The organism is Pseudoalteromonas sp. Angola-4 (assembly GCF_028599265.1).
Lineage (GTDB): Bacteria > Pseudomonadota > Gammaproteobacteria > Enterobacterales > Alteromonadaceae > Pseudoalteromonas > Pseudoalteromonas atlantica.
In genome coordinates this window covers 1-57,671 of the sequence record NZ_JAQREK010000011.1, presented here as the reverse complement: position 1 = coordinate 57,671, position 57,671 = coordinate 1, and the positions used below count along the sequence as shown (strand labels likewise).

54 protein-coding genes, 5 tRNA genes and 1 other RNA gene are annotated in these 57,671 nt (G+C 41.0%); 21 read left to right on the top strand and 39 right to left on the bottom strand.

Going from position 1 to position 57,671, the window contains the following annotated elements; translation table 11 throughout:
* The first annotated feature begins 69 nt into the window (after positions 1-69).
* Complete coding sequence (locus tag PSH48_RS13395; protein WP_004588463.1) at positions 70-309, top strand: DUF2960 domain-containing protein; 240 nt, start codon at positions 70-72, stop codon at positions 307-309.
* A 14-nt stretch (positions 310-323) separates the two neighbouring features.
* On the opposite strand, the gene alr is transcribed toward PSH48_RS13395, so the two are convergent.
* The 9 genes from alr to rpsF all read right to left on the bottom strand — a co-directional run bounded on the left by alr (position 324) and on the right by rpsF (position 6,492).
* Complete coding sequence (gene alr / locus PSH48_RS13390; RefSeq protein WP_273611732.1) at positions 324-1,403, bottom strand: alanine racemase; 1,080 nt, start codon at positions 1,401-1,403, stop codon at positions 324-326.
* Positions 1,403-2,782 (bottom strand): replicative DNA helicase, encoded by a 1,380-nt coding sequence (gene dnaB / locus PSH48_RS13385; RefSeq protein ID WP_004588461.1) that lies wholly within the window; start codon positions 2,780-2,782, stop codon positions 1,403-1,405. The genes alr and dnaB overlap by 1 nt, the downstream gene beginning before the upstream one ends.
* A 103-nt stretch (positions 2,783-2,885) precedes the next feature.
* On the bottom strand, positions 2,886-3,824 hold the full coding sequence (locus tag PSH48_RS13380) for a DUF4097 family beta strand repeat-containing protein (protein WP_273611731.1): 939 nt from the start codon (positions 3,822-3,824) through the stop codon (positions 2,886-2,888).
* Positions 3,825-3,833: 9 nt separating this feature from the next.
* A complete protein-coding gene (locus PSH48_RS13375; protein ID WP_096740095.1) occupies positions 3,834-4,310 on the bottom strand; it encodes a hypothetical protein in 477 nt (158 codons plus the stop codon).
* Positions 4,303-4,851: an RNA polymerase sigma factor gene (locus PSH48_RS13370; protein ID WP_004588458.1), complete on the bottom strand. Its 549-nt coding sequence runs from the start codon at positions 4,849-4,851 to the stop codon at positions 4,303-4,305. Before PSH48_RS13370 ends, PSH48_RS13375 begins: the two co-directional genes overlap by 8 nt.
* A gap of 210 nt (positions 4,852-5,061) precedes the next feature.
* Complete coding sequence (gene rplI, locus PSH48_RS13365) at positions 5,062-5,514, bottom strand: 50S ribosomal protein L9 (RefSeq protein ID WP_004588457.1); 453 nt, start codon at positions 5,512-5,514, stop codon at positions 5,062-5,064.
* 35 nt (positions 5,515-5,549) lie between these two features.
* Positions 5,550-5,777, bottom strand: coding sequence for a 30S ribosomal protein S18 (gene rpsR, locus PSH48_RS13360; protein WP_002962753.1), 228 nt, complete (start codon positions 5,775-5,777; stop codon positions 5,550-5,552).
* 12 nt (positions 5,778-5,789) lie between these two features.
* The gene (gene priB, locus PSH48_RS13355; protein WP_004588456.1) at positions 5,790-6,107 is read right to left on the bottom strand and encodes a primosomal replication protein N; all 318 of its coding nucleotides are present in this window, start codon (positions 6,105-6,107) and stop codon (positions 5,790-5,792) included.
* A 43-nt stretch (positions 6,108-6,150) separates the two neighbouring features.
* A complete protein-coding gene (rpsF, locus tag PSH48_RS13350) occupies positions 6,151-6,492 on the bottom strand; it encodes a 30S ribosomal protein S6 (protein ID WP_004588455.1) in 342 nt (113 codons plus the stop codon).
* Positions 6,493-7,014: 522 nt separating this feature from the next.
* Between rpsF and PSH48_RS13345 the strand changes: the two genes are divergently transcribed.
* Positions 7,015-8,214, top strand: a complete 1,200-nt coding sequence (locus tag PSH48_RS13345; RefSeq protein ID WP_273611730.1) for an alpha/beta hydrolase-fold protein — start codon at positions 7,015-7,017, stop codon at positions 8,212-8,214.
* A 296-nt stretch (positions 8,215-8,510) separates the two neighbouring features.
* Here PSH48_RS13345 and PSH48_RS13340 read toward each other — a convergent pair whose 3' ends face one another.
* From PSH48_RS13340 to PSH48_RS13325, 4 genes are read right to left on the bottom strand one after another with little or no spacing between them, the layout of a single operon-like run.
* Positions 8,511-9,677 (bottom strand): FAD-dependent monooxygenase, encoded by a 1,167-nt coding sequence (locus tag PSH48_RS13340; protein ID WP_248443873.1) that lies wholly within the window; start codon positions 9,675-9,677, stop codon positions 8,511-8,513.
* The gene (gene ubiH / locus PSH48_RS13335) at positions 9,674-10,861 is read right to left on the bottom strand and encodes a 2-octaprenyl-6-methoxyphenyl hydroxylase (protein WP_264391134.1); all 1,188 of its coding nucleotides are present in this window, start codon (positions 10,859-10,861) and stop codon (positions 9,674-9,676) included. Before ubiH ends, PSH48_RS13340 begins: the two co-directional genes overlap by 4 nt.
* 15 nt (positions 10,862-10,876) lie before the next feature.
* The gene (pepP, locus tag PSH48_RS13330) at positions 10,877-12,199 is read right to left on the bottom strand and encodes a Xaa-Pro aminopeptidase (RefSeq protein ID WP_273609641.1); all 1,323 of its coding nucleotides are present in this window, start codon (positions 12,197-12,199) and stop codon (positions 10,877-10,879) included.
* 25 nt (positions 12,200-12,224) lie between these two features.
* Positions 12,225-12,779 (bottom strand): UPF0149 family protein, encoded by a 555-nt coding sequence (locus PSH48_RS13325; protein WP_004589599.1) that lies wholly within the window; start codon positions 12,777-12,779, stop codon positions 12,225-12,227.
* Between the two features lie 193 nt (positions 12,780-12,972).
* Here PSH48_RS13325 and ssrS point away from each other — a divergent pair.
* A non-coding RNA gene (gene ssrS, locus PSH48_RS13320) (6S RNA) lies at positions 12,973-13,156 on the top strand.
* A 140-nt stretch (positions 13,157-13,296) separates the two neighbouring features.
* On the opposite strand, the gene PSH48_RS13315 is transcribed toward ssrS, so the two are convergent.
* From PSH48_RS13315 to PSH48_RS13275, 9 genes are all read right to left on the bottom strand, one after another.
* On the bottom strand, positions 13,297-16,380 hold the full coding sequence (locus PSH48_RS13315; RefSeq protein WP_273611729.1) for an efflux RND transporter permease subunit: 3,084 nt from the start codon (positions 16,378-16,380) through the stop codon (positions 13,297-13,299).
* Entirely contained in the window at positions 16,377-17,693 is a 1,317-nt protein-coding gene (locus PSH48_RS13310; protein ID WP_248452333.1) for an efflux RND transporter periplasmic adaptor subunit, read from the bottom strand. The genes PSH48_RS13315 and PSH48_RS13310 overlap by 4 nt, the downstream gene beginning before the upstream one ends.
* The gene (locus PSH48_RS13305) at positions 17,683-19,098 is read right to left on the bottom strand and encodes a TolC family protein (protein ID WP_273611728.1); all 1,416 of its coding nucleotides are present in this window, start codon (positions 19,096-19,098) and stop codon (positions 17,683-17,685) included. Before PSH48_RS13305 ends, PSH48_RS13310 begins: the two co-directional genes overlap by 11 nt.
* Positions 19,099-19,320: 222 nt before the next feature.
* The gene (locus PSH48_RS13300; RefSeq protein ID WP_273611727.1) at positions 19,321-19,953 is read right to left on the bottom strand and encodes a putative quinol monooxygenase; all 633 of its coding nucleotides are present in this window, start codon (positions 19,951-19,953) and stop codon (positions 19,321-19,323) included.
* Positions 19,954-20,365: 412 nt separating this feature from the next.
* Positions 20,366-20,441: transfer RNA gene (locus tag PSH48_RS13295), tRNA-Phe, on the bottom strand.
* Between the two features lie 53 nt (positions 20,442-20,494).
* Positions 20,495-20,570 (bottom strand) — tRNA-Thr (locus tag PSH48_RS13290).
* A gap of 57 nt (positions 20,571-20,627) precedes the next feature.
* Positions 20,628-20,703 (bottom strand) — tRNA-Phe (locus tag PSH48_RS13285).
* Positions 20,704-20,801: 98 nt separating this feature from the next.
* Positions 20,802-20,877 (bottom strand) — tRNA-Thr (locus tag PSH48_RS13280).
* Positions 20,878-20,934: 57 nt separating this feature from the next.
* Positions 20,935-21,010 (bottom strand) — tRNA-Phe (locus tag PSH48_RS13275).
* 338 nt (positions 21,011-21,348) lie between these two features.
* Between PSH48_RS13275 and PSH48_RS13270 the strand changes: the two genes are divergently transcribed.
* A complete protein-coding gene (locus PSH48_RS13270) occupies positions 21,349-24,123 on the top strand; it encodes a hybrid sensor histidine kinase/response regulator (protein ID WP_273611726.1) in 2,775 nt (924 codons plus the stop codon).
* 50 nt (positions 24,124-24,173) lie between these two features.
* Here PSH48_RS13270 and PSH48_RS13265 read toward each other — a convergent pair whose 3' ends face one another.
* On the bottom strand, positions 24,174-24,446 hold the full coding sequence (locus tag PSH48_RS13265; protein WP_004587535.1) for an oxidative damage protection protein: 273 nt from the start codon (positions 24,444-24,446) through the stop codon (positions 24,174-24,176).
* 33 nt (positions 24,447-24,479) lie between these two features.
* On the bottom strand, positions 24,480-25,541 hold the full coding sequence (mutY, locus tag PSH48_RS13260) for an A/G-specific adenine glycosylase (RefSeq protein ID WP_273611725.1): 1,062 nt from the start codon (positions 25,539-25,541) through the stop codon (positions 24,480-24,482).
* Between the two features lie 161 nt (positions 25,542-25,702).
* Here mutY and trmB point away from each other — a divergent pair, with 161 nt between their 5' ends.
* From trmB to arcA, 4 genes are all read left to right on the top strand, one after another.
* Positions 25,703-26,428, top strand: coding sequence for a tRNA (guanosine(46)-N7)-methyltransferase TrmB (trmB, locus tag PSH48_RS13255; protein ID WP_024031613.1), 726 nt, complete (start codon positions 25,703-25,705; stop codon positions 26,426-26,428).
* Between the two features lie 44 nt (positions 26,429-26,472).
* Positions 26,473-27,498 (top strand): methyltransferase, encoded by a 1,026-nt coding sequence (locus PSH48_RS13250; protein ID WP_054983843.1) that lies wholly within the window; start codon positions 26,473-26,475, stop codon positions 27,496-27,498.
* Positions 27,499-27,652: 154 nt separating this feature from the next.
* A complete protein-coding gene (locus tag PSH48_RS13245; protein WP_138578541.1) occupies positions 27,653-29,257 on the top strand; it encodes a HAMP domain-containing sensor histidine kinase in 1,605 nt (534 codons plus the stop codon).
* Positions 29,258-29,747: 490 nt separating this feature from the next.
* The gene (gene arcA, locus PSH48_RS13240; RefSeq protein ID WP_004587530.1) at positions 29,748-30,464 is read left to right on the top strand and encodes a two-component system response regulator ArcA; all 717 of its coding nucleotides are present in this window, start codon (positions 29,748-29,750) and stop codon (positions 30,462-30,464) included.
* A 14-nt stretch (positions 30,465-30,478) separates the two neighbouring features.
* On the opposite strand, the gene arcB is transcribed toward arcA, so the two are convergent.
* A complete protein-coding gene (gene arcB, locus PSH48_RS13235; RefSeq protein WP_273611724.1) occupies positions 30,479-32,797 on the bottom strand; it encodes an aerobic respiration two-component sensor histidine kinase ArcB in 2,319 nt (772 codons plus the stop codon).
* Positions 32,798-33,023: 226 nt separating this feature from the next.
* On the opposite strand from arcB, the gene folE2 reads away from it, so the two are divergent.
* The 4 genes from folE2 (at position 33,024) to PSH48_RS13215 (ending at position 36,427) form a co-directional block, all read left to right on the top strand.
* The gene (gene folE2 / locus PSH48_RS13230) at positions 33,024-33,944 is read left to right on the top strand and encodes a GTP cyclohydrolase FolE2 (protein WP_273611723.1); all 921 of its coding nucleotides are present in this window, start codon (positions 33,024-33,026) and stop codon (positions 33,942-33,944) included.
* Between the two features lie 114 nt (positions 33,945-34,058).
* On the top strand, positions 34,059-34,655 hold the full coding sequence (locus PSH48_RS13225) for a DUF2726 domain-containing protein (protein WP_024031608.1): 597 nt from the start codon (positions 34,059-34,061) through the stop codon (positions 34,653-34,655).
* Between the two features lie 119 nt (positions 34,656-34,774).
* A complete protein-coding gene (gene mtnN / locus PSH48_RS13220) occupies positions 34,775-35,482 on the top strand; it encodes a 5'-methylthioadenosine/S-adenosylhomocysteine nucleosidase (protein WP_004587526.1) in 708 nt (235 codons plus the stop codon).
* On the top strand, positions 35,483-36,427 hold the full coding sequence (locus PSH48_RS13215; RefSeq protein ID WP_273611722.1) for a cobalamin biosynthesis protein CobD/CbiB: 945 nt from the start codon (positions 35,483-35,485) through the stop codon (positions 36,425-36,427).
* A 70-nt stretch (positions 36,428-36,497) separates the two neighbouring features.
* Here PSH48_RS13215 and tyrS read toward each other — a convergent pair whose 3' ends face one another.
* Complete coding sequence (gene tyrS, locus PSH48_RS13210) at positions 36,498-37,697, bottom strand: tyrosine--tRNA ligase (RefSeq protein ID WP_024031606.1); 1,200 nt, start codon at positions 37,695-37,697, stop codon at positions 36,498-36,500.
* Between the two features lie 379 nt (positions 37,698-38,076).
* On the opposite strand from tyrS, the gene PSH48_RS13205 reads away from it, so the two are divergent.
* Positions 38,077-39,390 (top strand): peptidoglycan DD-metalloendopeptidase family protein, encoded by a 1,314-nt coding sequence (locus tag PSH48_RS13205; protein WP_004587523.1) that lies wholly within the window; start codon positions 38,077-38,079, stop codon positions 39,388-39,390.
* A 76-nt stretch (positions 39,391-39,466) separates the two neighbouring features.
* On the opposite strand, the gene PSH48_RS13200 is transcribed toward PSH48_RS13205, so the two are convergent.
* The 5 genes from PSH48_RS13200 to PSH48_RS13180 all read right to left on the bottom strand — a co-directional run bounded on the left by PSH48_RS13200 (position 39,467) and on the right by PSH48_RS13180 (position 43,942).
* On the bottom strand, positions 39,467-39,643 hold the full coding sequence (locus PSH48_RS13200) for a hypothetical protein (protein ID WP_004587522.1): 177 nt from the start codon (positions 39,641-39,643) through the stop codon (positions 39,467-39,469).
* A gap of 13 nt (positions 39,644-39,656) precedes the next feature.
* A complete protein-coding gene (locus PSH48_RS13195; protein ID WP_004587521.1) occupies positions 39,657-40,628 on the bottom strand; it encodes an aldo/keto reductase in 972 nt (323 codons plus the stop codon).
* Between the two features lie 138 nt (positions 40,629-40,766).
* Entirely contained in the window at positions 40,767-41,897 is a 1,131-nt protein-coding gene (locus tag PSH48_RS13190; RefSeq protein WP_004587520.1) for a sodium ion-translocating decarboxylase subunit beta, read from the bottom strand.
* 11 nt (positions 41,898-41,908) lie between these two features.
* Positions 41,909-43,687 carry a sodium-extruding oxaloacetate decarboxylase subunit alpha gene (gene oadA / locus PSH48_RS13185; RefSeq protein ID WP_273611721.1) on the bottom strand — a complete coding sequence of 593 codons (1,779 nt, stop codon included), beginning with the start codon at positions 43,685-43,687 and terminating at the stop codon, positions 41,909-41,911.
* Between the two features lie 9 nt (positions 43,688-43,696).
* Positions 43,697-43,942 carry an OadG family protein gene (locus PSH48_RS13180; protein ID WP_273611720.1) on the bottom strand — a complete coding sequence of 82 codons (246 nt, stop codon included), beginning with the start codon at positions 43,940-43,942 and terminating at the stop codon, positions 43,697-43,699.
* A 528-nt stretch (positions 43,943-44,470) separates the two neighbouring features.
* Here PSH48_RS13180 and PSH48_RS13175 point away from each other — a divergent pair.
* The 3 genes from PSH48_RS13175 (at position 44,471) to PSH48_RS13165 (ending at position 45,512) form a co-directional block, all read left to right on the top strand.
* Complete coding sequence (locus PSH48_RS13175) at positions 44,471-44,644, top strand: DUF1328 domain-containing protein (protein WP_002961939.1); 174 nt, start codon at positions 44,471-44,473, stop codon at positions 44,642-44,644.
* 52 nt (positions 44,645-44,696) lie between these two features.
* Positions 44,697-44,888, top strand: a complete 192-nt coding sequence (locus PSH48_RS13170; RefSeq protein ID WP_004587517.1) for a hypothetical protein — start codon at positions 44,697-44,699, stop codon at positions 44,886-44,888.
* 156 nt (positions 44,889-45,044) lie between these two features.
* Positions 45,045-45,512, top strand: a complete 468-nt coding sequence (locus tag PSH48_RS13165; protein WP_004587516.1) for a YcxB family protein — start codon at positions 45,045-45,047, stop codon at positions 45,510-45,512.
* A 50-nt stretch (positions 45,513-45,562) separates the two neighbouring features.
* On the opposite strand, the gene csrA is transcribed toward PSH48_RS13165, so the two are convergent.
* The 6 genes from csrA to PSH48_RS13135 form a co-directional block, all read right to left on the bottom strand.
* Entirely contained in the window at positions 45,563-45,754 is a 192-nt protein-coding gene (csrA, locus tag PSH48_RS13160) for a carbon storage regulator CsrA (RefSeq protein ID WP_004587515.1), read from the bottom strand.
* 89 nt (positions 45,755-45,843) lie between these two features.
* Entirely contained in the window at positions 45,844-47,061 is a 1,218-nt protein-coding gene (locus PSH48_RS13155; protein ID WP_054983851.1) for an aspartate kinase, read from the bottom strand.
* Between the two features lie 6 nt (positions 47,062-47,067).
* Complete coding sequence (gene alaS / locus PSH48_RS13150) at positions 47,068-49,668, bottom strand: alanine--tRNA ligase (protein ID WP_273611719.1); 2,601 nt, start codon at positions 49,666-49,668, stop codon at positions 47,068-47,070.
* 19 nt (positions 49,669-49,687) lie between these two features.
* Positions 49,688-50,140, bottom strand: a complete 453-nt coding sequence (locus PSH48_RS13145; RefSeq protein WP_004587512.1) for a regulatory protein RecX — start codon at positions 50,138-50,140, stop codon at positions 49,688-49,690.
* Positions 50,140-50,928: a BPSS1780 family membrane protein gene (locus PSH48_RS13140; protein ID WP_004587511.1), complete on the bottom strand. Its 789-nt coding sequence runs from the start codon at positions 50,926-50,928 to the stop codon at positions 50,140-50,142. The genes PSH48_RS13145 and PSH48_RS13140 overlap by 1 nt, the downstream gene beginning before the upstream one ends.
* An 80-nt stretch (positions 50,929-51,008) precedes the next feature.
* Complete coding sequence (locus PSH48_RS13135) at positions 51,009-51,632, bottom strand: GTP cyclohydrolase II (RefSeq protein WP_024031598.1); 624 nt, start codon at positions 51,630-51,632, stop codon at positions 51,009-51,011.
* A 455-nt stretch (positions 51,633-52,087) separates the two neighbouring features.
* Between PSH48_RS13135 and PSH48_RS13130 the strand changes: the two genes are divergently transcribed.
* A complete protein-coding gene (locus tag PSH48_RS13130) occupies positions 52,088-53,200 on the top strand; it encodes an energy transducer TonB (protein ID WP_273611718.1) in 1,113 nt (370 codons plus the stop codon).
* A gap of 42 nt (positions 53,201-53,242) precedes the next feature.
* Here PSH48_RS13130 and PSH48_RS13125 read toward each other — a convergent pair whose 3' ends face one another.
* Together PSH48_RS13125 and PSH48_RS13120 are read right to left on the bottom strand one after the other, a co-directional pair.
* Positions 53,243-53,692, bottom strand: coding sequence for a low molecular weight protein-tyrosine-phosphatase (locus PSH48_RS13125; protein WP_024031596.1), 450 nt, complete (start codon positions 53,690-53,692; stop codon positions 53,243-53,245).
* Positions 53,693-53,726: 34 nt separating this feature from the next.
* Positions 53,727-54,233 carry a DUF3087 domain-containing protein gene (locus PSH48_RS13120; protein ID WP_004587507.1) on the bottom strand — a complete coding sequence of 169 codons (507 nt, stop codon included), beginning with the start codon at positions 54,231-54,233 and terminating at the stop codon, positions 53,727-53,729.
* A gap of 146 nt (positions 54,234-54,379) precedes the next feature.
* On the opposite strand from PSH48_RS13120, the gene PSH48_RS13115 reads away from it, so the two are divergent.
* The 4 genes from PSH48_RS13115 (at position 54,380) to PSH48_RS13100 (ending at position 57,560) form a co-directional block, all read left to right on the top strand.
* Entirely contained in the window at positions 54,380-55,015 is a 636-nt protein-coding gene (locus PSH48_RS13115; protein WP_273611717.1) for an energy transducer TonB, read from the top strand.
* Between the two features lie 14 nt (positions 55,016-55,029).
* A complete protein-coding gene (locus PSH48_RS13110; protein ID WP_126005985.1) occupies positions 55,030-55,602 on the top strand; it encodes a sigma-70 family RNA polymerase sigma factor in 573 nt (190 codons plus the stop codon).
* Positions 55,589-56,200 (top strand): hypothetical protein, encoded by a 612-nt coding sequence (locus PSH48_RS13105; RefSeq protein ID WP_273611716.1) that lies wholly within the window; start codon positions 55,589-55,591, stop codon positions 56,198-56,200. The genes PSH48_RS13110 and PSH48_RS13105 overlap by 14 nt, the downstream gene beginning before the upstream one ends.
* Before the next feature lie 124 nt (positions 56,201-56,324).
* Positions 56,325-57,560, top strand: coding sequence for a hypothetical protein (locus PSH48_RS13100; protein ID WP_273611715.1), 1,236 nt, complete (start codon positions 56,325-56,327; stop codon positions 57,558-57,560).
* Positions 57,561-57,671 lie beyond the last annotated feature (111 nt).

Here is a 57,671-nt window from a genome sequence, read left to right as displayed (position 1 = left end):
CAACAAATCGTTCAATGCCAGTTCAATACAGTGTAAAATTACACTCACACTCAATTAGCTGAGCTTATTATGGCACGCAGAATAACCTATACATTTAAAAACCAACCGCGCGAAATTAACTTCGCAAAAGACAAATACCACGACATGTATCAAGCTATTGCCGCTGCCGAAGGTATTGATTTAACCAACTACTTAAACATGGTACGCCAAATAGAAATGACCTCAAAAGGCTCTTCGGCTGTACGTAACTTTCGTGACCAAGAATTTGCCCGTATGGGCTTTAGTGATATTTACTTTATTAAAGAATAAATATCACTTATTAACTATCGCTGGTACTCGTAACTTACGCGCGGTGTAATATTACACAGTAATTCGTAAGGGATAGTATCGGCGCAGTGGGCTATTTCTTCAACCGGAAGCTCCGGCCCCCACATTGTAACGCTGTCGCCTACTTTAACATTGTGCTCGTTTTCGCCTATATCAATGCTTATCATATCCATAGACACACTGCCTACAATACCGTAACGCTGCCCTGCAATCATAACCGGTGTGCCTTCTTTGGCATGACGCGGATAGCCATCGCCATAACCCATAGCCACTACGGCTAATTGGGTTGGTTTATCACTTTGCCAACGGCCTCCGTACCCTACTCGCTCATGGGCGGCAACATCACGCACTGCAATCACCTTTGTGGTTAAACGCATGACCGGCTTTAAATTGTGTTCTTGCCCTGTGCAGTTTGCCATTGGCGACACCCCATAAAGCATAAGTCCTGGGCGTATCCAATCACCGTGTCCTGCTGGCCAAGCTATAATACCGGCCGAGTTTGATAAACAATGTGCTTGGTCTATGCCCTTTACAAGCGTATCAAATAAGCTAATTTGCTGTGCCGTTTTAGTATTGTGAGTATCATCGGCACACGAAAAATGGGTCATCAAATTAATAGTGCTTTTAGCATTGGGTGTGCGCTGCAAGCGGCTATAAAATGCGTCAAACTGCTTCGGTGCTATGCCTAATCGGTGCATGCCGGTGTTTATTTTTAGCCAGCAAGTAATTGGCGCATCTAAGGTGGCATTTTCTATTGCTGCAAGCTGGTTTTCGTCGTGCACAATAGTTTGAAAATTATTAGCCAATAAAATAGGTAAGTCGGCTTTATTAAAAAAACCTTCAAGCAGTACTATTGGCTTTGTTAAACCACCGGCGCGCAGTGCGAGGGCTTCATCAATTCGGGCAACAGCAAATGCATCAGCACTATTTAAGTGCTGGGCAATTTTTACTAAACCATGCCCATACGCATTGGCTTTTAATACCGCCATTATTTTGCTATTTGGCGCAAAACGTTTTACCTGCGATAAGTTATGCGCAAGGGCGGTTAGGTTAATTTCGGCAGTGGCTAGGCGCATTAGTATTCATCATCAACTGCTGGCCCCGCGTAATTATCAAAGCGAGAAAATTGCCCTTGGAAGGTTAAGCGCACTTTACCAATTGGGCCGTTACGCTGTTTACCTATGATAATTTCGGCGATGCCTTTTTCTGTACTGTCTTCGTTGTATACCTCATCACGGTATATAAACATGATTAAATCGGCATCTTGCTCTATTGAACCTGATTCACGTAAATCTGAGTTAATTGGGCGTTTATCGGCACGTTGCTCTAGCGTACGGTTTAGCTGCGAAAGCGCAATAACCGGGCACTGTAACTCTTTAGCGAGCGCTTTTAATGAACGCGATATTTCGGCAATCTCTAAAGTACGATTATCTGATAAACTAGGTACGCGCATTAACTGAAGGTAATCGACCATGATCATACTAATACCACCGTGGTCGCGCGCTATACGTCTTGCACGTGAACGCACATCGGTAGGTGTAAGCCCCGATGCATCATCAACATACATTTTGCCTTTTTCCATCAACAGCCCCATGGTTGATGAAAGTCGCGCCCAATCGTCATCATCTAGCTGGCCAGTACGTACCTTAGTTTGGTTAATACGACCAAGTGATGCCAACATCCTCATCATAATTTGTTCAGAGGGCATCTCTAATGAGTAAATAAGCACAGGCTTGTCTTGCGTCATTGCGGCGTGCTCAGCAAGGTTCATCGCAAAGGTGGTTTTACCCATCGACGGACGTGCTGCAACAATAATTAAATCAGAAGGCTGCATACCTGCTGTCATTTTATCTAAATCAGCATACCCAGTGCTTACACCGGTTACACCGTCTTGCGGCGACTGGTATAGCTCTTCGATTTTATCGACGGTTTTTTCAAGAATGTTATGAATGCTTTGCGGGCCTTCGGTACTTTTTGTACGTTGCTCAGCAATTTTAAATACTTTACTCTCGGCAAAGTCTAATAAGTCGTGGCTGGTGCGCCCTTCTGGATTAAAACCAGCTTCGGCTATTTCATTAGCTACGCCAATCATTTCGCGTACTACCGCGCGCTCACGCACAATATTGGCGTATGCATCGATATTCGCAGCACTTGGGGTGTTTTTAGCTATTTCGGCCAAATACGCAAAACCACCAATGCCTGCTAGTTGGTTATTTTTTTCAAGACTTTCTGAAATTGTGATTAAATCTATCGGATCGCCCACTTCAGCAAGCGCGGTCATGGCTTCAAAAATAAGCTTATGGGTGCGGGTATAAAAGTCCTGCGCAACAACCAGCTCTGCTACGCGGTCAAAAGCTTGGTTATCAAGCATTAAGCCACCTAAAACAGATTGTTCAGCTTCTATTGAATGGGGAGGAACTTTAAGGGTATCGACTTGCTTATCTGGTTTGGCCATAACTTCACAGTACTAAAATTGAATGGCTCTATTCTATCGACTTGGCGGGGCTGTGCAAATAGCAAAGCAGGAAATCTTTTCCTGCTTTTTGTAATCATTAGCGTTATTTAGTTCGCAGCTCAATTCGCCCGCTTATAGTATCCATTTCAACACTTGCGTTGCCACCATTGGCACTAAACTCTAAATCACTAGAAGGGCCATATTTAGCTTTAGTAACTTTATCGCTGGTAACTTTATTAATAATTTTACCGTTGGCGTGCGCTTTAATCTCAAACTGAGCCGACACGCTTTGCGGGAAGTAAAAGTCAGCATCACCACTTACCGACTCATAGCGAACATCAGCCCCTTTTAGCAACTCACTGATGTGTATTTCAGCTTCGCCGTTTACAGTATTAATACGTAAGCTTTTTATGCTCGATAATGTAAAATCGATATCGCCATTTACGTTTTCTAATCGTACGTCGTTTGCGGTTGTGCTTGATTTAATATCGCCATTTACGGCACTAAAACGAAGCTCGCCACTTGATTGCCTATCGTTAATTTCACCGTTTACGGTTTCAAATTGAATATTGCCGCTTAAGTTCTGTGCGTTTACATCGCCATTTACGGTGCTTAATTTAACAGTGCCGCTAATGTCATCTACCGTAATTTCACCATTAACAACATCAACCTCAGCGCCTTTTTTAAGTGTTTTTGCAGTCACTGACACATTTACGCCAGCAAATTCTAAGCGACTGCTTTTTGGCATAAATACCGTTAAGTTAGAGCCATCTCCATTGTTACCCCACCCCAAATTGCGTGGCATTTTTACTATAAATTCGGTTTTATCGCCTGTCGTTTTAAGATCAAACCCTTCGGCCTTGTCATCAAGCTCGCCGGAGACTTTAAATTCGTTTTTATCCCAGCCGGTTATGTTTACATCGCCGCGTTGGTTTTCAATAAAAATAGTGCCGCCGCTTGGCACCTCTATTTGCTTATCTATTTTTTCGCCCGCTAAAACGCTCAGTGGTAATAGGCTTAGCCCAAGTAAAATTGCTTTCATGTTATTCCCCTATATTTGCTGCCAACGCGGTGCATGCACCTTGTTAATTAAGTCGAGTTGTTGCTGGTAAACTTGCGCCAACATGGTCAGTAATGCCTGATTTTGTGGCTCGTTTTCAAGTGCCTGTTTAATTGCTTGCTCTGCTTCTTCAAGCTCTTGTAACTGTGCTTGCCAGTTATTGGTAAGTGCATCCTGGTTTTTGTACTGCACTAATAAACTTTGCTTTTGCGCTTTAAAATAATCGCTCATAGCAGCCACTTGGCTTGGCTCGTTATTGCTCATAAATATATTTATTGCTAATAACGCCGCTGCACTGCACGCAGCAATAGCGCTCAATTTAGGCCATAATGGCGCTTTAACAGCAGGTGGCTTAGCTGTAACTATGGCGTGTTCAATGCCCTGCCAAAGTGCTTTATTGGGCGCTATGTCTTTATTTAAATTGTTTAAAGACTCGTTTAAGTAGTCATCAAAATTTTGTTTACTCATACTCGTACCACTCTTGTAATAACTGCCTTGCACGATGATATTGCGACTTACTCGACCCCACTGCCATTCCCAATTGCTGGGCTATTTCTTCGTGGCGGTAGCCTTCAATAGCATATAAAACAAACACCATGCGGGCGCGCTCTGGTAGGCGAACAATTAATTTATCTAACCCGTTTAATCCCTTACAACTTTGCGCGCTTTGCTCATCCATACCGCTTTGTTCTATGCTCACAACTTTGTTTAACCAGCTTTTGTGCTTGCGTACATAACTAATCGCAATGTTGCTTGCTACGCTATATAGCCAAGTAGAAAATTGTGAGCGTCCGTCAAACTGCGCTATTTTATGCCAAACTTGCACAAATACCTCTTGGGCGGCATCTTCAGCGTGCGCTTCATCGGCCAGTAAGCGCAAACATAAACCGTAAACACGCTTTATATGCAGCTCATATAATGCCTTATAGGCATTTTGATCCCCCGCTTTAACACGCTCAATGAGTGCAAGGTCGCATAGGGGCGTGTGCTCGGGTTTTGTGTGTAACATCCGTGATGTCGCCTTTTAATTATTTTTATTTAAAAACGTGTATTAATGAGTGTATTGATTACTAAGACGCAAAGACAGACAAGAAAGGTTTAAACTAATAATAAAAATAGTTAAATAATTTTATAAAGAGATATTAGATGGGTATTAAAGAGGAATTTTAGATACAAAAAAGCCGTGCTAAAAGCACGGCTTTTTGGGCTTAATTAAAAATTAAGCTTCAGCAATAACGATTACTTTAATAGTAGCTGTTACGTCTGAGTGTACTGCGATTGCAACGTCGAATTCGCCAGTTTCACGGATAGTACCGTGAGGTAAACGAACTTCTGATTTAGCAACTTCAACACCAACAGCTGAGATAGCGTCAGCGATGTCACGAGTACCGATTGAACCGAATAGCTTACCTTCGTCACCAGCTTTAGATACTAAAGTAACTTCTGCTAATGCTTCTAGTTTGTCAGCGCGTGCTTGTGCTGCAGTTAACTGTTCAGCGATTTTCGCTTCTAAGTCTGCGCGACGAGCATCAAACGTTTCAATGTTTGCTTTAGTTGCAGGAACTGCCTTACCTTGCGGGAAAAGGAAGTTACGTGCGAAGCCAGATTTAACAACAACCTGGTCACCTAGGCCACCTAGGTTAGCGATCTTATCTAGTAGAATAACTTGCATGTTTCTACACCTTTTAAAAACTGTTAATCCGCTGCTTACTTATGTAAGTCAGTGTATGGAAGAAGGGCTAAGTAGCGAGCACGCTTAATAGCAGTTGCTAGCTGGCGCTGGTATTTAGCGCTAGTACCTGTAATACGGCTAGGTACGATTTTGCCACTTTCTGTAACATAGTTTCTAAGAGTAGCTAGATCTTTGTAATCGATTTGTTGTACGCCTTCCGCTTTAAAGCGGCAGAACTTACGACGTCTGAAATAACGTGCCATGAGATTAATTCCTCAAATAATTCTTTCTATATGCTGAGCATGCAAAACCAATTGGCTAAGGCCGTTACGACCTTCGTGGCGATTTAAAAAACCACTCACTTGCAATGCCTGCCCAACGTGCAAATGTTGAGTCTGTTGTTGCATTTGCTTACCACTGGCAACAACCTGAAGCCTAACGTAACTATTACGGTTAAGATCTGCTTCGGTTTGCATCGATTTATGTTCTACAACAAAAATACAATGCGGTATGCCTGCAGGGCTTTGGCTAAACTTGGGTGTTTTACAAACAACCCCCGATATAACCAGCTGATTCATATATGGGCTAACCATTACACTAACTGCTGACTACGTGCCATGCTAGGACTCAAAACAATTAAGCAGCTGGTGCTTCTTTCTTCTCTTCTCTTGCAAGAGGAGACGCTTCAGTTACTGCATTTTTAGTACGCATAACTAAGTTACGAAGCACTGCATCGTTGTAGCGGAAAGTAGTTTCTAGCTCGCTGATTACTTCAGTAGGTGCTTCAACGTTCATAAGAACATAATGAGCTTTGTGAAGCTTGTTGATTGGGTAAGCCAGTTGACGACGGCCCCAGTCTTCAAGACGGTGGATAGTACCACCAGCTTCAGTGATAGAACCAGTATAACGTTCGATCATACCAGATACTTGCTCACTCTGATCAGGGTGAACCATGAATACGATTTCGTAATGACGCATGGATATTCCTTACGGTTAATAGAGCCTTCTACCGTTTCGGCCGGTCGGTTTAAGGCAAGGAATTAATAGTGTAAAAGCCGAAATGAGCGCGCATTTTACGCTTAGATGGATAATTAAGCAAGCAGGTTTTTTAAGCTTTGATAGATAAGTGTTAAAGCTATCAGCTATCAACTATCAACTATCAACTATCAGCTATCAGCTATCAGCTATCAGCTATCAGCTATCAGCTATCAGCTATCAGCTATCAGCTATCAGCTATCAGCTATCAGCTATCAGCTATCAGCTATCAGCTATCAGCTATCAGCTATCAGCTATCAGGGTCATATTAATATGCATTCGCTTTACATCAACAAGCAGAATTACGATAAGTGCGTTGGGTTTGTGTGTAAACGCAAAGCTTGCTTGCGTAAAAAGCGCAGCTTTTAATTACTTACCCCCTCCATTTGCGCCTAAAATATAAACATTTACTCAAACCTAAAGCCGTGCAATTATTAAGCAACACATTATTTAATAAGGATATTTATGAAGCTCTTACTATCACTTGTATTTGCATTTGCTTTTAGTACCTCTTTTTTATGCCACGCAGACACTGCTACAACCGACATAACCGTTGGTAAAAAAGTCATTTTACAATCAAAAATACTTAACGAAGACAGGCCTATCAGAATTTTCATACCTGACACTGTAAAAGACGATCAGCCGCTTTATATTATTTATTTACTAGATGGTGTTGAGCACTTTCATACGGCGTCAGGTGTTATAAAATCCTTAGTTGATTACGAACAAATACCTAATGCCATGCTAGTTGGTATTGATACAACAAACCGCGTGCGTGATTACTTACCTAAAGTAGATGGTGAGCCGAAAACTGAGTTTCAAACCTTTGTAAAAAATAAGTGGCCCGATGCTGGACAAACCGACAATTTTTTAAAGTTTGTGTCTGACGAGCTCATGCCCTACATAAATAGCAATTACTCAACTAACGGCTACAACACCTTAATTGGTCACTCTAATGCTGGTACATTAGCGCTTTACACTTTAGTTAATCAGCCTGAATTATTTAACAGCTACATAGCTATAAGCCCAAATAGTTGGTGGAGTGATGAAGAGTTAAAAAATAATATTGTTAAATACACTAAAAACCCTAAAGGCACTCAAGAGTTATTTATAAGTGTAGCGAGTGAAGGCGCACGTTTTTATACAGGCGCATTAAATACGTTAGTAAATTTAGAACAACAAATGCCCACACAGCTAAAATGGGAATATAAGCATTACCCTACTTTTACTCATATGGGCACTATACTGCCAGCCCTTAGCGATAGCCTAATTCACTTATTTAGTGACCTAATTTTTAAAGTGACTGACGAGCACGGAAAATTTGCCGATGTATCGCTTATTTCAGGTTACTACCAAGCACTGAGCGATAAGTACGGATTTGAGCTTAAAATTCCACAAGATGTGTACGTAGAGTTTGCCCACAGCCAGCAAAAGTTTGGTAACACTAAAAAAGCGATAACGACACTTAAACACTTTACTCGTGATTACCCTAATGCTGCTTACTCCCACATGCGATTGTCGCAAGGCTACACGGCTGACAAACAATTTAAAGAGGCTGTTACTAGCATGAAGCATGCACTAAAACTTGCTAAACAAAACTCGCGCGACCCACTGTTAATTGATGCACTACAAGATATGGTGAATGAAGCGCAAGCCAATTTGTAACTAATTTAACGCAAAGCGCTTTTTAACTAACGATAGTAATTACGAGCTATGCTCGTCGCGTCAGCAAGCTAAACGCCTACAGGTAAAATTAAGCTCAGTGTTAAACTTTGCATGTAGACGCTGAGCTTGCTCGCGTGAAAAGCACAGTTTTTAATCTGTTTAAAGCCACTTAAAAACAAAAAACCGATGTTTAACCTAAACATCGGTTTTTCTTTGCTGGAAGTTAACAGCTGAAAGCTAAAAACTAACCACTTTACTTTATCTGTTGGGTTTCGCTTCGCTCAACCCAACCTACGTTATTTGCCTATCGCTTCTTTGGCGAATAGGTGTTTTATTGGACCTAGGTTATCAACGAGTGACAGCCCGACTCCACGTATCAGCTTTTTAACCGGGTTGGCACCTTCAAATAACTCTTTAAGCCCTTGCATCATGGCTATGTGCTTTTGCGCGTCGAGCTTGCGGGTGCGCTCGTAATCGCGAAGTGTGCGGGTACTCGCAAACTCTTTACTATCACTTGTCAGTAGCTCAATTAAATACGCGGCGTCTTTTAGGCCAAGATTCATACCAAGCCCTGCAAGTGGGTGAATGGTGTGGGCTGCATCGCCCATTAATACCACTTTACCGCTTACCCATTGCTGGGCGTAGCGCATTTTAAGTGGAAATGCTGCGCGTTTACTTTGCACTTCACACAGCCCGCATTGGCCATCTATGGCTGCCATTACAGCTTTATTAAAAGTAGTGTCGTCCATTGCTAGCAATTCATCGCAATGATTAGGGCTGGTAGACCACACAATAGAATGGGTGTTGTCATCGCTAAGGGGTAAAAAAGCCAGTGGTCCAGTTGGTAAAAACACTTGGCGTGCGGTGTTTGCGTGTGGCTCTTTGGTTTTAACCGTAGCAACCAGTGCATGATGGTCGTAATCTTTAAAGCTTAGCGCCATATTAAATTGTTTACGAATAGCCGAATTTGCGCCATCGGCCGCCACCAGCAGCTTAGCAATAATAGGCTCACCGCTTTTAAGGGTTATAAATACATCAGACTCACTTTGGTGTATTTGTTGATACTCAGTATCAAACATCAACGTGGCACTTGGTTGTTGCTCTAGCTCTTTTATAAGTGCAAAACGAATAATATCGTTTTCAACTATATGGCCTAAGTGTTCAAGCTCAAGTTGCTCATTATTAAAGGTTATTTTACCAAAGCTGTCGGCATCGCGTACGTCCATATGCGTATATGCACACGCTCGTTCTGCCATTATGTGTGGCCATACGTTTAATTGCTCAAACAGGTTTTGGCTTGCAATACTCAGCGCACTTACCCGCAAGGCGTATTCATCACTTGGCGGTAATTGCTTTGGCGCGGCGTCTAGCACCACAACACTTACATTGGCTTTAGCGAGTCCTAACGCGAGGGTTAAGCCTACGCAGCCACCACCCACTATACAAACCTGTGCTTGCTTCATAAACGTGTACCTTGTTTAACTTGCCCCATTAGCTGCTTGGCCAAGGGTGCTTTTAATGCGGGAAATAAATCCATTGAGAAAAGCCCAATGCTGCGCCCAAGCGCTAATACCCGTGACGAGTTTGAAAAAAGCCTAACCAATGCATCGGTTAAACTCATTACGGTATTTATATCGCTGCTACGCTTTAGTGAATACTCACGGGTAAACGCATAACTGCCTAACTCGTTTTTACTTGTTGCAATTAAATTACTAAGTACTTGTACATCACGCAGGCCTAAATTAAAGCCCTGCCCTGCAATGGGGTGAATAGCATGAGCAGCGTTACCAATGACTACCGTACGATGCGCTGTTAATGATTCAGCTTGCCCATAAACCAGCGGGTAGCTTGTGCGTGTGCCCACTTTTGTAAATTGCCCTGCCCGATAACCAAATGCACTTTGCAGTGCGTTTAAAAAATCATTTTCGTTTAAGGCTGTATGCTGCTCAACGTGCTGTTGCTTCATACACCACACTAACGAATAACGGCTATTGCTCATTGGTAAAAGCGCCATAGGGCCGTGCTCGGTAAAGCGCTCATACGCATGGTTGTTATGCCCGCCTGCTACTTCAACATTGGCTATAATAGCGCCTTGCTCATAGGGCTGAGTATTAAAGCCTAAACCCAGTAAGTTACGGGTTGGAGATTGCGCACCATCGGCAATAACCAGTAGCTTAGTATTAAGTTGCTCTCCGCTTTGTAAAGTAACCTCATTACTGTTTAGGCTTTGCTTAATAGCGCTTACGCTATCGGGGCAATAAAGTGCAATACTCGCTTGCGTTAAACGCTGATACAGTGCGCGGCCAAACGGGTTTACCTCAACCACGTAACCTAATGACGGTTTAGCAAACTCGTCGCAACTAATATGCGCTTTACCAAAGTGACCACGATCCGACACGCTTACTTTTTTTATTGCTGCTGTGTATGGCGCACGTGGCTCAAATAAATTTAACTGCTGTAAATACTCAACCGACTGCTGTGCAAGGGCAATGCTTCTGTCGTCAAAACTTGGGTGGTAATCGCCCGTTACTTGGTTTGCTTCTACTACCGCAATAGTAAGTGAAGGGTTTGTTTTAGCAATGCTTAGCGCACAACTTGCCCCTGCAAGCCCGCCCCCAATTACAACGACATCAAACTGCTTAGCCACTTTATTTCTCCAAGCTTATGCGCTTTTCGCACTTTGCATAAGTGCTTCTATATCGTTTATGGTTTTAGGCACACTCAGGGTGAGGTTTTCATGTCCTGACTCAGTAATAAGTAAATTATCTTCGATACGAATACCAATGCCTTTATATTGCTGCGGTGCATTTGAATCTTCACTAATGTAAAGCCCAGGCTCTATGGTTAAAACCATGCCTGGCTCAAATGCGCGCTCAACGTTGTTTTGTTTGTAATCGCCTACATCGTGAACATCAAGGCCTAACCAGTGGCCAAGGCCGTGCATGTAATATTCTTTACAGGCACCTTTTGCCATTAACTCATCAAAGTCGCCGGTTAAAATACCTAAATCAAGTAAACCTTGAGTCATTACTTCCATTGCACGTTTATTGGCATGCGACATAAACCCGCCGGGTTTAACTTCTTCAAAAGCCACTTTTTGCGCTTTAAGTACAATGTTATAAAGCGCGGCTTGAGGTTCGCTAAACTTGCCATTTACAGGAAAGGTACGCGTAATATCGGCAGCGTAACCTTGTAACTCACACCCTGAGTCAATTAATACTAGATCGCCATCTTTTAGCACATCGCTATTTTGCGTGTAGTGCAAAATATTAGCGTTATCGCCACTACCAACAATGGTGCCGTACGCAGGATGCGGCGCTCCGTTCATTGCATAATGATGATGCAGCTCTGCCTCTAGCTGAAACTCTGTAGCACCAGGGTGCGAATAACGCATTGCACGCATATGCCCACGGGCACTTATTTCGCAGCCTTCACGCATAATGTTTACTTCGCTTGGCGATTTAAACAAACGCATTTCGTGAATAAGACCACGCACATCTTTTATCGTACTCGGTGCCTGATAGCCTTTTTTAGGCGCGCTGCGAAGTGTGTTTAACAAGGTAAATACTTTGGTATCAAAACTTGGGTAAGCGCCTTGTGCATAAAATAAAATCTGCTGACCGTTAACCAAATCTAATAATTGTTCAGTTAGCTCACTTAATGCGTAAGTTTCGTCGAATAAGTACTCATTTTTAGCTTTTTCGAAGCCAATTCTGCGGCCGTGCCAAATTTCGGCCAGTTTATCTTTATCAAGACAAAATAACGTACTTGGCGTATCGCTGTTATTACACAGCACTAAAACGGCATCGGGTTCGTTAAAGCCGGTTAAGTAAAAAAAGTCGCTGTCTTGTCTAAATGCATATTCCGTATCGCGACTACGCGTTACTTCACTGGCCGCAGGAATAATGGCCACACTGTTTGCATCCATTTTCGCAAGTAAACGCTCACGGCGTGCTTTAAATTCTGACTTTTGTATTTCAACCATGCTTTAACAACCCGTTTTATTTAGATTAATGTAGTGTTTTTTTAGGTGCTTTTTCTTTGCCAAGCTCGGCAAAACAAAGCAATGCCGATACACGTACATATTCAATCACTTCATGTAGGGCTTGGCTGTCTTCTTCGGTTTCGTCAAACATGGTATCTAGGCGTGTAATTTCGCTAAAATCGCTAATAACTTCTTTTACATCTGCCGATAACTTACCGTAATCTTTTTGCTTTAAACCAAATCCAAGCATAAACCCTGCAACCCATGATACGAGACCATTGGCTTGATCGATGAGTGTTTCATCATCGCTTGGTAAAAATAAATCGAACGCAAAAGCTTCATCGTTAAAACTTGCTACCACTTGCTTATAAATGGTGCCAAAAAACTGCTTTAGGTCGTTGCTAAACGCTTGGCCATCATTAAATACATCACTTAATAGGCCTAAGTATTCTTTGTCATCAATACTTAAACCACACGCTAGTAATCCACTAATTACGCCGTGCGCTTCTGCCGGTGAGACAAAAATTTCGTTTTTTTCTAAAAGCAGCTGGGCTTTTTGGTAATCTGGTAAGTCGCTCATGTTTATATCTTCGCTTTGCTAGTTAAGGCAATGCTACCACTCGATAAAAAGCAACTCCAATTAATTGTATGATCCTGCTCAAAAAGTAGCATGATAAGTAAATAGCGAGTTACCAGCGGGCAAAAACTGCTCGAACGGTTCAATTTTTTACGTTTGGGGTTTAAGGAATGGATTATGTCTTATATACTGAACTTGTTCCCTGGGGTGCCGGAGTTTGGTTAAGTCCCTGAGCCGATAAATTTTATACCAGGATTCCTGTTCGTCTACTATTGTGCAAGCTCGGCATGTACCGAGAAGCCTACGGTAGACCGCAGCTTTCCGCCCTGAAACCTTCTGGTTTCAGGACTGACGCCGGACACCGCACGCTTGGGGAACACTTTTCTTATTTTTCTGTTTTTGCATTTTTTGCTACTCCCCTGTTTTTAAATACCCTTTATTACCTTTATAAATTTTTAGCAAAAAAAGCTGCAATTGATATTAATCAACCACAGCTTAGTCCTAGAACACATTTCGTTATTTATCTAAACCAGCTTTGAAAACGCTCCATCAGCATATAGTTTACTGGCACTAATATAAGCGTAATAAACGTAGCAAACACAATACCAAAGCCAAGGCTTACTGCCATTGGAATTAAAAACTGTGCTTGTGTCGCCTTTTCAAATAGTAGCGGCATTAAACCAATAAAGGTGGTTAAACTTGTGAGCATTACTGGGCGAAAACGTGCAGCCCCTGCAAGTTTAACCGCATCAATAATTTTGCCGCCTTCACTGCGTTTTTTATTAATAAAGTCGACCAACACAAGTGAATCGTTAACCACCACACCAATAAGTGCCAACATACCAAGTAAGCTCATAATGGTTAACTCCATCCCCATAACCCAGTGCCCTATTACAGCGCCTATCATGCCAAACGGTATTACGCTCATTACAATAATTGGCTGCATGTACGATTTAAGCGGTATCGCTAATAGTGAGTAAATAATAAAAAATACAAATAACAATGCCCAAGCAAGCGAGCCAAACGACTCTCTTTGCTCTTTAGCTTCACCTTCTAGCTTGTAATCAACACCTGGGTATTGCTGCATTAATTCATCTAAATACTCAGTTAGGTCGGCTTGCAGCGCGGTCATGTTGGTATTGCTTTTTTCTATGTCGGCAGTCACGTTAAGTGTGCGGTAGCGGTCTATTCGGTTAATCGTAGATGGGCTTTGCCCTGCAATTAATGTGGCTACATGCGAAAGTGGCACCGAGCCGCCCGTGGGCGTAGTAATAAGTATATTTTGTAAGTCGGCTACAGAGCGGCGCTCTTCAATAGGTAGGCGTACCATAACGCGTACATCGTCACGCCCGCGTTGAATACGCTGCACCTGCGAGCCAAAAAACGAGTTACGTACTTGGTTTGCTACATCAACTCGGTTTAAGCCCAAAGCAAAGCCTTGCTCGGTAAGCTCTATTTGCAACTCTTCTTTACCATCAGACATACTATCGGCAATATCAAATACGGTTGGGTAAGTACTTAAGCGCGTTTTAACGCTTTCGGCAATTTTTTGTAACGTATCGAGCGATGTACCACTTAGTTGAACATCTATAGGGTCTGAGCTGCGTCCTATTTCTGCCCTAAAGGTTACACTTTCAGCGCCAGGAATAATCCCTATTAAATCGCGCCACTCACTTACCAGCTCACGTGAGCCAATGTCTGAGTCGCGGCTCTCTGCAGGGGTTATTTCAAAGCGCACACTGCCTGAGTTAGACACGCCACCACGCCCACCGGTTGAGGCTAAAATATTTAATATAACGCTTTCGCCGGTATCTTCATCGCGGTATTTGTCTTGCAATAACTGCGCTTTTTGCGACATATCCATTACATACTTATTGGTAACTTCAAACGGCGTGCCTGTTGGCAAGGTTAATGTTACTCGTACGGTTTCGCTTGGGATACGCGGAAAAAATACAAACTTAGTCCAACCACTGGTTATTAAAGTTAAAATTATAAAAAACACACCAACAAACAAACTCACCGTCGCTAATTTATAGCGCAATGCTTTAGCTAAAATAGGCTGATAGTATTTTAAAATAGCGCTTTCAAATCCGTCTGCAAAACGCTGCTGAAGTACTTCAAGCTTTGATGATTTTGTTTTTTGATTACGTAGTTTTATGTACTTTAAATGAGCTGGCAGCACAAACTTAGACTCAATTAATGAGAACAGTAATACCGGAATAACCACCACCGGAATTTGTGCAAACAAGGCGCCCCGTGCGCCTTCAATAAACGCTAAAGGTAAAAAGGCCGCTACGGTTGTTAGTACCCCAAAGGTAACTGGTGTTGCTACTTCTTGCGTGCCTAAAATGGCAGCTTGTTCGCCCGACTCTGCGGTTTTTAAATGAGTATAAACGTTCTCCCCCGTTACTATGGCGTCATCCACCACAATACCCAGTACTAAAATAAAGCCAAATAAGCTCATAATATTAAGGGTTACACCAAAAATAGGCATCGCAATAAATGCGCCCATAAACGAAACCGGAATACCAATAAACACCCAAAATGCGATGGCTGGGCGTAAAAATAGGGTTAGCAAAGCCAGTACTAAAATGCCCCCTTGTAGGGCACTGCTGGTTAGCGTAGCAATACGGCTTTTTACAACTTGAGAGTCGTCATCCCAGTAACTTAATTCAAAACCTTGTGGTAACGAGCTTTGCTTGGACTCTATGTAGTTTTTTACATCATCTGCGACATCTATCGCACTTTGCGGCCCTATGCGGTATACATCTATAAAGGCGGCTTGTTTACCATTAAAGCGTGTACGTACTGGGGTCTCTTCAAAGTCATCATTAATACTTGCTATATCACCTAAGCGTATTACTGTACCGTCGCTTTGATTTTTAACGACAATGTTTGCAAATTCATCTTTTCGGTAAGCTTGCCCTTTTGAGCTTATAAGTACATCGCCCCCTTCTGTTTTTAAATTACCAGCCGAAATATCAGAGCTCGACTTAGCCACAGCAGTGGATATTTGTGCAAGGGTTAAATTGTATTGGCGTAGTGTATCTTGGCTTACTTCTATGGCGAGCTCGTAATCGCGTACACCACTTAGTTCAACCTGCGTTACATTAGGAAGGCGTAAAATATCGTCGCGTACTTGCTCGGCGTATTCTAAGGTTTCTTTTTCACCGTAATCGCTCGCTACAGTAACAGCTATTACTTCGCGTTTTCGTTCGGCAAGCGCCACAATAGGCTTTTCAGCATCGGCCGGAAAAGTGTTTATAGCATCTACACGGCTTTTTATATCGGCTAATAACTCGCGCGGGTCGTAGCCACTTTCTACTTCTATGGTCACCGACGCCGAGCCCTCAGATGAGCGGCTAGATATTTGCTCTATACCTTCTAAATCTTGAACGGCTTCTTCTATTCGAATGGTAACCCCTTGCTCTACATCCTCTGGGGTTGAACCGCGCAAAGTAACGCTTACACTTATGCGATCTGTTTCAAACGATGGAAACACCTCAAGCGGTATTTGACTCGATAAACTAAATAAACCCGATAGCAGTAACGTAATAAGCAATAAATTGGCTGCTACATGGTTTTTTGTAAACCAAGCAATCATGGCTTATCTCCTTGTGCAGCACGGCGTTTTTGTATTAGCTCTTCAACACTAATTCCCATTTCTTGCGCTTTTTTTTCTAGCTGCTCACGCGATGGACGCTTACCTTTGCCTGCGCCATTTGGGCCTTTTGCTCGCATATTTTGCGTATCGGTTTCGCCTAAAATGCTTACTGCTGTGCCTGAACTTACTTGCCCAAGCGGTGTAATTACTAACTTATCGCCTGCATTAAGGCCTGTTTTTACCATAGCTTGTGTAGCATTTTGCCATGCAAGCGTAATGTTTTTACGCTTTAACAGCCCCTCTTCAACCACATACACGTAGCTGCCTTGGTAAATAGTACTATTAGGGATTATTAACGCATCAGGCACTGTTTTACCGCTAATTTGCGCAGTAATGTATTGCCCAATTTTAATTGGGTATTGGTTATTAGCCGTGGCTTTGTAAGGGTCATTTATCTGCGCAACAATATACAATTGCTGTGCGCCTTCATCGATAGCGCCTTCAGTGCGTATTATTTGCCCTTGCCATGTTTGCTCGCCCACTAAGTCAGATTTAAACTTAACGAGTGAGCCGGCTTGGTTTTTACTGCCATCTCTGTATTGCTCTGGCAAACTAATATACGAAAGGTCTTTATTTTTAATTGGTAAGCGCACTTCAACGCTGTCTATGGCATAAATAGTTGCAAGTTCTGTGTTTTCGCTTACCACTTGGCCAAGGTCTACATTACGACTAAGCACACGCCCAGCGTAAGGCGCAGTAATTTGGGTGCGCTCTAAATCAAGCTGTGCTTTTTCAAGTGCGGCTTGTGCTGAAAGTACTTGTGCTTGTGCAGCCGCTAGTTGGGGCTCGCGAAGTACTAAGCTGCTCGCTTGCGATGAGCCACCTAAACGCTTCCAATCAGTAATTGCTTGTTGGCCGCGGGCTTTTTCTTCTAACAAACTTTGCTCTGCAGTAAGTAATGCTGCCTGCGCCGATTTGACCTCAGCTTGATGATCTCTATCGTCAAGCTGTAGCAGTACATCGCCTTTTTCAAAAAAACCGCCCTCTCTAAAATCATCACTTACTTTATTAATTTGCCCAGATGCTTGAGCAACTAACAAACTTTGAGTACGCGGCTTTACCGTGCCATAGCTATCAATAAAAATTAAGTAATCTTGTGGCTCAATCTTTTTTACCGATACGCTCACCGTGGCTTTAGGAGGTGAGCCAAAACGTTTTGCTTCAGGTGGATTACCCTTAATAAACATAACAATTAAAATGGTGGCCACCACCACTACGGCTGGGATTAAAAGTTTTGCTGATTTAGTTTTCATCGTTATTGCTCTTAGGTTCGCTTGTTGGGGCGTTAAAATCGCCGCCAAGGGCAACGTATAGGTTTATTCGGTTAGCAATTAGCTGGTTTTTTGTTTCAATGAGTGAGCTTTGCGCATCAAAAGAGCGGGATTGGGCATCAAGCACAGTAGTGTAAGTTACTAAGCCGCTTTGGTACTGCTCAAACGACAGTTGCTCTGCTGCAAGGGCGTTTTCTTGTGCCTCTAGCGTGCTTTTATAACTTGCTTGCAAGGATTGCTGCTGAGTAATTGCGTTTTCAACATCGCTGAATGCATCGTACAAGGTATCTAAATATGCTTGCTCTTGTTTTTGTGCATTTAAGCGTGCTACTTCTTCATTTGCTTTTAGCTGGCCACCATTGAATATTGGCGCAGAAATACTGCCTAATAAAGACCACGCTAAGCTTGATGGCGAGAATAAATCGCTCACTCTATCGGTGCTATCACTCACGCTTGCTGATAAGTTTAAACTAGGGAAACGCTGTTTATGTGCATAGGCTAGGCCTGCATCGCTTGCTAATAGCTGGTACCAGCTTGCGCGCAATTGAGGCTTGCGTGTAATTAGCTCAGAGGGGATACCGGTATTAATCGGCGAAAGAAAAACTGGCAGTTCAACCTCTGCTGATATATCACCTTTGGGGTAGCCGCCTAATAAGCGCTCTAGAGAACGCGACGCGCTTACAAGCGTGGCTTGTTGATTAGCAATACGCGTACGCTCGTTATTAAGCTCATTACGGGCTAAATATACATCGAGTGCTTCATTAATACCTTGGCGGTAGCCCGATTCAATAATATCTAAGTTTTGCTGTGCGTTTTCTTCTCGGCGTTTATATAAATCGAGTAACTGCTGGGCGGTTACTAAATCAAACCAGCCGGTGACAACATCGGCCACCAATTGCTGCTTAGCTTGCTCAAAACTAGCTTGTTGCGCCAAGTAGTTTAGGTTTGCTTGGCGTTTAGCATCAGATAACTTACCCCACACATCTACTTCATAGCTTAGCTCTAAAGTGACGGAGCTGGCATTATCATAACTTACAGGTCTATTGTCTTTACTGCGCCTAGTTTGCGCAGATAAATCAAGATCGGGCCAAAGCGCAGAGCCTGAAATTACTAATTGCTGCTTTTGTATTTGTACATCGTAGGCACTTTGCAGCAAAGCCTGATTATTATTAAGTGCTTTATTAACAAGGTTTTCAATATAAGGGTTTTCTAAGGTTTGCAGCCATTGCTGATCTACTGCAAGTGTATTTTGTGCTAAACCATGTTGCCATGTCGCTGCAATGTCGCTGGGTGCTTGTTCGCGCTGCTGAGGGTTTAGCGTACCCGCACAACCGCTCAACAATACCAAGCTAAGAGCCAATAAAGTTGGCTTAGTTTGCCAAATCATAGTTAACCTAAATTACTGCCATTTATGAATGTAATTCAAGCACTTTGGCAAATTTTGCTCAACTTACTTTACATAACATTACATACGTTGCGATGAATTAACATAATAGTCAGTTATTATAAAAAGCGGCAGGGAATTTGGAGGGTATTTATACAAAAAAGCAAATAGCGTGTAATACACTATTTGCTAAACGGAGTAAGTAATGCTGTTAAACACAAGCCTTTAAATTTCTTTAACGAAGCTCATATATTGCTGCATATCGCCAACAACTGCTTGCGCTAATAATTCGCTTGTTTTTACTGCGTACGGCTGCTTAAAGTGAATATCCCACAACGCAGATTCACTGCGCCAATGTTCATAAACAACTAATGTATCGTCGTTATTTTCAATACTATATAAATCAAACACTAAGTTACCAGGCTCCTGGCTGCGCGTTTGCGTTACATGAGTTTCGAAACGCTCAATGACTTTATTTTTAAAACTTGGCTTAATCTTAAAAATAAAAAACACAATACATATGTCATCTTCAGGGTTAACAACTTTTGTATTACGCTCATGCAGCGGAGCTGGCACTGTATTTTCTAATAACATGACCTGTGGCGCCGATTGGCTGATTTCAGGCAACGCACTTAATAACGTTTGTGTGTAATCCTGTGCGCCATGGTAATCAACTGCATTTTGATCTTCAAAACGCTCATAAGCAAAAAAGACGCCTGGCTCGTTTCTATCCTGATATAAACGCATCTCTATAAGACCTGTTTCGGCTTTAGCGCCTTGCTTGTCTTCTTCTAGTAGCGCTTTAAATTGTGCGATGTGCTCGTCTTTAATATCAAACTTAACAATTTGCGTGATCATAATTAGCTCCAGCTTTAAATTACTTATACCAATACGCTTAATTAAGTGATCTATTTTGAGGCTTGAAAAACATGTTGATAGCTAGGCAAAAAAAATCGCTATTTAGTTGCTCTAAATGAGAATTTTTTAGCGCCGGTAGCGACACGTTTAGCCCCGCAAAATGATTAAGTATTATTACGGATTGGCATTATTAAGGCTAAAGGTACCCTGCACTTTATTACTTAAATCAATCATATTGAGTGAGTAAATGGAGTGAGTAATAACAGCACCTAACCTTTTGATGAGGTAATTATGCGCATGCAAACAAGGGAGAAAAAGAGAGGATATACCCAATTAATATGGACTGTTTTGTCCATAATAAATTTTAAGCAAAAAAAAAGCCCTGCATGTGTATGCAGGGCTTTAATATAAATGGTGCCTCGACCCGGAATCGAACCAGGGACACGAGGATTTTCAATCCTCTGCTCTACCAACTGAGCTATCGAGGCACTTAAGTAGTGCCAGCTAAAGGCTATATATTCAAACCTTTAACTAAAATAAATGGTGCCGACTAACCGAGTCGAACGGTTGACCTACTGATTACAAGTCAGTTGCTCTACCAGCTGAGCTAAGTCGGCACACTAAACTGTGTGCTAAGGCACGTTCAATTTTAAAGATTGAGAACTTAAAGTAAATGGTGCCTCGACCCGGAATCGAACCAGGGACACGAGGATTTTCAATCCTCTGCTCTACCAACTGAGCTATCGAGGCACAAAAACTGTGCAATTAAATGGTGCCGACTAACCGAGTCGACGGGTAACTTGAACAGACTACTGATTACAATGTTCTTTTCAAATTACTAAAATAAATGGTGCCGACTAACCGAGTCGAACGGTTGACCTACTGATTACAAGTCAGTTGCTCTACCAGCTGAGCTAAGTCGGCACACTAAACTGTGTGCTAAGGCACGTTCAATTTTAAAGATTGAGAACTTAAAGTAAATGGTGCCTCGACCCGGAATCGAACCAGGGACACGAGGATTTTCAATCCTCTGCTCTACCAACTGAGCTATCGAGGCACTTTAACAGTGCTAATTAAAAATCATAAATGATTTTTAATGCAATTCCCACTCAGCGCTATCGACTGAGCCATCTGGGCGTGCGGCGTATTAAACGAGTTTTGCCCTTACAAGTCAACTTTTTTTTTACTCTTTATAACTGTTTGAACGGTTTTCACACAACAAAGCGTGTTTTTATATACTAATGTTTATTTATCCAACAAAAACTCACAAAAAACCTTAATTTAATCAATTAAACCAGACTAAAAACGTAGTGAATTATTTTACGTAAATGATACGATTACTGTGAAAATACGATAAGGGCTTATCGTACAAACAAATACCAATGGGAACAATCAATGCAGAGTAAATTCTCTTCGCCGGTGAAAGGCTTACTGCCGCTTTTTTTAATAATTAATATTGCAGTAACAGCGCTTGCTATTGTTGCCTTTGCGTTTTACTCGCAAAACACACAACCTGCACCAGCAGCCAAACAAAAAGTAAGTATTACGCAGCTAGCACAGCAACTTGATTTACCAATGGTAGATGCACTTACTATGTATGGGCAAGGCAAGGTGCGCCAGCTACTTGAGCTTACCTCAGTATTAGATGATGAGTTTGAATATACGCTCTATCGCTTTAATGCCACCTCAGAAACCCAACTTGTATATAGCAGCACTAAACCCGCTATCGAGTCTAAAAAAGTAGATGAGCATTTAACTGAGCAAGGTGTATTGCACCATATATTGCTTTTGAACGACCAGCCTATTGGTGAGCTAATAATAAAACAACAGTTACCTGCACCGCCTTTAACGCAGCAAGACTCGCAAGTAATAGCCTATATTATTGCAATTGTAAGCGTGTTTGCCTTATTTGCATTAGCCCTACTATTTAATACCTATATAAATACTCGCTTACGTAAAAGTAGTCATTTATTAAATGAAGAACTTCAAGCGATTACCGAAAATGGCAATTACGACAGTAAAGTAAGTGAAAAACTAGACTTAGGCTTATCTGGCGTGGCTAAAAACATTAACTTGCTGCTAGATAAAGTTAACTCAGTAATGTCTGAAAAAGAGGCTGCGCAAAAAGAGCTTCAAAAATTACAAACTGGCCTTGAGAGCGAAGTACAACAAAGAACAATTGCATTAGAGCAAGCGACATTAAAAGCACAACGCGCTAGCGAAACTAAAACGACCTTTTTAGCCACTATGAGCCATGAAATTCGCACGCCTATGAACGGCGTTATTGGCACTATAGATTTATTAAGACAAACAGAGCTTGATGGCGCGCAGCATCGTTTAAGTACTATTATCCGTGAGTCAGCGTTTTCACTATTAAGTATTTTGGATGATATTTTAGACTTCTCTAAAATTGAAGCGGGTAAGCTAAATATTGACCCTACGCCTTTTTCAGTTACTGATACGATTGAAGAGGTTGCTCGCGTGCTTTCATCTGTTGCTAAAAAGCGCAAATTAGATTTAGAGCTTTCTATTGCGCCAGATATTCCAACTAATTTAACGGGCGATACAATACGGGTTCGCCAAGTACTGTATAACCTTTGTAGTAATGCAATTAAGTTCACCAGCACTGATGACAAACGCCAAGGGCACGTAAAAATATCGGTAGAAGTGGCTCATAATACGGCGGATCATTTTACGCTGCGTTTTTGCGTTACCGATAACGGCAAGGGCATGACCCAAGCGCAACTGCGAGAAATATTTAACCCGTTTGTGCAAGCCGAAAACTCAATTACCCGTGAATACGGCGGCACTGGTTTAGGGCTTTCTATTTGTAAAAGTTTAACCGAGCTTATGCTCGGTACTATTAATGTAACTAGCCATGCAGGCATTGGTAGCGAATTTACCGTTGAGCTTCCATTTGGTACCTCAGGAAAAATTAAGTACGCACATAAAAATGCGCTCAATGGCAAACATGTAGTGGTAGTGAGCAATCATTTAGAGCGCGAAAAAGCAATGTACCGCTATTTGTCATTTATGGGCGCTAAAATTACCTACGTGCACAACCAGCAAGAAATAGAAGCTCAACAAGAGCAGCACGACATTATCTGGGTTGTCGATGGCATAGATGATATGGAAAAAGTTAACTCTTTACTGCGTCGTCTTATTTACTCACTTGAAGATAATAATCAACAAGTAGTGGTATTAAGTAAGCTTGATGAAGCCGCTATAAACCATAAAAATGTATTTTATATTAATGCCTCACCGCTGTGTAAATCTAACTTTATGATGTCGATATTGGTAGCAGCAGGCTTGCATCAACCTAAACAAATTAAAAAAACAAAAACACTCAACAATTATTTAAATGTTGAACAAGCACGCGATGCAAATAAACTCATTTTATTAGTAGAAGATAACCTACTAAACCAGCAAGTTTTAACCGACCAACTGCATATACTAGGCTATGGCGTTGAAGTAGCAAATAACGGTGAAGAAGGTTTAGATATGTGGCGTCAAAACAATTACTCGCTCATATTAACCGACTTACATATGCCAAAAATGTCAGGTTACGATATGGTTGAAAAAATTCGTGATGAAGCCGAGTTGTTAGACTCTATAGACGCTCAGCCTTATATTATTGCGGTTACTGCCAATGCGCTCAAAGGTGAAAAAGAGCGTTGCCTAGCGGTAGGTATTAATGACTTTATTACTAAGCCTATAGAGCTTAATGCCTTAGAAGATACCTTAAAGCGCTGGTATGATAAGCATAATAAAGACCAAACTGTTGTTATTCATCAAAAGCCTGCCATGCCTATTAATATGGACGCGGTATCGACTTATGTAAACGGCGACGAAGCCAAACAATTACGCTTTTTCAAAATGTTTTTAGAGCAAAGCCAAAGCCTAATTAAAAGTATTAATTCCGGCGTTATGGTTAATGACAGAGACGAGATAAGCAGTGCTTGTCATCAGCTAAAGGCTATCTCTAAAACTATTGGTGCAGAGGCCGTTGCGCAATGTGCAGAAGAGTTTGAAGAGAAGTGTCGAAATGCCGAGCTCGATACTGATGAGCTAATAGCGCAAAGAGATACCCTTGAAATTGAATATTCTAAAGCTGCGCAGTTTTTAAAAGAGCAAGTGCGCTCAGCGAATACTGATGAAGAAACGCTATAAAATATAGCTATAAAAAAAGGGCTATATAGCCCTTTTTTATAGCCTAGAAATTACTTTTCAGGAGGTCGATAACCTTCAATTTCTACGTCTTTGTCTTCAAACAAAAAGCCAACCATTTGCTCTTCTAAAAACGTACGGTGCTCTGGGTCCATCATATTTAAATGCTTTTCGTTAATTAGCATAGTTTGCTTATGCTGCCACTGGCCCCACGCTTCTTTAGAAATATTATTAAAAATTTTCTCGCCTAGTTCACCAGGGTATAACTGAAATCCAAGCCCTTCGGCTTCTTTTTGTAACTTTTGACAAAATACTGTACGTGCCATAATTGACTCTCTTAAGCGCTAAATGCTAATAGTTTAACCTATTGGGCTCATTTGTTTAACCAACTTTTTAGTCGGTGCGGCTAAACCCACCTCTATAGATTGATCGAGTGGGTACCACACAAGTTGTTTATCGTTTACTACATCCGGTACGTTATTAATATTAAGCACATGTGGATTTATTGTAAGCTCAAAGTGCGAAAACACATGAGTAAAAGGCGTTAGCTCTTCCAGCTCGGTTTTTAAGCCTTGCTGATTTAAAAATAACACCATTTCGCTGTATTCGTTAAACTCAAAAAAGCCAAACAGACCGCCCCAAATACCGCTACTTGGGCGTTTTTCCATTAAAACTTTCTCGTCATGCTGAATAATTAATTGATGACAACTCTTTTTAGGCACCACTTTTTTAGGTTTAGAATGAGGAAACTCTTTTACTTTACCGGCATTAAACGCACCGCAATCGCTATTAAGTGGGCACGCTTGGCAATCAAAGCGACTGCGAGAGCAAAGGCTGGCGCCCAAGTCCATCATGGCTTGGTTAAACTCAGTCACATTGTTTTTAGGGGTTAACTGGGTAGACAAATGCCAAAGTTGGTTTTCTACTTTTTTTACCCCATACCATCCTTCAACCATAAAATAACGGGCAAGCACTCGCTTAACATTACCATCTAAAATAGGGTGGTGCTGGCCAAGCGACAGCGATAATACCGCACCTGCGGTAGAGCGCCCTATTCCGGGTAAATCCATGACTTCTTCAAGTGTAGTTGGAAATTTACCTTGGTATTTATCTCGCACTATTTTGGCCGTTTTATGTAAGTTACGTGCCCGTGCGTAGTAACCTAAGCCAGTCCAATGATGCAGCACTAAATCTTCATCTGCATTTGCTAAAGCTATGATATCAGGGAAGTTTGCCATAAACTTTTCAAAGTATGGAATAACCGTAACAACTTGCGTTTGCTGTAACATTACTTCTGACACCCACACTTTATAAGGTGTTTTACCTAGTTGCCAAGGCAATGTTTTACGCCCATGAAGGTGATACCACTGAACCACTTGGTTAGCAAATTTGTCTGACTGCTGTTTATTTAAATCCAACATATACTACTTTTACTCATGCTCAATAGCGGCTCAGTCTATTGCAGTTAATAAAAAGATCAAGCTATGAAGGCGCTATAACACGCTAATACTTGTGATTAGCTGCGTGGTCAGGGATAATACGCAACCATTTTTAAACACATTGTTTTTGTCAGGCCAATAATATGAGTGAATCAAGTAACAACAACCTTGAGCAAGCTAAGCAAGAAGGTAAATATATCCGCACAATTCGCAGTTTTGTAAAACGCGAAGGCCGCTTAACTAAAGGCCAAGCTGCCGCAATTGAAAAATGCTGGCCAACTATGGGGCTTGAGCATAAAAACGGCCTACTCGACTTAGCCCAAGTATTTGGCAATAACAATGATGTAGTATTAGAAATTGGTTTTGGTATGGGCAAGTCATTAGTTGAAATGGCGAAAAATGCACCGCACCTAAACTTTATTGGTATTGAAGTACATCGCCCAGGCGTTGGCGCATGTTTAATGGATGCAGATGAGGCCGGTGTTACTAATTTACGTGTATTTGAACACGATGCGGTAGAAGTACTCGCTGACTGCCTTGCAGATGAAAGCTTAACAACGCTGCAGTTATTCTTCCCTGATCCATGGCATAAAAAGCGTCATCATAAACGCCGTATAGTGCAAACAGAATTTGCTGAAAAACTGCGTACAAAATTAAAAATTGGCGGTGTTTTTCATATGGCTACTGACTGGGAAAACTACGCCGAGCACATGCTAGAAGTTATGCAAGCAGCGCCAGGCTATAAAAATCAGTCATCTACCAACGACTACGTGCCTCGCCCTGATTCGCGCCCGCTAACTAAATTTGAACAGCGCGGCCACCGTTTAGGTCACGGCGTATGGGACTTAATGTTTGAGCGCACAAAATAATTACACCAATTTACTAATCAATAATTTGTAAGGCAAAGCCATTTATGAGCGTATTAACCAACCCAAGTTTACTGTTACTTCGTAATAGCGAAGAACTAGTGGGAAAATCTATCTTGGTGGTCAACTTTGTTCAAGATGGCTTTTTAGCAGAGCTAAAGCAGCTAAATCCTCAAAGTGCCATCACCGCATTTAGTTATAACCATGCTAATGGGGAATTTGCTAAAAAAATAAATGGCATAAACGTGTGTGTTAACCATGAAATGGCCGCCAACGATTATGATTTAGTCATTCTTTACTACCCAAAATCAAAACCTGAAGTATTAATGGCACTTGATAATATTCGCGCCGTTATTAACGAAAAAGCACAGCTACTTGTGGTAGGCGAAAATAAAAGTGGCGTTAAATCGATAGAAAAGCAGCTCGCGGGCAAAGCGCAGTACAGTAATAAAATTGACTCTGCTAAACATTGTATTTTGTTTTCATTTGAGCAACTAGAGAACAATCCAACCTTTGAGATTAGCCGCTACCATAAAACGTTTAGAGTAAATGTAGCAGGAGTAGAGTTTGATGCTATCAGTGTTCCGGGAGTATTTAACCACGGCGCTTTAGACGCTGGCACAAAAATGTTGCTAGAAAATGCCCCTACCACTAAACAAGGTAATGTACTGGATTTTGGCTGTGGCGCGGGCTTAATAGCCACTTTTTTGGGTATTAAAAACCCAGCACTGACTTTTACTTGCAGCGATGTGAGCGCACTTGCAACTTATGCTACTGAGCAAACATTAAAGCTTAATAATATTAAAGGCGGCACAATTTTAAGTGATGGCTTAAAAAGTATTAGCGGCAAGTTTGATTTAATAGTTAGTAACCCGCCTTTTCATACTGGCATAGCGACCGACTACACAATTGCTGAAGCATTTTTATCAAATGCTAAGCAGCACTTAACCAAGGTAGGAAAGCTAAGCATAGTGGCTAATAGCTTTTTAAAATACCCGCCAATTTTAGAGGCGCAGTTTGGTAGCTTCCACACTGTGTACAAAAATAACAAATTTGCCGTTTACAGTAGCTAACTAATTATACTTAATTAGGCTAAGTGTAATTAATACTTAGCCTAACTTTCGAATAAATATCAGAATTAATTTCACTATTTCCCTTCACTTTCTATGGTTTTTGCTAAACTAAAGTTCTAAATATAAATATTCATGCTTAGGCGATGCAGCAATAATGCCAAAAAAAGTACATCAAAAAAGTATTCGAAAAGCGCTGATCAACACCATCATGCTTATCACTGCTATTTGTTTAACTTTATCGGTTTCAATTTCCACTTATATGAGTGTAAAAGAACAAAAGGAACTGATCATAAACAAGCTCGTGATCCTTTCCGATATTGTTGCTTTTGATGCCGCAGGTTCATTGGTAAAAGACGACAGAAAAACAGAAGAAAAACGCCTAAAGTCGTTTGATAAAATCCCCCTTGTTAAAAACATTCATATTTACGCAATAGAGAAAACATCGAGTAAACCTGTATTTTTTATTAGCTTTAATGCTAAAAAAACCCCACCTGTTCCGCTGCGCGTAGACAGCATTAAAGAGCTTAACGAGCCAAGAGTGACCAACAATTACATTGAGCTAATAACACCTGTGCTTAATAACGAGCAGGTGGTGGGTTACGTTTACATGCGTGGTAGTTTAGAAAGCCTAGATGAATTTATAAAACAAAAAATTATTATAGATATTTTCCTTACCCTGTTTATTTTGTTTTTTGTGTACTTTATAGCGATAAAAACACAAAAAAGTATCGCTAACCCTATTGAACACTTAAGTGTATTGCTACAAGACGTATCAAAAAATCATAACTATGACGTACGCGCACCAAGCACCAGCGTAAAAGAGGTTACAGCCCTATCAAACAGCTTAAATATCATGCTTACTCGCACCCGTAAGCAAATAGAACGTCATGAAAAAGACAAACTAGAGATTAAACAACTCAACCAAAGCTTAGAAGAAAAGGTAAGCCAAAGAACAATAGCCCTGCGCGAAGCAAACCAAGAGCTGCTTTCTACCCTTGAGCGAATGCACCAATACCAAGAACAAATAGTAGAAAACGAAAAAATGGCCTCATTAGGGCAAATGGTAGCCGGCGTAGCCCATGAGGTTAACACCCCAATTGGCCTAGGTATTACTGGCTCAACCTTGCTGCGCGATAAACTTGCCGATATTCAGCTTAGTTTTGATAATAAGTCTCTTACTTCTAACCAATTAAAACGCTTTATTGACGAAGGTATCGAAAACCTTGATTTAATTTATAGAAACCTAAATCGTGCGGCCGACCTTATCTCTAACTTTAAAAAGGTAGCTGTAATTCAAGATGACGGGATTAAAACCCATGTAAACATCCATAGGTTAATATCTGATGTGTTAATGTCGATTCAATCAGAGTTAATAAAGTCAAAGCCTAACGTTGTGATCAATTGCCCGAGTGATTTAACCATTGAGAGTAAATCTGAGCCACTACAACAAATTTTCCAACAGCTTATTTTAAACTCAGCCATTCATGGTTTTAGCAATAGCGAAAATAACGAAATTAAGTTTGATATAGAAATAACAGGCCCACAAATAAAAATAATCTACACAGATAACGGCCAAGGCGTTGATAAAAATGTCAAAAATAGGATATTTGACCCATTTGTAACCTCTAAGCGAGGCCAAGGGGCAAGTGGTTTAGGCATGCACTTAGTGTACAACTTAGTAACCCAAGCACTAGGTGGGCATATACTGTATGACCTAGATGCAAAACCCGGCGTACGCTTTGTTATTACAATTCCATAAAAAGTGTTTAAAAAAAGAGTATTTATTTACGCTTTTTACTTGAATTACCATTTAATGACCTTATAGAGAGAGCATGTGATATTTCATGTTTAATTATTTAACTTGATCTAATAATTAAGCGATACAATTTCTGAACTTTATTGCTCTTGCAGTATCACATACATTGATGAAAGGTTATAAAATGATATAATTCCGTTTTGAATTTGCGCGATTATTTTTAGTACCTTTAAGCGATTGGTGGATGTATCAATTATTAAAGGAAATGGCTTCGTTTTCATAATTCAAAAAGCTGCATCCGTTATATATCATTAAACAGTAGTTTTTGCACAATGCCTTTTGGTTAGTTTGGAACACCCCTACTGTTTTATTTTTATCCAACTTGTTTTTTCTTGTTAACATTTGGGTATAATCCTATAATCTCTAGTAATCGAATTATTTAGTTAAGATTCGATTTTTTGTAAATAAAATATTCCAAAAAGGTTAATTAATAATGCAAACGCCAGTCATTCTAATCGTAGAGGATGAAGACGTAACTCGACTAAACCTCGTGAGTTTATTTGAAGCTGAAGGTTACAAAGTTATTGAAGCCATTGATGGCGATGATATGCATGACAAGCTTACAAATAATGATGACGTCAATCTTGTAGTTATGGACATCAACCTACCGGGTAAAAACGGGCTAATTTTAGCACGTGAATTACGCCAAAAACGTAAAGTCGGTTTAATCTTTTTAACCGGCCGTGATAACGATGTAGACCGTATTTTAGGTTTAGAAATTGGTGCTGATGATTACATCACTAAACCTTTTAACCCTCGTGAATTGACTATACGCGCTCGCAACTTAATTACCCGTACAGCGCTAGGCGGCGAAGAGTCAGTGCTAGAAACCAACGGTGTAATTACATTTAACGGTTGGGAACTTGATGAAAACAGCCGTTGTTTAACGTCACCAAATGGTGATGCTAAGCGTTTACCTAAAGGTGAATACAGAGCGCTGCGTTTAATGCTTGATTCTCCAGGGCGTATTTTTAGCCGTGAGCAACTTATTAAGCATATGACTGGCCGTGAACTTCGCGCTAATGACCGTACAGTAGATGTAACGATTCGTCGTATTCGTAAGCACTTCGAAAGTGATAATTCTACTTCTGAGCTAATCAGCACCATCCATGGTGAAGGTTACCGCTTTATTGGTAAAATCGACGCTTAATTAGAGTAAACCGCTTACTCTAATAATTGTAAAAACGAATGAAGGGCAATTTGTCCTTCATTTATTTTATCTGCCAATGTATCTAACCATTCTTTTAGTACTTCATCTGATTTATCAAGCGCACCGTGTTCCATCTTTTTAGCATGTAACTGTACGTCGTTTAATCCTACAGAGCCCGCAGCACCTTTAAGCTTATGCGCCACCGATTTGTACTCTTCCCTGTCGTTTTCATTTAACGCGCTTTGCAGCTCTTGCTGATATTGCGGGTTTAGTTTTTCAAACAAACCACTGCTGCGCTTAAATACTTCAAGCCCCATAGAGTTTACAAAGTCTTCAATGGTTTCAACATCAAGCACACCTGCATTAATGCCCTCAAGCGCTTCTTTACTTACCGTTAGCAGCGGTTTGTCTGATTCACTTTGTTGAATATCAAACAAATCAGCCAGCATTTTATCAAGCTTTATTGTATTAATGGGTTTAGCAAGCGCCCCTTGCACCGAAATGCCTTCTAAGTCTTCTTCGGCGCTACGTACATTCGCTGTAAGCGCAACGATAGGTAATTTATCAAAATGGCTATCGGCACGTATTTGTCTTGCCACCTCATCACCATTTATATCGGGCAGTTGCATATCAAGTAGTACTAAATCTAGCTCGTCTTCGGTTTCTACAAACGAGAGTGCATCTTCACCTGTTTCGGCCCAAATCACTTCATGGCCGCGCTGCTCTAACAGGTTAGTCGCAATTTCAGCATTTAATGGCACATCCTCTACAAGTAAAATATATAAACCTCTACCTGCATAGCTTTGTTCGGTAGGCGCTACACATAAGCTAAGCGGTATGTGTACTGTAAAGCAGCTGCCTTCACCTTCTGTACTGGTTACCGAAATAGTGCCTTTCATTGCACTGACCAACGCTTTGGTTACGGCTAAACCAATGCCTGAGCCAATCGCGTTTTTACCGCTTAAATCTGGGGCTTTGTAGTACATATCAAATATGCGCGAGAGTTGATCCTCTGGGATCCCCTGCCCTGTGTCTGATATTTTAAGTTCAAGCCACGGCCCGTCGTTACGCTCTTCTCGGCTACATGTGAGTTTTACCTCGCCATGCTGGGTAAACTTAACGGCATTATTAATTAAGTTCCATACCACTTGGCGTAAACGCGTTGGGTCTAGGAGTGCATAAACATCTAATGTGCCATTTCGCTCAATTGAAAATTCAAGCTCTTTTTGTTCAGCAATTAAGCCGGCAAAGTTCACTACATCGTTAATAAAGTCTGAAACGTTAATAGAGTCGGTTGCTATATCTAACTGCTCTCGGTCTATTTTATCTAAATCTATAATATCGTTAAAAATATTCCCTAAGGTTTCAGCACTCGAAAACACCGTATTACACCAACTGCGTTGCTGTTTATTAAGCTCTGTATCAAGTAGCATTCGGGTTAAACCTACAATGCCATTTAATGGCGTGCGCAGCTCATGACTAAGCGTTGCTATAAACTTACCTTTATCCTTATAGGCTGTTTCAAGCGCTTGTGCTGCTTCTTTACGGCTGGTTATATCACGGCCAAATGCAAGCAAACCTATGTAGTCACCTTGATCGTTTATAAACGGTAATTTACGCAGCTCAAACCAACGGTTTTCACCATTAACCATATATTCAACATCAATTGTCAGCGCTTGATGCGTTTGCTCGACTTGTTTATCGGTTCTGAGTACTTCTGCTAAAAAGTAGCTAGGGAAAATCTGCTCCACTGTTTTACCAATTAGTTCAGCGCTGGTTTTGCCCATAACCTCTTCAAACATTTTATTACAGCCGGCAAACACGCCGTTGTTATCTCGGTAATAAAATAAATCGGGGGAAGAGTCGACAATAGAGCGAAGGAGCATGCCTTGCTGAGCAAGTTCTTGTTGTGTTTTTTTACGCTCTGCTATTTCGCGGCGAAGCTCTTCAATGGCGCGATGCTTGGCATGAAAGGCCATTTTTCGCTCATCTATTTCAATGTTGAGGCGGTTGATATTATCTTTTAATGTTTGATTTAACAGCTTTTCTTGTTTTGTGGCGCTGTCTAAATAAGCGTATGAGGCATCTAATTGTCTAATCGAGTTGAGTAAAATACTGATCATAAAGGGAGATACAACCGCAGTAAAAAATACCACAGCTAAAATATCAACTAAATTAACCTCACCCAGTGCCACATAATAAAACATACTCGACAATATAAGCGACACGCCTAATAAAAGCGCGTAGCACATTGCCGCGGTTTTTAACTCGCCAAAGCGAGTTATTAAACTAGAAAGTACTCGAGCCCAAGGGCTCAAAGAAGAATCGGTCATAGGTCAGTGTATCTCGTTACTAGGCATAAATAAAAAGTGCCTATTAATAGTCAAACGCATTTTGCAGCAGATTTTAGCATTTTTCTATTAGCTATATTCATGTTGTGCGACAAAAACAGAAAATTTTCATGTTTACTTTTGCCTACTTGTTAAACTCATCATTTCAGCAATAAATTATTTAGTGTAAAATGCTGCGCTTTATTATGACCAATAACGAGTAGCGCACATGCAAACCAACATGCCCGATATAGCTGATACGGCTCCCGCCTTACAAACAGGTAAGTTAGACTGGGTTGGTATGGGCGAAATAGAACTGCCATTTATTTTTGAATCGAAAGATTTAGCACCCGTTACCGTTAACGCAAAAGCGCGTGCCTTTGTTAATTTGCATAAAGAAGACGCTAAAGGCATTCATATGTCGCGTTTATTTTTAGCGCTTGATTTACTCTCAACAGAGCAACAAGTTAACCCACAAACTTTAGCTCAAGCACTCGATACCTTTATCACCAGCCACGAAGGATTAAGTGACAAAGCCCAAATAGAGTTTAAATTTGAATTACCGCTGCGTCGTAAATCGTTATTAAGCGGTAAAGCAGGTTGGAAAAACTACCCAATTACCCTAACCAGCACTATTGAAAATAGCGTAATTAGCTACGAGCTAAGCGTTGATGTTACTTATTCATCAACCTGTCCATGCTCTGCAGCACTTGCTCGTCAACTTATTCAAAATGCTTTTAGCGAAAAGTTTAACCAAGAAACACTTAATCAAAAAGATGTTTTAGCATGGCTAGGTACAACGCAGGGTATTGTGGCAACGCCTCACTCCCAGCGTTCAATTGCAAACGTTAAAGTAAAGCTAGACAACACAATTAGTGAATTTGACGTAGTAAATTTAATTGATACATTAGAAGCTGAGCTAAAAACCCCCGTACAAGCGGCAGTAAAACGTGAAGATGAGCAAGAATTTGCCCGCCTTAACGGTCAAAATTTAATGTTTTGTGAAGACGCTGCACGTAAAATTAAAGCGGTTCTTGAAAACGATAACTTTAGTGATTACTGGCTACAAATTAACCATTATGAATCGCTCCATGCGCATGATGCAGTCGCGATTGCCGTTAAAGGAATTGAGGGCGGTTACAAAGCCTAACAGCCCTGCTGCATTAATAATAAATACATACGGTAATTAGCCATAATAACCAATTTTTAGGCACGTAAATTGCTTTACTTGAGCAGTGTCAATTTGTTGTTATGGAGTTACCGTATGGAATTCGCTTTATTATCAATTTTAGTATTAGTGGTTGGGGCCTCTGTGGTTGCGTCAAAATTTAGTGATGATGGCGGCAATCCCTATCCTTTTACCCGCAAACAAACCGTGTTTACACAGGTTGAGGGTGCATTTTTAAATCTTTTAGAGCGTGCGGTAGGCGATCAATACAAAATTGTGAGCCGCGTCAAACTCATCGATGTAATCGACTGCAAGCAAGGCCTTTCTGCTAAATCAAAACGTGCAGCTTTAGCTAAAGCTAAAAATAAACAACTCGATTTTGTGCTGGTAGATAAAGAAAAAATGACGATAGTGGCAGCGGTCGATTTAGTTAACAACGCCAATAAAGATGGCCACAAAGCGCAGCGCGACTGGTTTGTAAACGGCGCTTTAGAATCCGCTGGCATTCCACATATTCGTATGAAAGTAAAATCAGGCTACCGCCCTTCTGAGGTGCGCGATGCAATTATGTTTAAATTAGGCAAACCTGCAGCGGTGCAATCGGCTCGTCCAACACGTAATCGTGTAAGTAAACCTGCGGTATTGTCACCTTCTCAGGCTAAAGCCCAAACCACTGCGTTAGCCGAAATTTAAAATAGAATTAAATACTCTCCTAAAAGTATTTAAAGCGAGCCGTAAAACAGCTCGCTTTTTTGTTTTTTATTGCTAACTTCACGTATAATCTACGTATTCAAACTCAGGAATCAAACACTATGAATGTTGGTATTATTGGCGCAATGGAGCCAGAAGTTAAAATTTTACGTGAAGCAATGCAAAACCCACAAGTGCTAACAAAAGCAGGGTTTACCTTTTACACAGGCGAATTAGCAGGTAATACAGTAACACTTGTGCAATCGGGTATTGGTAAAGTGGCATCAACGATTGCAACCACGTTATTAATTGATAACTTTAATCCTGACTGTGTTATCAACACAGGTTCTGCCGGTGGCTTTGATCCCTCTTTAAGTGTTGGCGATGTTGTTATCTCTTCTGAAGTACGTCACCACGATGTAGATGTAACCGCTTTTGGCTACGAAATCGGCCAAGTTCCACAAATGCCAGCAGGCTTTGCCGCACACCCAAAACTAGTTGAAGCTGCCGAGCAAACCATTGCGCAAATTAGCGAAGTAAAAACCTTAGTAGGCTTAATTTGTACGGGTGATTCATTTATGTGTGATCCAGTGCGAATTGATAAAGCACGCAGCGACTTTCCTACAATGCTTGCAGTAGAAATGGAAGGCGCGTCTATTGCGCAAACATGTTTTGCGCTTAATACGCCATTTGTGGTTATTCGCTCTATGTCTGACATTGCCGGTAAAGAGTCGCCGCAATCGTTTGAAGAATACTTAGAGACTGCATCAATCAACTCATCAAAAATGGTTGTTGCACTATTGGAAAAGCTAACAAAAGTTACGCTGTAAATGCTAAGCAATATTGTTCAAAACCATTTGGACTTTATTGCCTTTTTTGTGGCGCTCATTGCTGAGCGCTTTTTCCCGTTAAAAAGCTGGTATCACCCTAATACAGTATTAACCGCTGTATTTAGTGCTATAGGTAAACGGGTTTATAAACCAAGTGAGCCTAAAAGTTACCTTTATTTAGCCTCCACTCTTGCCTGTACGCTAGTTTTAAGCGTTATTCTTATTATTATTGTGTTACTGCTTGAATTTGCCTTTTATCCTGAGCTGCTCGCGGGCCTCATTTTATATTTGTGCCTAGAAAGCAAAGCGATTGAAAAAAAAGCCCTGCGTGTTGCAAAGTTAGTAAAACAAAACCAAAAATCTACCGCGCGTGAACTCGTAAAGCCACTGCTTGCCCGAGAGGTCAATAAGCTCTCAGCGCCAGGTATTATTAAAGCCTTAATTGAAAGCTTAATTTTACGAACTGCCCGTAATTACTTTACCGTTATATTTATATTTTTATTACTTGGGCCAATTGCCGCTTTAGCGTATCGGCTACTGACTTTAATGCAGCATGCTTGGCGCGCCGATATATCACCTAATAGCCACTTTTTAAAACCGCTTAAACTACTTTTGTTTATAATCGAATTTATCCCCGTACGCTTACTTGCATTAACCATTGCCGCAAGCAAAGCCAGTAAACAAAGTATGCATTACATAAAGCACTATGGCAGACACTTTTATCAAACAAATACAGGGTGGATTTTAAGTGTGTGCTCCGCCTCTATTGGCGTACAGCTAGGCGGCCCTGCGGTTTATTTTGGTAAGCGTTTTAATAAAATGCGAATTGGGACCGAGCGACTCCCAAAACCCGAAGACGTCCCTGTGCTCATAAATAGATTAAATCAAGCGCGTGCCTTTTGGCTGTTAGTTATTATCAGTATTGAGATATTAAAGCTGATTTAATAGTTTTTTAGCAGCCAAAATACGCGCACAAAAAAACCAGCCTAAGCTGGTTTTTTAGTTTTAACTGCGCTTACGCTACAGTAATGTTGGCAAACTTACGTTTACCTACTTGGTAAATAGCGGTCGTGCCTTTTGCTACTTCAAGTTTTGTATCAGTGATTTTATCTTCACCGTTAAGTTTTACTGCACCTTGCTTAATCATGCGCATTGCTTCAGAAGTACTGGCTACTAAATTAGCTTCTTTAAGTAAGTTAGCAATTAAAATACCTTCTTCTGCAATCGTAATTGTCAGCTCAGGGATTTCATCAGGTAGCGCTTTTTTCTGAAAACGTTTGATAAAGTCATCGTGTGCGGCTTGCGCAGCTTCTTCACTGTGAAAACGTGCAATTAACTCTTTCGCCAGCTCAATCTTAATATCACGCGGGTTAGTGCCCTGCTCTACGCGTTGTTTTTGCGCTGCAATTTCTTCGATTGATAAGCTGCTTAGTAAGTCGTAGTAGCGCCACATAAGTACGTCGCTAATCGACATTACTTTACCAAACATATCGTTTGGCGCATCAGTAATACCAATGTAATTACCAAGCGACTTAGACATTTTTTGAACGCCGTCAGTGCCTTCAAGCAATGGCATCATTAATACTGTTTGAGGCTTTTGGCCTTCTACTTTTTGAAGCTCGCGCCCCATTAAAAGGTTAAAGCGCTGATCAGTACCACCAAGCTCTACGTCTGACTCAAGTGCAACCGAATCCCAACCTTGTACGAGTGGGTATAAAAATTCGTGAATTGCAATAGGTTGGCCGCTGCCGTAACGCTTTTTAAAGTCGTCACGCTCTAGCATACGGGCTACAGTTTGATTAGCTGCAAGTTTGATCATACCTGCGGCACCGAGGTTTTCCATCCACGAAGAGTTAAACGCAACGGTGGTTTTAGCTGGGTCTAAAATCTTAAAAACTTGCTCTTTATAAGTCTCAGCATTGGCAAGTACATCTTCACGGGTCAGTGGTTTACGTGTTACATTTTTGCCTGTTGGATCGCCAATCATGCCGGTAAAGTCACCAATTAAGAAAATAACCTCATGACCTAAATCTTGAAAGGTTTTCATTTTATTAATTAGTACAGTGTGACCTAAATGTAAGTCTGGCGCGGTAGGATCGAAACCGGCTTTAATTTTTAACTTTTTGCCCGACTTTAGTTTTTCAACTAATTCATCTTCAATTAATATCTCTTCTGCACCGCGTTTTATCTCTGCTAGAGCGGTTTGTAAATCCACTGTGTATTACTCCAAAATTCTGCCAACGAAGGGGCAACTAGATGACTTGCTACATAAGGGTTTAAAACAGATTTAAACCAAAAGCACTTATGTTGCTAACATAACAAATTTCTACCTAATTAAAACAATTTTTTATGCGAATAATGCAACTAAACTCAATAAGCTTAGTCTCACTGTGTTAGGCAATTAGAAATGGTGTTTAAACGCCGATTTTAGCGCACTTTAGAATCAGTTTAAATCGATAAACTTAAACAACTATAAATTGTCATTTTACTAACATTTGCGGGGCTTTTAGCTTTATTTACTAGTATTCGTACCTTATTACGTATATCCTGCATTAATATATATTTTATTTTCACGACAGCAGAAAAGGCACGTTATGGTTCACGTGGTTAACACGCTTCCCAAAAAACACAAATTGCTTATTCTAGGTTTGGTTTCTGCTATTGTTGGCTTAGCCTTTCTTCCTTCAGAAAAAGCGACTGCATCCAAAGACAATAGTGCAAATGCACTAGAAATTGGTAAGCGTTACGAGTTACAAGTTAAAGTTGAAGACAACGAAAAATTAACTGAATTAAATTCGCCAGAAGCAGCAGAAAAGCTGCCAGAATACGACTTAGTCGATCATCAAGTTAAAAACGGCGATAATTTAGCAATTATCTTCAAGCGTGCTGGCTTTTCAGCGCAAACGCTTCACAAGCTAATTAACACCAATGCTGAAACACGCAAACTAACTAAAATTCACCCAGGTGAAATACTTAGTTTTGCAACAGCAGAAAACGGTGATTTAGCTCAGCTTCGTTATGTTATTTCAAAAACAGATACTTTGTTTGTTACCTTAAATGACGAAGGTAATTACGACACATCAATAGATAGCAAAGAAATAGAAACACTGAGCAAAACAGCCGGTGGCGAAATTTCTAGTAGCTTTTGGACCTCAGCAATTGCTGCAGGCTTAAGCGAGCGCCAAATAATGAACTTTGCTGATATATTTGGTTGGGATGTGGATTTTGCCAACGATATTCGTAAGGGCGATCAGTTTGGGCTAATTTACGAGTCGCATTATGTTGATGGCGAGTTTATTGGCACTGGTAAAATTATTGCTGCAGAATTTATAAACCAAGGCCAGCGTTATGCGGCTATTCGCCATACCGACGGCAGCTTTTATACGCCTGAAGGGCGAAGCATGAAAAAAGCATTTTTACGTGCGCCGGTAAACTTTAAGTATATTAGCTCGAGCTTTAACCCACGTCGCTTACACCCAGTAACAGGGCAAGTAAGAGCGCACCGTGGTATTGATTACGCAGCACGTACAGGCACGCCGGTTGTAGCCTCGGGTAACGGTAAAGTAATTAAAGCAGGTTACAGTAAGTACAATGGTAACTACGTATTTATAAGCCATGGCACACAGTACGTAACTAAGTACTTACACCTTAACAAAAAGCTTGTTAAAACAGGCCAAAAGGTTAAACAAGGTGACAAAATTGGTACCGTGGGTTCTACCGGCCGTGTAACAGGCGCGCACCTACACTACGAATTTTTAGTAAATGGTGTACACCGTAATCCTAAAACCGTTAAGTTACCTAAGTCTGAGCCATTACCACGCTCTGAACTTGCTAAGTTTAAACCTATTGCCGAAAACTTTATTGCACAGCTTGAACGCAATCGCGAACTACAGCTAGCACTTAAGTAACGTATAAGTAATAGATACTAAAAAAGCCTTTGTAGGGTTAACCTACAAAGGCTTTTTTGTGTTTTTTATTAATTTATTAGTTCATTAATACATAAATTAGCTGTACGACTAAAGAAACCATAACCAGCGGCCAAATATATTTGCTGTATTTGGTTGCGCCATCCAACCCCATTTTACCTTGGTACTTTTCAAGCAAAGGTATCAGCACCGCTAGAGCGACAAACAAGCAAATTAAAATAACAAATATATTCATTCCTAAACCTTAATTATGGTAATTCATGGCCTTTGGCGCTTACATACAATGCATACCAATGTTCGCGACTTAACGTAACATTTAGCGCACCGCATGACGCTGCAATACGCTCAACGTTCGTTGTGCCAATAATTGGCTGTATTAATGCAGGGTGGCGTAATAACCAAGCTAAAACAATCGCCTCAGGCGTTGTATCGTAAAGTGCAGCAAGCTTATTTACGAGTATGCTGGTATTTATGTCGGCTTGCGATGCATTTGTTAAATCGCCCCCTGTGTATAGCCCTTGGCATAAACTTCCCCAGCTTTGTATTTGAATATCAAAGTGGCGGCAATACTCTACACTGCCCGGTGTAAAGTTAAGATCTTTTCCATCTGCATTACCTGCATAAACACCTTCATCAACAAATTGGTGTTTTTGTAAACTTGCTTCAATTTGGTTAGCAACAATAGGCATATCTAAGGCATGTTGTAAAAAGTTCATTTGGTGCTGCTGCATGTTTGATACGGCAAAATTACGTACTTTGCCGCTTTCTTGTAGGCAGCTAAATACTTGTGCAATTTCTTCTACTTCCATTAGCGGATCAGGGCGATGAAGCATAAGCACATCAAGATAATCGGTGTTTAAACGTTTAAGTGAACCTTCAACTGACTCTTCAATCCACTTGGCCGAAAAGTCGTAACGCTTGGGGCCTTTATCATCTTCAAAGCGTATACCGCATTTAGATTGAATATACATGTGCTCGCGAAGCTCTGGTCGCTCAGCTAGTGCTTGGCCAAATACCTGCTCGGCTTTGCCAAAGGTATAAATATCGGCGTGATCAAAAAAGTTAATGCCGCCAGCTATGGCTGCATCAATACACTCGTGAGTTTGCTTTAAGTGAGCCTTAGTAATGGCGTCTTTATTCCAACCGCCGCCTAGGCCCATACAGCCAAAAACGAGTCTACTAACATGAGGTAAATATTTTGCCAAAGGGGTGTGAAGCATGATGACTATCCTTATTAGTGTGCATAGCCCTCACTGTAAACAAAAACTCGTCTGCAAACAAACTTTAATACGTGCAGTTTTATAGGCATAAAAAAAGCGCAGTAAACTGCGCTAATCGGTTGGATTAAATCCTAAATACTAGCCAACAAGCGCCAGTAATATACCTGCGGCTACGGCACTTCCTAGTACTCCAGCTACGTTTGGCCCCATAGCATGCATAAGTAAAAAGTTATGTGGGTTATTCTCAAGCCCAACTTTATTAACTACACGCGCCGCCATCGGTACTGCCGATACACCCGCAGCACCAATTAAAGGGTTAATAGGTGTTTTAGAAAGCTTGTTAAGGCCTTTTGCCATAAACACACCCGACGCTGTACCAATAGCAAATGCCAGCGCACCGAGCACCAAAATACCAATGGTTTCTACAGTTAAAAACTGATCGGCCGCTAGTTTAGAGCCCACTGCCAAACCTAAAAATATCGTGGTTATATTAATAATTTCGTTTTGGGCACTGTTACTAAGCCTATCCACAACACCAGACTCACGCATTAAATTACCTAAACAGAACATGCCTACCAGTGGAATAGCCGCTGGTAAAAACATAGCGGTTAAGCTCAGTACCATTAAAGGAAATACTATTTTTTCTTTTTTAGATACTTTGCGCAGCTCTGGCATTTTAATAGCACGCTCATCAGGTGTAGTTAATGCGCGCATAATTGGCGGCTGAATAATTGGCACTAACGCCATGTAAGAATAAGCAGCAACCGCAATGGCACCTAGTAAATCAGGGGCAAGCTTAGATGCTAAAAATATGGCTGTAGGGCCATCGGCACCGCCAATAATGGCAATGGCTGAGGCATCTTGTAAGCTAAATTCAAAGCCAGGTACATAGTTTAATAAAATGGCCCCAAACAAGGTGGCAAAAATACCAAACTGCGCGGCTGCACCCAGTAATAACATACGCGGGTTGGCAATAAGCGCACTAAAATCAGTCAGCGCCCCTACTCCCATAAAAATTAATAAAGGGAAGATCCCCGTATCAATACCTACGTAATACACGTAATAAAGCAAACCACCTGGGTCAGAAAGCCCAGCAACCGGAATATTAGTCAGTATTGCGCCAAAGCCAATCGGCAGCAGTAATAGGGGTTCAAAGTTTTTAGCAATGGCTAAAAACAACAACAAACACCCTACCGCAATCATTATTAAGCCAGGAAACGTAAAGTTAGCAATGCCGGTAGCATGCCAAAGGTTTAAAAGACCTTCCATTAAAGCTACTCCTACGCCATCGCTATAATTGCATCGCCCGTTGTCACAGCATCACCTTCAGACACTAAGACCTCAGCCACAGTACCTGAGTGCATTGCACGAACCTCGGTTTCCATTTTCATCGCTTCCATAATAACAACCACATCGCCTTCGTTTACGGCTTGGCCTGCTTTTACTTTTACTTTAAAAATATTACCTGCCAGTGGCGCATTCAGTGTTTCACCTGATGCAACCGATGCTGATTGTGGTAAGTGCTCTGAATCTTTTAGCGTTACCTCTTTAAGCTCGCCACCTTGCGCAACCACTACATCGTAAACTTTACCGTCAACTTTAACGCTGTATTGCTCAGCGCTAACACCTTTGTTGCTTGTAGGTTTTGCTGCAGGCTTAGCGTTTGCATCATCAGCACTTGGCACTGCTTCAAAGGCATCTGGGTTATTACGGTTTTTAATAAATTTAAGGCCAACCTGTGGGAATAATGCATAGGTAAGCACATCATCTATTTGCTCATCAGCAAGTGTTAAACCTTGTTCTTGCGCTTCTTTTTGCAGCTCTGCTTCAAGCGATGCAAGCTCTGGGGCTATATTATCTGCAGGGCGACACGTAATAACCTCGCTGCCATCAAGCACTCGCTCTTGCAGCTCTTTGTTCATAGGTGCAGGTGTTAAACCATACTCGCCTTTTAAAACACCGGCGGTTTCTTTGGTAATTGTTTTATAACGCTCACCCGTAAGCACATTTAGTACTGCTTGTGTGCCTACAATTTGCGATGTTGGAGTAACTAGCGGAATAAAACCTAAATCTTCACGCACGCGTGGGATCTCAAGTAATACTTCATTTAGCTTATCTGCTGCGCCTTGCTCTTTAAGTTGGTTTTCCATGTTGGTTAACATGCCACCAGGTACTTGCGCGAGTAAAATACGGCCATCAACACCTTTAAGGCTCCCCTCAAAGGCAGCGTACTTTTTACGTACATCTCTAAAGTAAGCCGCTATTTCTTCTAGCTGGTTTAAATCTAATTCGGTATCGCGGGGCGTACCTTCAACAATAGCTACAATGGTTTCTGTAGCTGAATGACCGTAAGTCATACTCATTGAAGAAATTGCGGTATCAAGCATATCAATGCCTGCATCAATGGCTTTTTGATACGTAGCTGTACTTAAACCGGTGGTTGCATGGCACTGCATAGCAATAGGGATAGAAACGGTTTCTTTTAGCCCTTTAATAAGTTGCTCTGCATCGTATGGTTTTAATAAGCCTGCCATATCTTTAATACAAATAGAGTGACAACCTAAATCCTCTAGCTGTTTTGCAAGGGTTGACCACATATCAAGGGTATGCACTGGGCTTACAGTATAAGAAATAGTGCCTTGTGCGTGTGCTCCTACTTTTACAGCCGCTTTAATTGCCGTTTCTAAGTTACGCACATCGTTCATGGCGTCAAAAATACGAAATACATCTACACCATTTTTGTGGGCACGCTCTACAAACTTTTCTACCACGTCATCGGCATAGTGGCGGTAACCCAATAAATTTTGCCCGCGCAATAGCATTTGCTGTTTAGTATTGGGCATTGCTTTTTTAAGGGCACGAATACGCTCCCACGGATCTTCACCTAAATAACGAATACACGAGTCAAACGTAGCGCCGCCCCATGACTCAATAGACCAATAACCGGCATCATCAAGTTTGCTAGCAATAGGGAGCATGTCATCTAAGCGCATACGGGTTGCAAGTAAAGACTGATGAGCATCGCGTAAAACAAGTTCTGTTAATTTTAATTTAGCCATGTGTGCCTCTTATTTATTATTTGATTTGTACTGAGCAATGGCAGCACTAATAGCAGCGATGTGCTCGTTTGACACACCTTGAGATTTTAAAGATGGTGATTTAACCGGTATTGCAACTTCAGCCTCGTCAAAACGAGCAACCAAGTTAGACATGAGTGACACAGCACCAATCAATATTGAAAGAAATACAAACACGCCCACCATGCCCGTCAGCATCAAGCTACCTGCGGTTGTGAGTACAGCTCCTATATCCATTTTTCTCCCCCTGCACTATATAGCGATACAAAAAACCGCTTTATTTAAATAATTATTCACCGAATGATAACAAAACTTTTAACTTTGTCCACCACCTGTCAATTGGTAAAACCAATTAAAATTAAACTAACATACAGTCACAATAGTTAACATAGCTAATACAGGGTTAAATTAGCTTAGATATAGATGATAAAAATAACCGTTATAGGCAAAGGTTATATGATTAAACCCAAAAAAACTTAAAAACTATAAAAAATAGTAAGTTAAACGGCAGGTAAAAAATCAGTTTGGGCTAAAATGTAAATTGGTCTTACCAAGACTAGTAAAGCAGCGCACAAAAAATATTTATTTTTTTACTCTCTTTACAATAGTGTGAATAAGTTACATCGTTAAACGTAAAACTTACCAATCCTAAATTTACAACCTTCGCTCAAAAAACCATAACATATTGAAAATTAATAAAATTAAACTCTGGCACGCAACTGGCATTATTACTTTCGAACGAATTTGATAACCAAGGAGAAAACAATGTTACGCTGGACAATTACATTTTTAGTTATTGCTTTAATCGCTGCAGTGTTAGGTTTTGGTGGTATCGCAGGTGCCGCAGCTGGTATAGCAAAAATTATATTCTTTATCTTTTTAGTACTTTTAGTGATTTCTTTAGTTTCAGGTGCGCTGCGCGGTAAATCGCCCAGGTAGCTACTAACATACTTAAAACACTAAACAATCAACATATACAAGGAATTACATTATGAACTCAACAACTTTAAAAGCAGCACTAATCGCCGTATTTGCAGGTTTCTTTATGATGGGTTGTGAAGACAACCACGCAGAAGAAGCCGGTGAGCGTATTGATGAAGCAGTAACTGACGTGCAAAACTCTGTTGAAGATGCATGTGAAAATGTAAAAGAAGGCGTTAACGCAGAAGAAACTAACTGTTAATCTGTTTGGAAACGTAAAAAACGGCTTTTAATAAGCCGTTTTTTTGTGCGCTAACAAAAAGCGGCTTCTAACTCTTATAATGCATAGCCTACATTAACGGGTGTGATTTTTACGCTAGCTTGTTAAAATAGCGAAAACTATTACTTATTAGCAATTATGGCACTGACCACCACATACACACTCGATAAACCCTACTACTACGAATGCTTTGACGAGTCCCACTCTTATAGTAAAGCAGCCAAGCCAAAGTATTTTTTGCTGGCATTACTGGTGTGCTTAGGTTTAATTAGTATTTACGCCATGGACGATCATTACCTAGGTACATTTTTAATAATGCTGGGTGTATTAGAATGCGTTGCCTTTTATTACCGCAGGCCTTGGTGGGTTACGCGCCAAATGTTTAGTCGTGCTTCGGGTTCAACGGTTACTCTTTCGTTTACCGATGACGCTATTAGCACCGAAAACCACTATAAAAGCCATACATTTAAGTGGGCAGAAATAACCCATATTATTAAAACCAACCACGGCTACTTAGTGCACCATAATAAAGGTATGCAATATATTTCTAGCAGTGTATTAACCGATGAAATGCGCGATTTTATAAACAAAAAAGCCACTCAGTGAGTGGCTTTTGGTATAGCTAAGTGCATTACTCAGCTAAGTATAACTGTTGATTAAGCATTGCCCGGATTAGGGTTAGACTTTTCAGCTTGTATACGCATGTAAATCTCTTCACGATGCACTGAAACGTCTTTAGGTGCGTTAACACCAATTCGAACTTGATTTCCTTTAACACCTAATACAGTAACAGTTACTTCGTCACCAATCATTAGGGTTTCACCTACTCTACGAGTTAGTATTAGCATTCTCTTGCTCCCATGTTCCAATAAATTATAAGATTCCGCTTGACCATTTTAATGAAAAATTGATTGAAAAGTAAGTAAAAACTCCCAAACTATCCATTTTCTGTTAAAAATTCTGAGTGTAACGCTCTTACTGCTAGTTCTAAATACTTCTCGTCAATTAAAACCGATACCTTGATTTCAGACGTCGATACTAAAACTATGTGTATGCCTTCTTGCGCCAATGCATCAAAAAATTGATGCGCTACACCACTGTGAGACTTCATTCCTATGCCAACAGCCGACACTTTTGCAACTGTTGTATCACTAGAAATGCTATCAGCCTGCAGATTTACCTGTTGTTGAGTTAGTAAATCGTGTGCTTGCAAATAGTCATTTGAATGCACAGTAAAAGCATAGTCTATTTTTTCAAAGTTATGATTAACTTGACTAATCATATCTATTTCGATGCCATTTTCTGCAAAAAGTTTCAAAATTTTTGTAAGAGAATGAACACAGTATGGTACGCCATGTACCTTTATCAAGCATTCGTCACGATTAAACGCAATCCCCGACACAACCTTAGTTGGCATATCGCTCTCCTCAAAACTTATTAGCGTTCCTTCATCGGGCTCAAAACTCGAAAGCACCCTTAGCGGCATTTTATGATTACCAGCCGACTCAACAGCACGAATATGCAATACTTTTGCGCCTAAACTTGCCAGCTCTAGCATTTCGGCAAACGTTACATGGCGCATTCGCTGTGCGTTTGGTTCTACACGAGGATCAGTAGTGTATACGCCATCAACGTCGGTATAGATCTGACATTCATCGGCTTTTATTGCCGCGGCTATTTCCACCGCAGAGGTATCGGTGCCGCCGCGCCCAAGGGTTGTAATATTACCCTCTACATCGCGCCCCTGAAAACCGGCAATAATCGCAATCCGATTATGCTCAAGCTCATGCTTTAAACGCGTCGCAGCAACCTCTTCAATACGGGCTTTACCAAACATGTTATCGGTTTGAATATTAACCTGATCGGCTAGTAGGCTTACAGCCGAATGGCCACGTTTTATAATAGCCATAGCAAGGAGCGAAACAGAAACCTGTTCTCCAGTGCTAATAAGTACGTCTAATTCTCGGCTACTCGGGCGAGTATCTATTTGCTTGGCGAGGTTAATTAAGCGGTTGGTTTCTCCCGACATGGCCGAAAGAACCACAACCACTTGATGACCTTGCTGCTTAGTTTTAACAACAAGGTCGGCGACCGCTTCTATTCGCTCAATAGAGCCAACCGAAGTGCCGCCAAACTTTTGGACAATAAGTGCCACGTAAGCTTAAACTTTCTCACTTACCCAGGCTGTCACGCTTTCAAGCGCGGCGTTTAGGTTTTCAGGCTGTGAACCACCCGCTTGTGCCATATCAGGACGACCGCCCCCTTTACCGCCTACTTGGCCTGCCATGTGGTTTACAAGCTCACCGGCTTTAACTTTACCGGTTAAATCTTTCGTTACACCAGCAATTAGGCTTACTTTTTCGCCGCTGGCAACACCCAGTGCAATAACACCTGAGCCAATCTTGTTTTTAAGATCGTCAACCATGCCACGAAGCGCTTTAGATTCAGTACCTTCAACGTTTGCCACTAGTAGCTTAACGCCATTAATTTCAACAATCGAATCAAGTAAAGATGCACCCGCTGCACTGGCTAGCTTGTCGTTAAGCTGTGCTATTTGCTTTTCAAGGCCTTTAGACTTTTCAAGAAGCGCAGTTACTTTTTCAAGTACCGATGCGCTATCACCTTTTACAAGCGCTGCTACATCGTTTAGCTGTTTTTCTTGCTCGCTTACATACGCCACTGCATCTGCGCCTGTTACTGCTTCAATACGGCGTACGCCTGCAGCAATACCGCTTTCAGATACAATTTTAAATAAACCAATATCACCCGCGCGCTCTACGTGCGTACCGCCACACAGTTCAATTGAGTAATCGCCAATGGTTACTACGCGTACTTCATCGTCGTACTTTTCGCCAAACAGCGCCATTGCCCCTTTTGCTTTAGCGTCATCAATCGCCATAAGCTCAGTGTTTAGGGCAAAGTTACGACGAATTTCATCGTTAACTACACGCTCAATTTCACGTAGCTCGTCTTTAGTAACCGCTTCAAAGTGCGAGAAGTCAAAACGTAAACGTTCAGGCTCAACCAGCGAGCCTTTTTGGCTTACGTGTTCACCTAATAATTGGCGCAGTGCTTCGTGTAAAATATGCGTAGCTGTGTGATTTTTCTTAATGCGTTCACGGCGTTCATCATCAATAGTTGCATCTACTTTATCGTTAACCGCAATGCGCCCTTGTACGCTACCGTGGTGCGCAAACGCATTACCCAGCTTAGTAGTGTTAGTCACTGTAAACTCGCCACCTGCAACAGTAATGGTACCGGTATCGCCTGTTTGGCCACCAGATTCTGCATAAAATGGCGTATGGTTAAGTACCACAATGCCTTGTTGGCCGTCTTCTAAAATAGAAACCGACTCACCATTTGCAAACACTTCTACTACTGTAGCGCTGTGATGTGTGCTGTCGTAGCCTTTAAACTCAGTGTGTTTTTCTGACTTTAATTGCTCGTTGTAGTCGGCACCAAATTTACCCGCTTGCTGCGCTGTTTTACGCTGTACAGCCATGCACTCTTCAAAGCCTGTATGGTCTATTGTCATTTGGCGTTCACGGGCTACATCGGCCGTTAAATCAGCGGGGAAACCATAGGTGTCGTATAATTTAAATACTAAGTCACCAGGAATAACATCGCCTTTAAGCTCGCTTAGACTCTCTTCTAAAATAGCTAAGCCACGCTCAAGGGTTTTACCAAATTGTTCTTCTTCAATGCGCAGTACTTTTTCGATAATTTCTTGCTGCTTTGCAAGCTCTGGGTAGGCTTGGCCCATTTGTTCAATAAGCGCTGCAACCAGTTTATAGAAAAACGCACCTTGTGCACCAAGCTTGTTACCATGGCGTACTGCACGACGAATAATACGACGCAATACATAACCACGGCCTTCGTTTGACGGCATAACACCATCAGAAATTAAAAACGCACACGAACGAATATGATCCGCCACAACGCGTAGCGACTTATCGTTTAAATCTTGTGCGTTAGTTACACTTGCCGCAGCTGCAATTAAGCCTTGGAACAAGTCGATTTCGTAGTTTGAATGCACGCCTTGTAAAATAGCAGCAATACGCTCAAGGCCCATACCTGTATCAACAGATTGTTTAGGCAGCGGCTCCATAGTACCGTCGCTTTGACGGTTGTACTGCATAAATACAAGGTTCCAAATTTCGATAAAGCGGTCGCCATCTTCTTCAGGCGAGCCCGGAGGACCACCCCAAATGTGCTCACCGTGATCGTAAAATATTTCAGAACACGGGCCACACGGGCCAGTATCGCCCATTGACCAAAAGTTATCTGAGGTAGCAATACGAATAATACGATCTTCGCTTAGGCCAATATCATTGTGCCAAAAGCCAAATGCATCTTCATCGTCGTGGTAAATAGTAACAAGTAGTTTTTCTTGTGGTAATTTAACAACCTCAGTTAAAAACTCCCACGCAAACTTAATAGCGTCTTGTTTAAAGTAATCGCCAAAACTAAAGTTACCTAGCATTTCAAAAAATGTATGGTGACGCGCTGTGTAACCTACGTTTTCTAAATCGTTATGTTTACCACCAGCACGCACACAACGCTGTGCACTTGTAGCACGCGTGTAAGGGCGAGTTTCGGCGCCTAAAAACACATCCTTAAAAGGAACCATACCGGCATTGTTAAATAACAACGTGGCATCGTTACCCGGAATAAGTGAAGCCGATTGGACAATTTGGTGCTGTTTGCTGGCAAAAAAGTCTAAAAACTGTTGCCTAAGTTGTGCCGTAGTCATGTGCTGCATGTGAAAATCTCACCTGTATTTACTGTGCTTGCATTGCAAAATCAATTTGTTCGTAGCTAAATCCTCGGTACATTAAGTAGCGCACGCGCTTAGCTTTATCTTTGTACTCGAGGTTGGCCGGTGTAGTTGAATACTTTTTGTTGTACGCTTCCTGCGCAAGCTCAAACCAGTCTATTTCAAGCTCTTCAACCACTCTTTCAAGTAGTGAACGGTCAATCCCTTTGCCTATGGCTTCGCTTTGAATGCGCTTTAAGCCATGGCCTTTAAAAATGTGTTTTCTGACAAACCCTTCGCAATAGCGTTGCTCGTTAATAAAATTGTGCTCTTCGCACCAATTAAGCAGGGTTTCTATAAACTCGTCGCTGGCTTCTTTTTGCTGAAGCTTAAAGGTTAACTCACGGCGCGAATACTCTTGGCGCCCAAGTAACCACAGTACATAGTTTTTAAGCTTTTGTTTTAACTTATCATCCATTAAGCGTCAAAGCGCCCGCTTTGTTCACTGCTAAGTGGTTTAACATTGCTATCGTCACTTGGCGGTACAACCGGCATAAAAATAGCCTGATAAGATACAAAGAAACTAATGTAGCAAATTGGCATTAAAATCAACAGCGGTAAGAACGATAAGAACATAGAAAGCGCCATAAATAACACACAAATAATGCCAAAAACACTCAATGCGAACAGGTTATGATAAAAAACCAATAGCGAATTTTTAAGCGCCGTTAAAATGCGTTTTTCTTTACTAAAATAAATAAGCGGTACCGCGTAAGCAAACGCCATTAAATACACCGCCATTGCCACTAAAAATAGCACCACACTGGCGCCCGAAATACTATTTAAAGTTTGCTCAAGCGCAATGTTAGGATCAAGACCCTCTTGGCTCATAATAGCCACCGCATCGGCAAATAAGCCATTAGCTAATAAGGCCATTAAAATACCCGCCCCCATTTGGTAAAGCGCTAAACGTAGTAGCCCTAAACGGTTACCTTTTGCGCTAAAGGGTTTGAGTATGTCGGCGAGCATAATTTTACCGCCCTGCTGCTTGCTAAGCACCGCCTGATAAAAGCCGGCGGTTAAAAAAGGCGTAGCAAGTGCCGCAACAACTTGCAGCAAAGGTAAAAATAACGACAGTATGCCCACTATGCCTATTAATAAGTGCATAACTACAAAGGTAAATGGCTGGGTTTTAAAAATATGCCAACCGGCTTTAAACCACTTTAGCCCGGCATCGGCTTTAAAAATTCGTAATTCGTTAGACATACTGGCTCTTAAATTAAACAAAACACGCCAAGTATAACTTGGCGTGAGGGGGGATTAACAGACACTACATGATTAAATAGTTAAGGTTTTTTAATTTTTTTAATATCTAACATATGTGCGCCGTGTTTTATTTTGGTTTCTAGGTAAGCTTTGTTACCTGTAAGGCCTGCTTTAATGTGCGCGTGGGTACCAATAACGGTGTCTACTTCAATGCCGGCATCTTTTAATGCATTAAGCTTTTTAGGGTTATTGGTCATTAATTTAACGTGGCTTAAATTAAGTGCGTTGAGCATTAATACCGCGTCCGAAAAATCACGTAAGTCGTCAGCAAAACCTAAGTGATTATTAGCCTCGTAAGTGTTCATACCTTGAGATTGCAGCACGTAAGCATCAATTTTATTATATAAACCAATACCTCGGCCCTCTTGGCGTAAATACAATAACACCCCGCCTTGCTCGTGCATCATTTCAATACACTCATTTAACTGCTCGCCACAATCGCAGCGCGATGAATGAAACACATCACCGGTTAAACACTCAGAGTGCATGCGAATAAGCGGCACATTTTGATTTACATCAGCATTGTTAAATACAAACGCAACGTGTTCCTGGCCGTCTTTTAAGCCACTAAAAGACACTATTTCTGCGGGAATATCACTATTTTTGCCAACATTAAGCTGGGCTCTTGCTCTTACTTGCGCCACGACAAATCCAAATAATTAAATAACTACGACACCATAAGGTGATAATATCACAAATGTTTAAAGTTAGATCGTAGTACACTAGGTTTATGGCAAATATATGGCGATTACACAGGCTATTTTCAATCTTAATATGCAATAAACTCCCACTACCTAGGGCTATTTCCCCAAAACAATGACAAACTTGAACGCATTTGCTATTTTAATTTTATTACTTTTACCACGCTGCTTATACATTAAGTTAATACACCGCACCTATAAAAAGCTAAAACGGTGTTACCTAGTTACCTCAGCAGGCACTTTTAGCACAGTTTAATGACGAAAATTAGTTACAGCTTAGTGCACATGGGTATTAGGTAATTAGTTAGTTTTATAAGCAAGCGCCCACTCAAAAGATAATGAAAACCATTATCACTTGTGGTATTTTGTTTCTAGATTGAACACTAATAGGGATTATTATGAAAGCACAACACCTCGCCTTAGTTATCGGATTAACCTTTACGCCTTTTGCAAGCCAGGCCAATGCAAGCCAAGTAAGCGATGATAAAGCCGCCTTTTCTGATGCATACCAAAGTTATTTAACGGCTGTTAAAAAAGACGAAAACATAGAGCAAGCGGCTAAACATGCCTATACTACAGGCCTTGCGCTTTATGGTGATAAAAGTGATAACACCGCAAGCCTTGCTATTAATTACGCCAAAGCAATTACAGCGCCGCGCTCTATCAACGACAAAAAAAATGTATCAGAGCAACGCTTCGAACTTTACTCGCAAGCCTATACAATACTGGCAAATAACCACGGTAAAAATGCAATAGAAACAATCGACGCCCTAATAGGCAAAGCGGAAAACACCAGCTCGGCCTATCAAGCCGATAACGATTACGACCGTATAATTGAAATAGCTAAAACACAAAACAACCCTAAATTCGTTGCCGACATGCAGTTTGAAGCAGCCTCGCTGTTAGCCAAAAAATTTGCTCATAAAAAATACCATAAAGCTAAAACGCTGCTTAACCAAGCCGATGACTACTACCGTAATAACCTAGACGACAACACCGTAGAGCGCATTAAAGCCGACTTTTTAATGGCGTCGTTTGCTCAAGGTAAGAAAAAATACAATGAAGCCATTGAACGACTAAACCATGTTGTATCGGTATTTGATAACAACTTAAGCTTTGATCACAGCGCTGAGCTTACTGCGCACTCAAAGCTTGTTAACCTTTACGAAAAAACAGGCCAAAGCGAACAAGCCACTAAGCATTGTTTAGCAATTGCTAAAATGGTGCCGTGGAAAAAAACACAAGAGCAAACACCTATATACCGCAAAAACCCTGAGTACCCACAAAACAAAGCACGCCAAATGCGAGATGGTATTGTCGTTGTTGAATTTGACGTAGATACCGCAGGCTTTGTTAAAAACCCAGAGGTAGTTAGCTCACAAGGGGGGAAAGAGTTTGAAAGGTCGGCACTTACGGCACTTAAAAAGTGGCGTTATGCACCAAAATTTGAAAACGGCCAACCCGTTGTTGCAAGTACGCAAGTACAGCTCGACTTTAAAATAGCCAGATAACACGCAAGGTATTATAGCGTCTTTTTGTTCAGGTAGTTTTATTCAAAGCTTTGCGAGTATTTTATCGCTTGCGGCTTCAATTAAATCGAGCACATTTTCAAAGCCATCATCGCCGCCGTAGTATGGGTCGGGTATGGCGCTTTGGCTTTGCTCGCCGTATTCTAAAAACAATGCCAGCTTGTAATGTAAATGGGTGGGGCATTGCGCTTTTAAGTCAGCTAAGTTTTGTGTGTCTGCCGCTAAAATTAAATCAAACTCAGTAAAATCGCTGCTGCGAACTGGGCGCGAAAATATACCTTTAAAGCTATAACCGCGTTTTTCGCCTGCAGCCATTGAGCGGCTATCTGGCGTTTTACCTTCGTGGTAGCCAATAGTCCCTGCCGAGTCTACCTTAACCTCAACACCTAATTTTTTAGCACGCGCTTTTAACACTGCCTCTGCTGTGGGCGAGCGGCAAATATTACCTAAACATACTATCAGTACTTTTTTCATTAGGGCTCCTTTAGCTAATTTAACCACCTAGGCTTTAAAACTGTTTTAATATAGCCTCGTTATAGTCATCGGCATTTAAAGTCAGGTTATACTTGGCCGCCACACTATCAAGCTCGGCTTGTTTTATAGCTAACTCGTCCATAGTAATGGTGTTATCGTCAAGCTGCCATAAAAGCCGTGAGCCAGCATAACTATAATGAATCGCTAATAATGCATCGGCATTACCCTCGCGCCCTGCCGCTTTTAGCTTTGGCATTTTGCGGGTTATTTTATTAAGCGCTTGTTTAAGCTCCCACACATATACCACTTCAGTCATAAAACTATGGGTACGGTATTTATTTAACAGCCAGCCAATGGCTAAACTTGTTATAACAACACCGGTTAAATTCCAATGAAAATGGCTCCCGCTTTCATCAGGAAACAACGCAATTAACGTTTGCGATATAGCTAAGCTGCCAACAGCTAAACCCGCCGCACACCCAGCAATTACCCTATTTAAATGTTTGCGGTAACGTGCTTTATCTATTTGTATGAGTTGCATAACAGCCTAAAAATTTAATAAGTAAAAATATAGCGAACGCTATTGTAACTAAACCCCGCAATTTTTATAAAATTATTTAACCCCTTTTTGATTTGCCCCCCGTTATAGCTTTTAAACAACCCAACTAAGTTTACTCGGAGCGGCTTATGCACACACTTGAAGTACCCAATAATTCAGCATTTATTAAAACATCAACCGCCGTTATTGGCGGCGCAGTAATGACCTTTGCCGCCTTTGCATTTATGCAATACCTCATTAGTGGCGAGCAGCGCGCACCTATAAAACTCGGCGAGGATATTATTGTAGAGATTTTTCAGGCACCAGAGGATTCACAAGTAAGGCATATACAAAAAATACAGCCACCACCGCCTGTGCCAAAAACGCCGCCTAAAGCGCCACCAGTCGATACCTCAAACGACCCTGTAATAGCGATTAACGAATTAACACCAATCACTATTGATGATTTTGGAGATGATATAAATAGCACGATGAACCGCCCAACAGGCGATGCAACACCTATAGTGCGCATAAATCCAAAATACCCAACACCTGCTGCGCGCAATGGCATAGAAGGCTGGGTACAGCTGAGCTTTAGCATTTCGCCCACCGGCGAAGTAATAAACCCAGTGGTAATAAACGCCGAGCCCAAACGTACCTTTGACCGCGAAGCAATAAGAGCCATAAAACGCTGGAAATATCGCCCCAAAGTAATAGAAGGTGTGGCACAATTACAAACAGATCAAACCGTACAGCTCGATTTTAAATTAGATAACTCTATTTAACGGACTAAACGCCTATGCTACTCAGTATTAAGTCATGGTTATTTGAAACGCCAAGCAAGGATTGCATGGCAAGTTACGCAAAAAGTGGCGACAACCGCTACTTAGAGCAGCTTATTTCCCTATACAGTAACGATTTATATCACTACCTAGTGACGCAATCTAATACGCATTTAGCATACGACGTAAGCCAACAAACCTGGCTAAAAGTAATCGAAAAACGCCACCTTTACCAAGCGCAAACCACGCCAAAAGCGTGGTTATTTAAACTCGCGCGCAACACATTAGTAGACGAATACCGCAAACAGCAGCGCTTTGTAGAGCTTGACGAAAACACCCACCTACCCGCGCAGCAAAATGAGCAAGGTAATAACAATAGTATTAGCAATATAAATTACCAAGCGTTCGATAGCGCACTCAAGCAACTGAGCTTTGTGCAACGCGAAGCCATTACCTTACAACAAGAAGGCTTTAGCCTTGCCGACATAGAGCTTATAACGCAAAGCAACCATGAGAGCGTAAAAACAAGGCTGCGCTATGCCAAGCAAAACCTTAAACGTTTATTAGGAGCAAACAATGAACAAGCCTGATGAGCAGTTTGATCAAAAGCTCACTCAACACTACAAAGAGCGAAAAGCACGCACTACACTCAGCGCTTCCCAAAAAAAAGCGTTACTTAATAATGCCAGCCATAAAAAGCCCTCAAGGCTTAGTTTTACGCTACAGTTAACCAGCCTTGCCTGCGCACTGGGCGTATTCGCATTTATTGTATTTGATAACAGCAATGGCATTAACTACGCACCTAAAACGGTGCTTAATACCATCGACATTCACAACTACTCAATTATTAAAACCCACGAAATAAACCCATCGGGCAGTTACACAAGCGCCATTACCGAGCAAAAACACGCACTCGATACTCAACACGCTAATAGTTTGCGCTTACACCAACAACGCCACATAGAATACGGCACGCTCGTAAAGGTTGATAACGACTGGTACATAGCCAGCTGTAATGACGAGGTACTGGTACAAATTAAGCAGTCACTGCTCAGTGATTTAAAGGGTAAGCATGCGGTAGAAAGTGGTCTAAATACGGGCGATATGCTCGCTATGGCGCATAACGGTAAAGGTCAGATTGTAGCGCTTAAACATGCGGGAACTGGAGTTAGGCAGTGTGGGGCTTAGGTGGTGGTAATTAATTATTATAGATACAATATTTTATAAAATCCGTGCGTATTAGTAAATATCATAAATCGCATAATTAATTTAGAATAAGTTAAAGGTATTTGTAATTTATAAGGAAATAATAGTGTCAGATATTTGTATTCAAAATAATTGTAACATCCCAGCAATGTTCAATGGGGAATGTGCCCTTCATTGCAATAAAAGTGATTATCAAACAGATAAAATGAATGGAAAACTTAAAGAGTTTTATGATGATCTTGAATACCACATACGAAAAAACGTATTAAAAAATTCATCTGAAGAGCCGAAAAAAGAAATTGCTTCTGGTAAATATGCACAAGAGAACCTACCCACTAAAAAGCAAAAAATAATTCATCTTCGGCAGATAAAATTTCCAGAAAGGGATCCAAGAGACGAATTTGATTTCTTTAAGCTTCTAAAGCAATTTAAAGGGATCCACTTTGATGATTCCACTATATACTTTGGCAGTATAAATTTGCCTAATGTTCAGCTCTTTTTCCAAGATTGCATATTTCTGAATGATTGGTCTATACACTCTTTTCTAATGATAGAAGATGTTACTGAGCGAACAATTTTTCAAAATTGTGTCTTTCAAGGAGCTGTCACAAGTGCGTCTCCTGAAAGCGCAATTGATAAACTAGAAATAGAGAGTTATTTATTTAATGATTGCACTTTTAAGTGTCAGGTAATTTTTCATAGAGGAACCTACCTGAAAAGCATCTTTTTTAATTCCGAAGGATTTATCCAAAAAATATGTAACTTACACATAGAGAACTGTGAATTCAAAGAACGCTTATTACTTAACAAAAGTGAAATAGAAGTTTTAAAAATCCAAAATATGGAATTTGAAGGCAAAGTTGAACTTAAAGAGTGTGATATCAAATATACACTGATATCTAATGTTAACTTCAAGTCATTATTCGATGCTTACAAAACCAAATTTAACCAGTTCAAAATGAATCGAAGTATTTTTGATGATTTTTCAGGCTTTGAAAAATGTGAGTTTGGTTGTGTTGGTAGTACAAGCCTAGAAAAAATCGAATTTGAATATGTTACGTTTCTTAATTTTACAAACTTTAGAAAAGCTAAGTTTTATAGTGGGTTAGATTTTGAGCATACAAATTTGAAGGAATCACCTAACTTTTTAAATGCAGAAATAAATTACAAAAATACAAACAGAGAAACCTTCAGGATCATAAAACATTCATTCGACAAAATAGGGAATCAAATTGAAGCAAATAAATACTTCGCTTTAGAAATGAAAAAATACAAAGAAGAGCTAAAAGCTAAAAATGGCTTTTCAGCCGAGAAAGCGGTCTTATGGCTTGGTAGTGTTTAGAAATCTGTGTCATTTCAGTATTATTAAGAAAACAGGAGTGACACATGACTCAATCTTTCGACTTCAACAAAGCATTAGCTGAACTGCAAGCTGGTAAAGGTCTTACTGGCG

Coding starts and splice junctions, on each gene's coding strand:
- mtnN (WP_004587526.1), top strand. CDS start 34,775: ATGAATGTTGGTATTATTGGCGCAATGGAGCCAGAAGTTAAAATTTTA.
- arcB (WP_273611724.1), bottom strand. CDS start 32,797: ATGACCGATTCTTCTTTGAGCCCTTGGGCTCGAGTACTTTCTAGTTTA.
- PSH48_RS13105 (WP_273611716.1), top strand. CDS start 55,589: ATGAACAAGCCTGATGAGCAGTTTGATCAAAAGCTCACTCAACACTAC.
- arcA (WP_004587530.1), top strand. CDS start 29,748: ATGCAAACGCCAGTCATTCTAATCGTAGAGGATGAAGACGTAACTCGA.
- PSH48_RS13345 (WP_273611730.1), top strand. CDS start 7,015: ATGAAGCTCTTACTATCACTTGTATTTGCATTTGCTTTTAGTACCTCT.
- PSH48_RS13175 (WP_002961939.1), top strand. CDS start 44,471: ATGTTACGCTGGACAATTACATTTTTAGTTATTGCTTTAATCGCTGCA.
- PSH48_RS13300 (WP_273611727.1), bottom strand. CDS start 19,953: ATGATCACGCAAATTGTTAAGTTTGATATTAAAGACGAGCACATCGCA.
- oadA (WP_273611721.1), bottom strand. CDS start 43,687: ATGGCTAAATTAAAATTAACAGAACTTGTTTTACGCGATGCTCATCAG.
- PSH48_RS13110 (WP_126005985.1), top strand. CDS start 55,030: ATGCTACTCAGTATTAAGTCATGGTTATTTGAAACGCCAAGCAAGGAT.
- PSH48_RS13370 (WP_004588458.1), bottom strand. CDS start 4,851: ATGTTACACACAAAACCCGAGCACACGCCCCTATGCGACCTTGCACTC.
- PSH48_RS13270 (WP_273611726.1), top strand. CDS start 21,349: ATGCAGAGTAAATTCTCTTCGCCGGTGAAAGGCTTACTGCCGCTTTTT.
- PSH48_RS13205 (WP_004587523.1), top strand. CDS start 38,077: ATGGTTCACGTGGTTAACACGCTTCCCAAAAAACACAAATTGCTTATT.
- pepP (WP_273609641.1), bottom strand. CDS start 12,199: ATGGTTGAAATACAAAAGTCAGAATTTAAAGCACGCCGTGAGCGTTTA.
- PSH48_RS13395 (WP_004588463.1), top strand. CDS start 70: ATGGCACGCAGAATAACCTATACATTTAAAAACCAACCGCGCGAAATT.
- csrA (WP_004587515.1), bottom strand. CDS start 45,754: ATGCTAATACTAACTCGTAGAGTAGGTGAAACCCTAATGATTGGTGAC.
- PSH48_RS13170 (WP_004587517.1), top strand. CDS start 44,697: ATGAACTCAACAACTTTAAAAGCAGCACTAATCGCCGTATTTGCAGGT.
- PSH48_RS13225 (WP_024031608.1), top strand. CDS start 34,059: ATGGAATTCGCTTTATTATCAATTTTAGTATTAGTGGTTGGGGCCTCT.
- rpsF (WP_004588455.1), bottom strand. CDS start 6,492: ATGCGTCATTACGAAATCGTATTCATGGTTCACCCTGATCAGAGTGAG.
- mutY (WP_273611725.1), bottom strand. CDS start 25,541: ATGTTGGATTTAAATAAACAGCAGTCAGACAAATTTGCTAACCAAGTG.
- alaS (WP_273611719.1), bottom strand. CDS start 49,668: ATGCAGCACATGACTACGGCACAACTTAGGCAACAGTTTTTAGACTTT.
- PSH48_RS13305 (WP_273611728.1), bottom strand. CDS start 19,098: ATGATTTGGCAAACTAAGCCAACTTTATTGGCTCTTAGCTTGGTATTG.
- PSH48_RS13120 (WP_004587507.1), bottom strand. CDS start 54,233: ATGCAACTCATACAAATAGATAAAGCACGTTACCGCAAACATTTAAAT.
- PSH48_RS13340 (WP_248443873.1), bottom strand. CDS start 9,677: ATGAAGCAAGCACAGGTTTGTATAGTGGGTGGTGGCTGCGTAGGCTTA.
- PSH48_RS13380 (WP_273611731.1), bottom strand. CDS start 3,824: ATGAAAGCAATTTTACTTGGGCTAAGCCTATTACCACTGAGCGTTTTA.
- PSH48_RS13145 (WP_004587512.1), bottom strand. CDS start 50,140: ATGGATGATAAGTTAAAACAAAAGCTTAAAAACTATGTACTGTGGTTA.
- PSH48_RS13130 (WP_273611718.1), top strand. CDS start 52,088: ATGAAAGCACAACACCTCGCCTTAGTTATCGGATTAACCTTTACGCCT.
- PSH48_RS13250 (WP_054983843.1), top strand. CDS start 26,473: ATGAGCGTATTAACCAACCCAAGTTTACTGTTACTTCGTAATAGCGAA.
- PSH48_RS13195 (WP_004587521.1), bottom strand. CDS start 40,628: ATGCTTCACACCCCTTTGGCAAAATATTTACCTCATGTTAGTAGACTC.
- PSH48_RS13215 (WP_273611722.1), top strand. CDS start 35,483: ATGCTAAGCAATATTGTTCAAAACCATTTGGACTTTATTGCCTTTTTT.
- PSH48_RS13310 (WP_248452333.1), bottom strand. CDS start 17,693: ATGAAAACTAAATCAGCAAAACTTTTAATCCCAGCCGTAGTGGTGGTG.
- PSH48_RS13125 (WP_024031596.1), bottom strand. CDS start 53,692: ATGAAAAAAGTACTGATAGTATGTTTAGGTAATATTTGCCGCTCGCCC.
- PSH48_RS13325 (WP_004589599.1), bottom strand. CDS start 12,779: ATGAGCGACTTACCAGATTACCAAAAAGCCCAGCTGCTTTTAGAAAAA.
- rplI (WP_004588457.1), bottom strand. CDS start 5,514: ATGCAAGTTATTCTACTAGATAAGATCGCTAACCTAGGTGGCCTAGGT.
- PSH48_RS13180 (WP_273611720.1), bottom strand. CDS start 43,942: ATGGATATAGGAGCTGTACTCACAACCGCAGGTAGCTTGATGCTGACG.
- trmB (WP_024031613.1), top strand. CDS start 25,703: ATGAGTGAATCAAGTAACAACAACCTTGAGCAAGCTAAGCAAGAAGGT.
- alr (WP_273611732.1), bottom strand. CDS start 1,403: ATGCGCCTAGCCACTGCCGAAATTAACCTAACCGCCCTTGCGCATAAC.
- rpsR (WP_002962753.1), bottom strand. CDS start 5,777: ATGGCACGTTATTTCAGACGTCGTAAGTTCTGCCGCTTTAAAGCGGAA.
- dnaB (WP_004588461.1), bottom strand. CDS start 2,782: ATGGCCAAACCAGATAAGCAAGTCGATACCCTTAAAGTTCCTCCCCAT.
- PSH48_RS13165 (WP_004587516.1), top strand. CDS start 45,045: ATGGCACTGACCACCACATACACACTCGATAAACCCTACTACTACGAA.
- folE2 (WP_273611723.1), top strand. CDS start 33,024: ATGCAAACCAACATGCCCGATATAGCTGATACGGCTCCCGCCTTACAA.
- PSH48_RS13115 (WP_273611717.1), top strand. CDS start 54,380: ATGCACACACTTGAAGTACCCAATAATTCAGCATTTATTAAAACATCA.
- PSH48_RS13265 (WP_004587535.1), bottom strand. CDS start 24,446: ATGGCACGTACAGTATTTTGTCAAAAGTTACAAAAAGAAGCCGAAGGG.
- PSH48_RS13140 (WP_004587511.1), bottom strand. CDS start 50,928: ATGTCTAACGAATTACGAATTTTTAAAGCCGATGCCGGGCTAAAGTGG.
- PSH48_RS13200 (WP_004587522.1), bottom strand. CDS start 39,643: ATGAATATATTTGTTATTTTAATTTGCTTGTTTGTCGCTCTAGCGGTG.
- PSH48_RS13245 (WP_138578541.1), top strand. CDS start 27,653: ATGCCAAAAAAAGTACATCAAAAAAGTATTCGAAAAGCGCTGATCAAC.
- PSH48_RS13315 (WP_273611729.1), bottom strand. CDS start 16,380: ATGATTGCTTGGTTTACAAAAAACCATGTAGCAGCCAATTTATTGCTT.
- PSH48_RS13375 (WP_096740095.1), bottom strand. CDS start 4,310: ATGAGTAAACAAAATTTTGATGACTACTTAAACGAGTCTTTAAACAAT.
- priB (WP_004588456.1), bottom strand. CDS start 6,107: ATGGTTAGCCCATATATGAATCAGCTGGTTATATCGGGGGTTGTTTGT.
- PSH48_RS13190 (WP_004587520.1), bottom strand. CDS start 41,897: ATGGAAGGTCTTTTAAACCTTTGGCATGCTACCGGCATTGCTAACTTT.